Annotated in this window: 55 protein-coding genes (1 of these 55 running past the window's edge); 36 read left to right on the top strand and 19 right to left on the bottom strand. The window is 43.5% G+C overall.

Going from position 1 to position 57,671, the window contains the following annotated elements; genetic code table 11:
- A protein-coding gene (locus L4D05_RS18065; RefSeq protein ID WP_428753479.1) for a methyl-accepting chemotaxis protein crosses the window boundary here: on the bottom strand, positions 1-1,138 show its 5' portion. 482 nt of this gene lie to the left of the window's left edge; the window shows 1,138 of its 1,620 coding nt (coding positions 1-1,138); the start codon lies at positions 1,136-1,138; its stop codon lies off the left edge, out of view.
- A gap of 322 nt (positions 1,139-1,460) precedes the next feature.
- Here L4D05_RS18065 and L4D05_RS18060 point away from each other — a divergent pair, with 322 nt between their 5' ends.
- The 4 genes from L4D05_RS18060 to queD are packed head-to-tail and all read left to right on the top strand — an operon-like array spanning position 1,461 to position 4,603.
- A complete protein-coding gene (locus L4D05_RS18060) occupies positions 1,461-2,042 on the top strand; it encodes a hypothetical protein (RefSeq protein ID WP_428753477.1) in 582 nt (193 codons plus the stop codon).
- On the top strand, positions 2,039-3,043 hold the full coding sequence (locus tag L4D05_RS18055) for a glycosyltransferase family 2 protein (RefSeq protein ID WP_428753475.1): 1,005 nt from the start codon (positions 2,039-2,041) through the stop codon (positions 3,041-3,043). Before L4D05_RS18060 ends, L4D05_RS18055 begins: the two co-directional genes overlap by 4 nt.
- A gap of 4 nt (positions 3,044-3,047) precedes the next feature.
- On the top strand, positions 3,048-4,181 hold the full coding sequence (locus L4D05_RS18050) for a hypothetical protein (RefSeq protein ID WP_428753474.1): 1,134 nt from the start codon (positions 3,048-3,050) through the stop codon (positions 4,179-4,181).
- A gap of 59 nt (positions 4,182-4,240) precedes the next feature.
- The gene (gene queD / locus L4D05_RS18045; RefSeq protein WP_250618141.1) at positions 4,241-4,603 is read left to right on the top strand and encodes a 6-carboxytetrahydropterin synthase QueD; all 363 of its coding nucleotides are present in this window, start codon (positions 4,241-4,243) and stop codon (positions 4,601-4,603) included.
- Between the two features lie 68 nt (positions 4,604-4,671).
- On the opposite strand, the gene L4D05_RS18040 is transcribed toward queD, so the two are convergent.
- The 4 genes from L4D05_RS18040 to L4D05_RS18025 all read right to left on the bottom strand — a co-directional run bounded on the left by L4D05_RS18040 (position 4,672) and on the right by L4D05_RS18025 (position 8,559).
- Positions 4,672-6,033: an L-serine ammonia-lyase gene (locus L4D05_RS18040; protein WP_428753472.1), complete on the bottom strand. Its 1,362-nt coding sequence runs from the start codon at positions 6,031-6,033 to the stop codon at positions 4,672-4,674.
- 87 nt (positions 6,034-6,120) lie between these two features.
- Complete coding sequence (locus L4D05_RS18035; protein ID WP_428753470.1) at positions 6,121-7,371, bottom strand: aromatic amino acid transport family protein; 1,251 nt, start codon at positions 7,369-7,371, stop codon at positions 6,121-6,123.
- Positions 7,372-7,623: 252 nt separating this feature from the next.
- Entirely contained in the window at positions 7,624-8,217 is a 594-nt protein-coding gene (locus L4D05_RS18030) for a CoA pyrophosphatase (RefSeq protein WP_428753469.1), read from the bottom strand.
- Positions 8,218-8,223: 6 nt separating this feature from the next.
- The gene (locus L4D05_RS18025; protein WP_428753467.1) at positions 8,224-8,559 is read right to left on the bottom strand and encodes an Hpt domain-containing protein; all 336 of its coding nucleotides are present in this window, start codon (positions 8,557-8,559) and stop codon (positions 8,224-8,226) included.
- A gap of 332 nt (positions 8,560-8,891) precedes the next feature.
- Between L4D05_RS18025 and L4D05_RS18020 the strand changes: the two genes are divergently transcribed.
- Positions 8,892-9,776, top strand: coding sequence for a sigma-70 family RNA polymerase sigma factor (locus L4D05_RS18020; RefSeq protein ID WP_428794826.1), 885 nt, complete (start codon positions 8,892-8,894; stop codon positions 9,774-9,776).
- A 39-nt stretch (positions 9,777-9,815) separates the two neighbouring features.
- Here the strand turns inward: L4D05_RS18020 and L4D05_RS18015 are convergent, their stop codons facing one another.
- Together L4D05_RS18015 and L4D05_RS18010 are read right to left on the bottom strand one after the other, a co-directional pair.
- Positions 9,816-10,178, bottom strand: coding sequence for a hypothetical protein (locus tag L4D05_RS18015; RefSeq protein ID WP_428753464.1), 363 nt, complete (start codon positions 10,176-10,178; stop codon positions 9,816-9,818).
- Between the two features lie 99 nt (positions 10,179-10,277).
- A complete protein-coding gene (locus L4D05_RS18010; protein WP_428794825.1) occupies positions 10,278-10,652 on the bottom strand; it encodes a hypothetical protein in 375 nt (124 codons plus the stop codon).
- A 295-nt stretch (positions 10,653-10,947) separates the two neighbouring features.
- Between L4D05_RS18010 and L4D05_RS18005 the strand changes: the two genes are divergently transcribed.
- The 4 genes from L4D05_RS18005 to L4D05_RS17990 all read left to right on the top strand — a co-directional run bounded on the left by L4D05_RS18005 (position 10,948) and on the right by L4D05_RS17990 (position 16,754).
- A complete protein-coding gene (locus L4D05_RS18005; protein ID WP_428794824.1) occupies positions 10,948-12,927 on the top strand; it encodes an EAL domain-containing protein in 1,980 nt (659 codons plus the stop codon).
- 1 nt (position 12,928) lies between these two features.
- Positions 12,929-14,383, top strand: a complete 1,455-nt coding sequence (locus tag L4D05_RS18000; RefSeq protein WP_428794823.1) for a hypothetical protein — start codon at positions 12,929-12,931, stop codon at positions 14,381-14,383.
- A 124-nt stretch (positions 14,384-14,507) separates the two neighbouring features.
- Positions 14,508-15,047 (top strand): heme NO-binding domain-containing protein, encoded by a 540-nt coding sequence (locus L4D05_RS17995; RefSeq protein WP_428794822.1) that lies wholly within the window; start codon positions 14,508-14,510, stop codon positions 15,045-15,047.
- A gap of 12 nt (positions 15,048-15,059) precedes the next feature.
- Positions 15,060-16,754 (top strand): ATP-binding protein, encoded by a 1,695-nt coding sequence (locus tag L4D05_RS17990; protein ID WP_428794821.1) that lies wholly within the window; start codon positions 15,060-15,062, stop codon positions 16,752-16,754.
- Positions 16,755-16,822: 68 nt separating this feature from the next.
- Here the strand turns inward: L4D05_RS17990 and pabB are convergent, their stop codons facing one another.
- A complete protein-coding gene (pabB, locus tag L4D05_RS17985; RefSeq protein ID WP_428794820.1) occupies positions 16,823-18,217 on the bottom strand; it encodes an aminodeoxychorismate synthase component I in 1,395 nt (464 codons plus the stop codon).
- A 188-nt stretch (positions 18,218-18,405) separates the two neighbouring features.
- Between pabB and L4D05_RS17980 the strand changes: the two genes are divergently transcribed.
- The 4 genes from L4D05_RS17980 (at position 18,406) to L4D05_RS17965 (ending at position 22,749) form a co-directional block, all read left to right on the top strand.
- Positions 18,406-19,926: a fumarate hydratase gene (locus tag L4D05_RS17980; protein WP_428753452.1), complete on the top strand. Its 1,521-nt coding sequence runs from the start codon at positions 18,406-18,408 to the stop codon at positions 19,924-19,926.
- Between the two features lie 94 nt (positions 19,927-20,020).
- Positions 20,021-20,206 (top strand): hypothetical protein, encoded by a 186-nt coding sequence (locus tag L4D05_RS17975; RefSeq protein WP_428753451.1) that lies wholly within the window; start codon positions 20,021-20,023, stop codon positions 20,204-20,206.
- Positions 20,207-20,359: 153 nt separating this feature from the next.
- The gene (locus L4D05_RS17970) at positions 20,360-21,733 is read left to right on the top strand and encodes a YcjX family GTP-binding protein (protein ID WP_428794819.1); all 1,374 of its coding nucleotides are present in this window, start codon (positions 20,360-20,362) and stop codon (positions 21,731-21,733) included.
- A complete protein-coding gene (locus L4D05_RS17965) occupies positions 21,730-22,749 on the top strand; it encodes a YcjF family protein (protein WP_428753449.1) in 1,020 nt (339 codons plus the stop codon). Before L4D05_RS17970 ends, L4D05_RS17965 begins: the two co-directional genes overlap by 4 nt.
- Before the next feature lie 137 nt (positions 22,750-22,886).
- Here L4D05_RS17965 and L4D05_RS17960 read toward each other — a convergent pair whose 3' ends face one another.
- On the bottom strand, positions 22,887-24,257 hold the full coding sequence (locus tag L4D05_RS17960) for an L-serine ammonia-lyase (protein WP_428794818.1): 1,371 nt from the start codon (positions 24,255-24,257) through the stop codon (positions 22,887-22,889).
- Positions 24,258-24,585: 328 nt separating this feature from the next.
- Here L4D05_RS17960 and zwf point away from each other — a divergent pair, with 328 nt between their 5' ends.
- Positions 24,586-26,088 (top strand): glucose-6-phosphate dehydrogenase, encoded by a 1,503-nt coding sequence (zwf, locus tag L4D05_RS17955; RefSeq protein ID WP_428753446.1) that lies wholly within the window; start codon positions 24,586-24,588, stop codon positions 26,086-26,088.
- A gap of 101 nt (positions 26,089-26,189) precedes the next feature.
- The gene (gene gnd, locus L4D05_RS17950) at positions 26,190-27,638 is read left to right on the top strand and encodes a decarboxylating NADP(+)-dependent phosphogluconate dehydrogenase (protein WP_265676690.1); all 1,449 of its coding nucleotides are present in this window, start codon (positions 26,190-26,192) and stop codon (positions 27,636-27,638) included.
- Positions 27,639-27,729: 91 nt separating this feature from the next.
- On the opposite strand, the gene L4D05_RS17945 is transcribed toward gnd, so the two are convergent.
- Both L4D05_RS17945 and L4D05_RS17940 read right to left on the bottom strand, forming a co-directional pair.
- Entirely contained in the window at positions 27,730-30,777 is a 3,048-nt protein-coding gene (locus tag L4D05_RS17945) for an efflux RND transporter permease subunit (RefSeq protein ID WP_428794817.1), read from the bottom strand.
- Entirely contained in the window at positions 30,774-31,892 is a 1,119-nt protein-coding gene (locus L4D05_RS17940) for an efflux RND transporter periplasmic adaptor subunit (protein ID WP_428753442.1), read from the bottom strand. Before L4D05_RS17940 ends, L4D05_RS17945 begins: the two co-directional genes overlap by 4 nt.
- Before the next feature lie 164 nt (positions 31,893-32,056).
- Between L4D05_RS17940 and L4D05_RS17935 the strand changes: the two genes are divergently transcribed.
- Positions 32,057-32,656, top strand: a complete 600-nt coding sequence (locus tag L4D05_RS17935; RefSeq protein ID WP_428794816.1) for a TetR/AcrR family transcriptional regulator — start codon at positions 32,057-32,059, stop codon at positions 32,654-32,656.
- 86 nt (positions 32,657-32,742) lie between these two features.
- Here the strand turns inward: L4D05_RS17935 and L4D05_RS17930 are convergent, their stop codons facing one another.
- From L4D05_RS17930 to L4D05_RS17905, 6 genes are all read right to left on the bottom strand, one after another.
- Positions 32,743-33,087 (bottom strand): YajD family HNH nuclease, encoded by a 345-nt coding sequence (locus L4D05_RS17930; RefSeq protein ID WP_265676656.1) that lies wholly within the window; start codon positions 33,085-33,087, stop codon positions 32,743-32,745.
- Positions 33,088-33,179: 92 nt separating this feature from the next.
- Positions 33,180-33,806, bottom strand: coding sequence for a CDP-alcohol phosphatidyltransferase family protein (locus L4D05_RS17925; protein WP_428753440.1), 627 nt, complete (start codon positions 33,804-33,806; stop codon positions 33,180-33,182).
- Entirely contained in the window at positions 33,799-34,449 is a 651-nt protein-coding gene (locus L4D05_RS17920; protein ID WP_428794815.1) for an ATP-binding cassette domain-containing protein, read from the bottom strand. The genes L4D05_RS17925 and L4D05_RS17920 overlap by 8 nt, the downstream gene beginning before the upstream one ends.
- Positions 34,415-36,121: an ABC transporter permease gene (locus tag L4D05_RS17915; protein ID WP_428794814.1), complete on the bottom strand. Its 1,707-nt coding sequence runs from the start codon at positions 36,119-36,121 to the stop codon at positions 34,415-34,417. The genes L4D05_RS17920 and L4D05_RS17915 overlap by 35 nt, the downstream gene beginning before the upstream one ends.
- 6 nt (positions 36,122-36,127) lie before the next feature.
- Positions 36,128-37,318 carry an ABC transporter substrate-binding protein gene (locus L4D05_RS17910; protein WP_428794813.1) on the bottom strand — a complete coding sequence of 397 codons (1,191 nt, stop codon included), beginning with the start codon at positions 37,316-37,318 and terminating at the stop codon, positions 36,128-36,130.
- Positions 37,319-37,603: 285 nt separating this feature from the next.
- Positions 37,604-37,996 (bottom strand): hypothetical protein, encoded by a 393-nt coding sequence (locus tag L4D05_RS17905; RefSeq protein WP_428794812.1) that lies wholly within the window; start codon positions 37,994-37,996, stop codon positions 37,604-37,606.
- A gap of 294 nt (positions 37,997-38,290) precedes the next feature.
- Between L4D05_RS17905 and L4D05_RS17900 the strand changes: the two genes are divergently transcribed.
- The 5 genes from L4D05_RS17900 (at position 38,291) to fabV (ending at position 45,886) form a co-directional block, all read left to right on the top strand.
- Positions 38,291-39,586, top strand: a complete 1,296-nt coding sequence (locus tag L4D05_RS17900; protein WP_428794811.1) for a sensor domain-containing diguanylate cyclase — start codon at positions 38,291-38,293, stop codon at positions 39,584-39,586.
- A gap of 262 nt (positions 39,587-39,848) precedes the next feature.
- The gene (locus L4D05_RS17895; protein WP_428794810.1) at positions 39,849-41,033 is read left to right on the top strand and encodes a D-alanyl-D-alanine carboxypeptidase family protein; all 1,185 of its coding nucleotides are present in this window, start codon (positions 39,849-39,851) and stop codon (positions 41,031-41,033) included.
- Positions 41,034-41,396: 363 nt separating this feature from the next.
- A complete protein-coding gene (gene psrA, locus L4D05_RS17890) occupies positions 41,397-42,029 on the top strand; it encodes a TetR family transcriptional repressor PsrA (RefSeq protein ID WP_428753428.1) in 633 nt (210 codons plus the stop codon).
- A 154-nt stretch (positions 42,030-42,183) separates the two neighbouring features.
- Entirely contained in the window at positions 42,184-44,466 is a 2,283-nt protein-coding gene (locus L4D05_RS17885) for an acyl-CoA dehydrogenase (RefSeq protein ID WP_428753427.1), read from the top strand.
- 217 nt (positions 44,467-44,683) lie between these two features.
- Entirely contained in the window at positions 44,684-45,886 is a 1,203-nt protein-coding gene (fabV, locus tag L4D05_RS17880) for an enoyl-ACP reductase FabV (RefSeq protein WP_265676647.1), read from the top strand.
- Positions 45,887-45,941: 55 nt separating this feature from the next.
- On the opposite strand, the gene L4D05_RS17875 is transcribed toward fabV, so the two are convergent.
- Positions 45,942-46,145: a hypothetical protein gene (locus tag L4D05_RS17875; RefSeq protein WP_428753425.1), complete on the bottom strand. Its 204-nt coding sequence runs from the start codon at positions 46,143-46,145 to the stop codon at positions 45,942-45,944.
- 364 nt (positions 46,146-46,509) lie between these two features.
- Between L4D05_RS17875 and thrS the strand changes: the two genes are divergently transcribed.
- The 4 genes from thrS to rplT all read left to right on the top strand — a co-directional run bounded on the left by thrS (position 46,510) and on the right by rplT (position 49,695).
- Positions 46,510-48,435: a threonine--tRNA ligase gene (gene thrS / locus L4D05_RS17870; RefSeq protein ID WP_265676645.1), complete on the top strand. Its 1,926-nt coding sequence runs from the start codon at positions 46,510-46,512 to the stop codon at positions 48,433-48,435.
- A gap of 3 nt (positions 48,436-48,438) precedes the next feature.
- Positions 48,439-48,990, top strand: coding sequence for a translation initiation factor IF-3 (gene infC / locus L4D05_RS17865; RefSeq protein ID WP_428753586.1), 552 nt, complete (start codon positions 48,439-48,441; stop codon positions 48,988-48,990).
- 115 nt (positions 48,991-49,105) lie between these two features.
- Entirely contained in the window at positions 49,106-49,300 is a 195-nt protein-coding gene (rpmI, locus tag L4D05_RS17860; RefSeq protein WP_250618111.1) for a 50S ribosomal protein L35, read from the top strand.
- Between the two features lie 41 nt (positions 49,301-49,341).
- A complete protein-coding gene (rplT, locus tag L4D05_RS17855) occupies positions 49,342-49,695 on the top strand; it encodes a 50S ribosomal protein L20 (protein WP_004401084.1) in 354 nt (117 codons plus the stop codon).
- An 81-nt stretch (positions 49,696-49,776) separates the two neighbouring features.
- Here the strand turns inward: rplT and L4D05_RS17850 are convergent, their stop codons facing one another.
- On the bottom strand, positions 49,777-50,742 hold the full coding sequence (locus L4D05_RS17850; protein WP_428794809.1) for an integron integrase: 966 nt from the start codon (positions 50,740-50,742) through the stop codon (positions 49,777-49,779).
- A gap of 351 nt (positions 50,743-51,093) precedes the next feature.
- On the opposite strand from L4D05_RS17850, the gene L4D05_RS17845 reads away from it, so the two are divergent.
- The 11 genes from L4D05_RS17845 to L4D05_RS17795 form a co-directional block, all read left to right on the top strand.
- Positions 51,094-51,570 (top strand): DMP19 family protein, encoded by a 477-nt coding sequence (locus L4D05_RS17845; protein ID WP_428794808.1) that lies wholly within the window; start codon positions 51,094-51,096, stop codon positions 51,568-51,570.
- A gap of 148 nt (positions 51,571-51,718) precedes the next feature.
- Complete coding sequence (locus L4D05_RS17840) at positions 51,719-52,117, top strand: GFA family protein (RefSeq protein ID WP_428794807.1); 399 nt, start codon at positions 51,719-51,721, stop codon at positions 52,115-52,117.
- Positions 52,118-52,305: 188 nt separating this feature from the next.
- Complete coding sequence (locus L4D05_RS17835) at positions 52,306-52,929, top strand: hypothetical protein (RefSeq protein ID WP_260262179.1); 624 nt, start codon at positions 52,306-52,308, stop codon at positions 52,927-52,929.
- A gap of 146 nt (positions 52,930-53,075) precedes the next feature.
- Entirely contained in the window at positions 53,076-53,552 is a 477-nt protein-coding gene (locus L4D05_RS17830) for a hypothetical protein (protein WP_428794806.1), read from the top strand.
- A gap of 139 nt (positions 53,553-53,691) precedes the next feature.
- Positions 53,692-54,183 (top strand): GNAT family N-acetyltransferase, encoded by a 492-nt coding sequence (locus L4D05_RS17825; RefSeq protein WP_428794805.1) that lies wholly within the window; start codon positions 53,692-53,694, stop codon positions 54,181-54,183.
- 140 nt (positions 54,184-54,323) lie between these two features.
- The gene (locus L4D05_RS17820) at positions 54,324-54,713 is read left to right on the top strand and encodes a nuclear transport factor 2 family protein (protein WP_428794804.1); all 390 of its coding nucleotides are present in this window, start codon (positions 54,324-54,326) and stop codon (positions 54,711-54,713) included.
- A gap of 571 nt (positions 54,714-55,284) precedes the next feature.
- The gene (locus L4D05_RS17815; protein WP_418642180.1) at positions 55,285-55,635 is read left to right on the top strand and encodes a cupin domain-containing protein; all 351 of its coding nucleotides are present in this window, start codon (positions 55,285-55,287) and stop codon (positions 55,633-55,635) included.
- Positions 55,636-55,809: 174 nt separating this feature from the next.
- On the top strand, positions 55,810-56,268 hold the full coding sequence (locus L4D05_RS17810) for a hypothetical protein (RefSeq protein ID WP_428794803.1): 459 nt from the start codon (positions 55,810-55,812) through the stop codon (positions 56,266-56,268).
- Positions 56,269-56,420: 152 nt separating this feature from the next.
- Entirely contained in the window at positions 56,421-56,765 is a 345-nt protein-coding gene (locus L4D05_RS17805) for a 5-carboxymethyl-2-hydroxymuconate Delta-isomerase (protein ID WP_428755041.1), read from the top strand.
- A 127-nt stretch (positions 56,766-56,892) separates the two neighbouring features.
- Positions 56,893-57,327 carry a hypothetical protein gene (locus L4D05_RS17800; protein WP_428794802.1) on the top strand — a complete coding sequence of 145 codons (435 nt, stop codon included), beginning with the start codon at positions 56,893-56,895 and terminating at the stop codon, positions 57,325-57,327.
- Between the two features lie 152 nt (positions 57,328-57,479).
- Positions 57,480-57,671, top strand: a 192-nt coding sequence (locus tag L4D05_RS17795; RefSeq protein WP_428794801.1) for a hypothetical protein, incomplete at its 3' end; no start/stop codon positions are given.

Below are 57,671 nucleotides of genomic sequence, written 5' to 3'. Positions count from 1 at the left end.
GCAGGTTAGTTTGGTCTGCAATGCCTTTAATCGTAGAGAGAATAGCTGACACTTGTTCGGTTTGCTCGTTCAGTTCGGAGATGTGTGTTGATACTTGGCCAATATCTTGGACTAAAGATTCGATATCAGCGCTGGCGCTTTGTGCTTCTGAGCTACTGGCTTTGGTGAGTTGGCAAGTTTGCTGCATGAGTTCGGAGGCTCGTTCGGTTGCTTCGCTCACCGTGCTTTGCTGTTGCTCTAATAGTTGCATGTTGCTCTCAACGGCCGCGGTTTCATCAAGTTGTCTTTTGGCGGTTTCCTCGTTGTTTTGGGCTATATCAGTCAGCTTGTCGGCATTGGCGCTAACGGTCTTTGCCGTTGACTGGACCTTATTCAAGCTTTCAGACACGGTATCTAAGAACGCGTTGATATCGTTAGTGAGATCGCCAACCTCATCATTTTGGTGTTGAGATAGACGGATCGAGAGATCTTTACTGCCGCTCACTCTGTTCATAAATCGGGATGTGGTTTGAACGGGTGCAACGATGAAGCGGCGAGCAATAAAAATAGTACATAGGTAACCAATAAAGGCAATTGCGGCCATGATTGCAACGGCAATAGCCGTACGCTTATTAATTAAACCGTTCACTTGATTTAAGTTGTATTCAATTCGAATCGCACCAAGTACCTCCCCTTCTTCTGTCATATGGCAGGTTATACAGTTAGTACCTCGATAATCCGCACTGGCTTTCATTGGCAGGGCGACAACTAATCCATTCCCCCATTCTGCTTTGAAGGGTTCTAATACGGTTTCACCAAGTAATGCACGTTTATCTATATCATCGATAGGGACTTGGTTGGCTAGCCCTGCACCGTAGAGTTTGCTTACTGCGTCGCCACGTAGTACACGCACGGTTTCTATATTCTCTTGTGCGAGCGCTTTATTTCTAAGCGTTTCCTTTTGAGCCATGGTACCGGTGAGCATCATCATGTTCAGGCTATCAAAGTAGTTACCCGCTTTGTCATGGAGTTGTTCACCGAGTACGGAATAAATGAGCTCGCGTTGCTGGTTATATTGATAGGTTGTTGAGGTAATCACAACAGTGCCAAATACCAATATAAGCGCGATAAGTAGTTTATTAGTTATTGTAAGTCGCATAATTGTTTTTGTTAAAAGGTTGGGCTGACGGAGTGAATGGTAAGTTAATTTCAATGGGTGGGGAAGGTTATAGATGCATAAAACCTCGTAAAGCTCATGGTTTTTGTTGCAACTTGTATCATTTCTGAGAATTGAAGCAATCTATTATTGAAAGTTCGTTAGTTATTGAATACTCGACTAAAAGGAATAATTCACCTCTTTGATGGGTTAATTGGTGGTATTTGGCATTCATGGAATCTTAATCTGCTTCTGACCGTGCATTGACAGGGGGTGGCTGGCACAAGAGTAAAACGAGGGTATATGTAACTAAATGTATTTGCTCATGCCTTCTTTATCTTTTGAACTACAAACTGTGGATGTTAAGAAATCGTTGATCCAACGTTTTTTTCGGCCACTGACGCTCTTAATGCTTGTCACTTTATCGTCCTTTTATCTGTGGACGCTGTATCTTGCCGCCCACCCTAACGTCACCGTCGCTTATCAAGTCTATTATATCGATAAAAAAACGCATTACTGGGCCAAAGCAAATACAGAATTGCTTTGGCCTAGTTCTGGAGTCGTGACTGCCAGTGACAACTCTCCGTACTTTAGTCGGGCTGGCTGGGCTAAGACCGCGAGTGAGGGGGCGAGGGTTTTGGTTCATTCTGGAGGCTTGTTTTTCAATTTTTCTCAGGTTCCTAAAGGGCCAGTACGAGTGCAGCTTTCCTTATCTAAATCCATTACTGAGCCGGTTTATTTGTCGTTGGGAAATGGCAACAAAGTAAAATTAATGCCAATGGGTTTTGAAATGTTAGAAGCGCTTATCCCGGCTGGTGCCATTAGCCCTAAGCTTCAGCATTGGGAAATTGAAACACCAGCGAGCTTAACTATTAAACAGATTGCGATACAGGAGTTAACCTCATGAAGTGCAACAACGATTTCATCTTATCAATATTGGTTCCTGTGTATAACGAAGAAGCGTCTATTACCCCATTTATACAAGCTCTTGACGAGGTGCTGGATCCAATAAAAGCCAACCTTGACGTCGTTTTTGTCAACGATGGTAGCAGTGATAATACCAAGCAGGTTATTGAGTCGGTAATGGCCTCAGATCCCCAAGTAAGCTTAGTGAATCTAGCTCGTAACTTCGGCAAAGAAGCGGCGATGACAGCGGGACTTGACTATGTTAAAGGCGATGCTTGCGTCATTATGGATGTTGACTTGCAAGACCCACCAGAGCTGATTCTGGAGTTTGTTGAGTTATGGCAAACCAAGCAGTGGGATACCATTTATGGCGTTAGAGTTGATCGCTCCAAAGATACATGGTTTAAGCGACTAACTGCGGGCGGCTTTTATCGATTTTTCAATTGGGTAACTTCGGATACTAAAATACCTGAAAATGCAGGGGACTTCCGATTAATCGATCGCGTCGTGATAGATGCACTTCGTCAACTACCAGAGCGTAACCGTTTTATGAAAGGGCTGATGGCGTGGTCGGCCTTTCGCTCGACAGGAGTGACATTTCAACGCCCGGAGCGGCATGCAGGTGAAACTAAATTCAACTATTGGAAACTGTGGAATTTTGCTGTCGATGGGATATTTAGCTTTACCGCATGGCCTTTAAGAATTTGGGGGTTTGTTGGTTGCGCGATTTCTTGTCTTGCCTTTTTATTTATGTTGAAGATTGTCATTGGTGCGACATTTTTTGATGTCAAAACGCCAGGCTATGCGTCCACTATTAGTGTCGTTCTTTTTCTAGGTGGCATTCAACTCATCTCATTGGGAATTATTGGTGGTTATATTAGCCGTATGTACAGGGAGTTAAAGCAGCGGCCTATATACCTTGTAGAAGGGGTTTACGGTCGATATGGAAAGCAGGAAAAATCACAAGAAATCTTAAACCACCCAGCTAGAAAGGCGAGTTAATCCGATGCAATATGAACAACCTTCTCTCACTATTTCTAAGCAACAATGGTTGACGATACTTCTTGCCGTTATTGTCAGCCGCACCGTGTTCTATAGTTTGGGGTTAATTGGCGCTCACGCATATAACCCAGAATCAATGACAAATATGGATGTTTGGCAGCAAATTTGTCGTTTCGATTGCCTGTGGTTCCAAAGAATCGCCGATGATGGGTATGCACTCATCCCAAGTTATATGAAGGGTGGTAATGCCGCGAACTGGGCCTTCATGCCAGTATCCCCTTATTTAGGTAAATGGATGTCGTTGCTCGTTGGTGATACGAATCTTGCCTTGATAGTGATGTCTAACCTCACATTTGTCGCCAGTATTGCTGTGTTTATTATGGCGCTTAAGCAACAGTCATTTAGTAAGGACATTCAAGACACAGCTATTTGGTTGATGTGTTTCTCGCCTTATACCGTATATGCTCTTGCGGGTTACTCTGAGCCGCTGTATATCGCACTTATCTGTGGTGTTTTTATTGCGTGCTATCGGAAAAATTGGTGGCTTGTTGGGCTGCTTGGGTTGGTGGCGGCAGTGACTCGTAATTTAGGTGTTATGTTGGTTTTCTCGGTTCTGATTTTTGGTGTGCAGGCGTATGGCGTATCCAGTTTTATACGGTTAAAAAACAATGCTCTGTCTGTCATTGCTGCGATTTGGTTAATCCCATTGGGGTTCTTTACCTATATGGTTTTTCTTCATTTCCATATGGGAGATGCCTTAGCGTTTGGTCATATTCAAGTTGCTTGGGGAAGGGTGTTTAGTCATCCGGTTGAGTGGCTTATTTATGGTGTGGAAACTGGCGGCGCTAAACTTTACTTGGTTGTTGTGTCTCTTATTGGGCTAGCACTTAATGCATATCTGTTCTTTAAGAAGCGCTATGCGGAAGCGACGTTTATGCTCATTAATTTGCTTATTCCTCTCTCATCGGGTGTGAACGCAATGCCAAGGTACTTGTTTGGTCTTTATCCGACCTACTTAGCGATATTTATGTTGCTCGAGCGGTTTCCGACGGTAAGGATGCCAGCACTATTGGTGAGTTCAGCCGTCTCTACCTTTATTACTATTGGCTTTTTCTCAAAGGTATTCTTTACGGTATAACTTGAGATACCGCTCGGTTTTCAGTAGGATTGCGTGTCATTTTTTACCAGAGATACCCTATGAAAACTGAGTTGTATAAAGAGTTCATGTTTGAAGCTGCTCACCATCTTCCACATGTGCCGGAAGGGCATAAGTGTGGACGTTTGCATGGGCACTCTTTTTTGGTGCGTCTCTATGTTGAAGGTGAAGTTGATCCACATACAGGTTGGGTGATTGATTTCTCTGAAATAAAAGCGGCATTCAAACCAATCTATAACCGCCTTGACCACTACTACTTGAATGATATTGAAGGGTTAGAGAACCCAACCAGTGAAGTACTAGCAAAGTGGATTTGGCAACAACTTAAGCCAAGCTTGCCATTACTAAGTAAAGTAGAAATTAAAGAGACATGTACTGCTGGCTGTATTTATATAGGCGAGTAGCATTTAGTGAATAAAAAAACCGAAGCAAATGCTTCGGTTTTTTTGTTTTTACTTATTGGTTGCTAGACTTAGCACACAACTTTGATTGCCAGCCCACCTTGAGAGGTTTCACGGTACTTAGCATTCATGTCTTTCCCGGTTTCAAGCATCGTCTCAATCACTTTGTCCAAAGAGACACGTGGTGCTGAGGCGCGACGAAGTGCCATGCGAGTTGAGTTAATAGCTTTAACCGCAGCAATGCCGTTACGCTCAATACATGGAACCTGCACTTGACCAGCAACAGGGTCACAAGTTAGCCCTAGGTTGTGTTCCATCGCGATTTCTGCAGCCATACATACTTGCTCTGGACTTCCGCCCATCAGTTCTGCAAGACCCGCAGCTGCCATAGAGCAAGCCACTCCCACTTCACCCTGACAGCCAACCTCAGCGCCAGAAATAGAAGCGTTTTGCTTATAAAGACCACCTACCGCGCCAGAAGCAGCAAAGTAGCGAATGTAGTCTTTCTCGGTCACGGTTTGGATGAACTTATCGTAGTAAGCAAGTACTGCTGGGATGATGCCACAAGCACCATTGGTTGGAGCGGTCACTACACGACCACCAGCTGCATTTTCTTCGTTTACTGCAAATGCGTACATGTTCACCCAGTCTACAACAGCCATCGGATCGGTCGTTGTTTTTTCAGAGGTGATTAACTGCTGACGTAATGCAGATGCGCGACGAGGTACTCGCAATGGACCTGGTAAAATACCTTCGGTATTCATACCGCGCTCCATACACTCACGCATGGTTTTCCAAATGTTAGCAAAGTAGGTACGAACCTCGTCATCAGAATACATAGCATGTTCATTTGCCATGACAAGCGTACTGATAGATAAGCCATGCTCTTTACATTGATTCACCAGCTCTTCAGCGGTGTTAAATTCGTACGGCGCTTTGATTGCTGATGTTTCTTCTTTGCCGAAGTGTTCTTCGTCGACAATGAAACCACCGCCAATCGAGTAGTATGTTTTTGAGTAAGCCACTTCTTCATCTATCCAAGCATGAATTTGCATGCCATTTTCGTGGAGTGATAAGTTTGAAGAGTGGAAGTTCATTCCGCCATCGCGTGGAAATGACACAGTATGGCAGTGCATGCCAACTGGAAGACGTTCAGTTTCTTCTACGCGCGCAATAAAATTTGGAATCGAGTCGATATCTACCTTTTCAGGTGAGTTACCAGCTAAGCCCATAATAATCGCGATATCTGTGTGGTGACCTTTCCCTGTCAGTGATAGTGATCCATAAACATCTACGGTAATTTTGGTGATGTCGCGTAGTTTGCCCATTGAACGTAAGTCATCAATAAACTCTTTACCAGCCTTCATTGGACCCACAGTGTGAGAGCTTGAAGGACCAACACCAATTTTATAGATATCGAAAACACTGATCATACTGATTTACCTCTAGCAAAGCCCCCTCGAATGAGGAGGCTTATCTTATTGTTATAGGTTGTTTGTTGTTTTAATTGATGGAGTCAATTAAAAAGCGCCGTAGATTACAGAAGTAATTGCCGCAATACCACAAACTGCTGTAAAAATTTGTACAGGAGCAGAGGTTTTCAACTTAGCCATTGCTGGTACTTTACGCATTGCAAACACAGGCATTAGGAACAGGATAGCCGCAATCATTGGTGCGCCCATTGTTTCAATCATGCCAAGGATGCTTGGGTTGATGATAGAAACAATCCAAGTTGTGATAACGATGAATAGCAAAGACGCTTTTTCAAGTTTCTTAACTGGCATAGCAGAGCGAGATTTACCTAAGCCTACCAAACCTTCATGAGCACCTAGGAAGTGACCAAAGTAGCTTGATGTAATTGCAGCAAAAGCAACGATTGGACCAAGGTAAGAAATCAGAGGAGATTCATGAACGTTCGCTAAGTATGATAGCACGCTGATGTTTTGCTCTTGTGCTGTCGCAAGTTGCTCTGGTGAAAGAGACAATACAACAGAGAATACGAAGAACATAACAAAGCCCATTAGCATTGTCGCTGCACCACCAGTAATCATGTCTGTTTTCTTAACAGCATCTTCACCATAGACACGGCGTTGTTCTTTAGAGAACTGGCTGATAATAGGGCTGTGGTTGAATGAGAATACAATGATAGGGATTGCAAGCCAGATAACTGCTGGCATTGAGCCCCAGTCTGGACTAACGCTAACCATTGAAGTATTCCAATCAGGGATTAGGTAAAGTGAAAGAGCAAGTAGGATAGCAACCAGTGGGTATACCATCACTGACGTTGCTTTTAGCATCAGCTCTTTACCAAATACCACACCACATGTCATTGCTGCGATTAAGCAACCAGACAGCAACCAGCGCGGGATAGATTCCATACCCATTTGGTTTACTAGGAATGAGTCTACTGTGTTAGTGATACCCACACCGTAGATTAGAACGATAGGGTAGATGGCGAAAAAGTAAGCGAAGGTGATAAGGTTTGCGCCAGTTTTACCGAAGTGTTCTTCTACCGTATCAGTAATATCTGCATCAGGGTTTTTAGCTGAAAGTACAAAACGCGCTAAGCTTTTGTGCGCGAACCAAGTCATTGGAGCTGCAATTAGCGCTAAGATAACTAATGGCCAAAAGCCACCAGCACCCGCTTTAATTGGTAAGAATAGTACACCGGCACCAACTGCAGTACCGAAAAGTGATAGAGCCCAAGTGAAATCTTTATAATTCCACTTAGTTGAAGTGCGGCTTGTAGCCGTAGAAGTTGAAGTAGTCATTAAGTTTTACTCATTTTGGGAACAGGAAATAAGTCGGGAGGAGTTTGCAACGTTTTTGCGTGTAAAAATTAGATCTAGGTCATGGTTTGGTTGGGTCTATTCATTGTACTGATTAATTCGTTAATTGGCTCACGTTTTTTGTGTGCTACAGATTAGTTTACCTATGTCTGTTATTAGAATAACTAATCCGAAGTGATGTAAACGATTACTTTTTGTTGCAAGGAAGTGTGTTAGTTGTGTCGGTGGGTAGCGTTAGTGTTGCAGGAGTTGAGTTTGCAAACTTTGAATAATTTGTGCGGTGACGCCCCATATGAAGTGGGATTGGTATGGAATCGCTAATACGCGATGTTTTTCACCTTTAATATTGAAGCGGTGCGTCGTCATGTTGCTCGTCTTGGCCAGAAACTCCAATGGCACTTCAAACAGATAATCCACTTCATTTCTGTCAAGTTTAGGTTGGTAGTTCGGATCAATAAATGCAATAACTGGTGTGATTTGGAAACGAGTAATAGTGAGAAGCTCAGGTAAATCACCTACGATTTCGACTTCGTTATGTAAAATTCCGACTTCTTCTTTGGCTTCTCTTAACGCGGTGAAGTGAACATTGGCATCACTGGGCTCTACTTTTCCTCCGGGGAAGCTAATTTGTCCGGGGTGGTGCTTAAGGTGAGCGGCTCTTTTTGTCAAAATGACCTGTAGCCGCCCTTGCCGCTCGACCAAACCAATAAGCACACTTGCGGATCGAAGTGACAAGTGCTGAATATGAGCTGAGCGTTGTTTAGACTCTGGGTGATAGTCCGATAACTGATGAAGCTGAAAGCGTTGTAGGAATTCGAGTCGTGTCATTGTGCCTTACGCTACCGAAGCTAAATAATCATTAATTTGATTTTTTATCACCTGCATCTCTGCAACCACAAAATTAATGTCATCGGCATTAGGGGACTCATTATTGCGAGTCGTCCCTTCAATGGCTTCAAGTTTGTCTACTGCCTTAGTTTCACCAAAACTGGCGAGAATACCTTTTAAAGAGTGTGCAGTGATAAATAGCTCACTCCAGTTTTGAGTCTGATAGAGATGCTGTACTGTTTCTGCGCCATTTTCATGTTCTTCCATAAAGGCCATAAACACGGCTGCGATGATGTCTTCGTCATTATCCATATAGCTACGCAATACTTCGAAATCAATCATTCTAAGGTCCTTCTACGATTGGGTAAGGGTACTCAAATCTGGTTTACGTTTATTTTTCAAATTCATACAGTACAAAATAGTACAGCTATTGAGAAAATGAAAATAGAAACTGTCTTAACTTATAAAAACGCTACATTATCTAAACTCGTTAGTTTTTCAGTGTCATTATCTAGTACTTTACTACTAAATTTTCTACTAATTGACTTGATCTTTGGTATTAAACTTTGATGCTTTGATTAAACCTGCCTATGCTTATCTGTGCGGCATTTCTTACAAATAATTAACAATTTTAATCATTGGAATTGATGCCTAGATGCAAAAAGGAGCATGTTATGGGTACACGGATAGAAGGTTCAAGTCCAAAAAATACAGGTAAGGACTATAACGAAAAAAGTATCGACTTTTACTCTAGGTACATTAGCGATGTTGTGGGTATTGATTTGCTTACACCTGAGCAGGAATTTCATTATGCAACATTGGCGCGAAGAGGCGAGAAATCTGCACGGGACGTGTTGATTGAATCTAACTTAAGACTAGTCGTGAAAATCGCAAGGGGGTACACCAAGCGAGGGTTGAGCAATCATACAATCTTAGATCTCATTGAAGAAGGCAACCTAGGATTAATGAAAGCGGTAGACAAGTTTGACCCTGATAAAGGTTTTCGCTTTAGTACCTACGCTGTGTGGTGGATCCGAGAAAGTATTGAATCTTCTTTGATGAATACGGGGAGAACGGTTCGATTGCCTGTTCATGTTATCAAAGAAATTAATCGCCTGTCTAAGCAAACGAATCAAATGAGTGCTGATTTAAAGCGTGCCCCCTCTGTTAAAGAAATTGCTGATCAAGCGGATAAGTCGCAAAATCATATTAGTGAGTTGATCCACATGAGTGGTTTTATCGAATCCAGCTCTTCGGTGGATACGATCGATAAAGCGTATTTGTCACTGGATAACTGTCGTTCAGAGGCAATACCTGAGCCTTATGAGGTTTGTTATGACGAAAAGTTACTTAATAATCTCGAGCAAGTTATCATGACATTACCAGAGAAGTATAAAGACATAGTCATTCACCGCTTTGGATTGTTTGGTAAAGAAACACTTACGTTAGATGCGCTAGGTGAGAAATATGGTTTATCGAAAGAGCGAGTGCGACAATTGCAGCAAGAAGGTGTTGCTAAGCTCCAAAATAAACTTAAGTTTGATGGTTGGATTAACTAGCGATCAACTAAGACAAAGCATGATAGCTTTCGGGCTTTACTACTGTACTGAGTAATTTCCTTTTGAATTGGATAGCAGTCTTAGCAGTCGCTCCTTACTTGTCGACGGCTTCATCGTCGTCAAGATACGTTGGAAAGCCGCTTGATAGACTCTATTTTTTAGTACTGTCAGCAAGGTGTTCTCTAGTTTCGTCAAGCGAGCGCTTTCGCTTTGGTTATTGCCCCCTTTACTGTTTACGTTGATCAAAGGCTGGTAAGCACTGTCATACCATGCAGACAGCATTTCTCTCATCTCAATTTCTTCAAGTGGTATGTCTGCATGATTCAACTCACGATCAGTAGGAGGGAGTTGAGTATACTGAGTGTCTAGCTTGTCTGTAACGAATTTATACATAAAAATCATACGGTTGACCTTTTAATGTAATACTAACATGCCATCATTAAGGCTTCTATTGATATTGTTGTTATTAGTGGTCGCTCTCACAAAAGCGACAAATAAGTGTCACAGTTGAATATTACGGTCGACTATTGCTGAACCTTGTGAGTGTTTATTGAGCAAGTAGGTAATGTAGCGGCATTCAAGTGAATCGCGATCCCACATTGAAATGACGCGCTTTACCGCAAAAAAGTACGCTTTGTATTTCACTAATGTATTTAGTGTACGTGTCAGACGCTCAAATGTTGTTTTGCTATCAAGGAACGTCGTTTGCAACTGCATTGAGTGCTGAAGGGGCACAAATCCAGTCTCATACCAGCATACTAAGATATCCCGAATTTCAATTTCCTCTTCCGGAACCTCTCTTCTACTTAAAGTCCTTGATGGAGGGGGGGAAACATAATAATCGTCATATATATCAGATACATAAATGTAACTCATTATATGTTCTCGTTCAGTTTGGGATAACACTAAACTAGGAGTGTTTTTCCTTGATTCAAGGTTGTTATTGATAAAGTTGAATTAAGTTAACAGAACGAGACGAAGTTCACATAGTCCAATAGCGGGTAGAAATATTGGAATGCAGCCAGTCGAGGGAGAAAATACAGAACGATTGGAATAGGGTGGGCTTGATTATTGACGTATTTTTCCTAGTTTGAAAATAGGCTTATTCAACTGCATGCAATATCGTATATAGACCACATCATATGTGTTGTGAATTTATGAGAGAGACGTCATGGTATCGACTACAAAGGCTAGAGAGAAAATATTCTGGACTGAGGTGTTATCCGATATGGCTTATGTCATATCGACGGCGGATTTCTGGCAGAAGTTGCTATCACATCCACATGACGGAGCTAACGACTATGTACAAACGCCGCCACTAGAAACCATTAACCAACTGCTTCGTTTGGTGCGAAATGTGGAGTTTAGCGGTAAGCCGGAGGCCTTATCGGTATCGCTACAAACTTCGGAAGGTCAAGTATTGATCATCAAGTTTGAAGTCTATTTAGTACTGGATGGCAAGGTTAAGGGCTGCGCTACCGTACTTTCAAAAACGATTGATTATATCAGCGTACTCACCCTTATTGATCAGCTGTTAGATGAACGAATGGGGGGGGTGATGATCACCAATCATCACCATGACGTTATTTTTGTTAATGAAACGCTGTGCCAGCAGCATTCGGTGTCCGCTATTACAATGTTGGGACACAACATAACCGATATCAGCTTATTTCATCAAAATCGCGCACATCTAGAGGCGTTTAAACGCGCAATTACTTGCAGTGATAAATGGCAAGGTGCGATGGCTACGCGATCCAAAGAAAATAAAACAATGCTAGAGATGGTGAATGTACGACAAGTTCAATTAGCGAACTCTCAGAGTTTGTATATTTATACCTTTCGCACAGACTTTAACCTTCGATTTATCAGCGCACCATCAAGTGAAGGTCGTGATATCGCCAAGCGTGTACTGGATGAGGCTTCTTTTCGTAAAAAAGCGCAGAGCTTGTCATTGCGAGCAGAAAAATTTGTCGTGTTGGCTTTTCAGCCAAACTTTTATTCAGGCCTTGAAGAAGCGTCACGCAATAAAGTGTTGCTCGCATTGAGCGATTTTTATAATAAAGAGAGCTTTGGGTATTTAGGCAACAATACGTTTCTAGTGCTGATTCGAATCAGAAGCACCGATGGGCAAAGCTTACAGACGATAAACACCAGCGTCGGACAATTTCTTGCAGGTCTAAGAGCTTATCTAGAAGATCATTTAATTAATGATATCTCTGAAGGGAAAATTGGTGTTGCTTTGTATGGGGGAAATGAATTTAGCGTTGACGAAGTCATTTCTCAGTCACTGCAAGCTATGTATGTTCATGATGTGGGAGCGAGTAACGTTAACTTTTATGATGAAGCACTCGTTAAAGCAAACATTAGAAGAAAAAACTTGGAACGCTTGTTAATCAGCGCAATCCAAAATAAGGAAATAGATGTCTACTTTCAACCAATTGTCGACTTGGCCACAGGCAAAGTGGCTAAATTGGAAGCCTTATGCCGTTTTAGATTCGAAGGAATAGAATATTCTGTTCAGGAGCTCATTCATTTAGCCGAAGACCTGAAGCTTATCTCTGAGCTTGATTTGATCGTGGCTGAACGAGCGATTACTGAAATGTTACAGATACAAGTGGCAAGAACAGAACCATTGTCGATCTCACTAAATTGCTCACTTGCAGAATCAGGTGAGTACTCTGATCATCTTCACGACCTTTTTGATTTAATCAATTCGTCGTTGATTAGTAATGATCACGTCACGATTGAAATCACAGAGACGTCCTATTTTACCAATAATAGTAAAAACGCGACTTTGATTGAAACTATTCGCGCTTCAGGGGTGAAAATTGCTGTCGATGACTTTGGAACAGGGAATGCGTCATTTTCATATTTTAGTGATTTTGATTTTGATGAGTTAAAAATTGATAAAAAATTCATTTCAAATATCCAAAACAGCAAACAAAAGTACTTTGCTGTTAAAATGTTAGGGCAGCTTTCACATGACTTAGACATTAAGGTTGTTGCCGAGGGGGTAGAGACAGAGGCTGAACTAGAAGTTCTAAAAAATATTGGTATTGATTATATTCAAGGCTATTTGTTTTATCGACCAATGACACCGCAGCAGGTGGCGAAGTTACTCGCACGGCCGACAGAGGAGGCGATGTGCTGATATGAATAGACACGCATCACCTCCTCAGTCACTTAACACAACGGTTTTCAGCCCCGTGGCTAAACTCGCGTGTGGCTTATTGATTTTTTCAGACACTTACCTTTGTGCTCAATGTCCTGCGTTAAATGGATTGTCTCCAGAGTTAGTATTGAGCGATGGTTTAGATGGCGTAGTTAAGGATTTCGGTTACGGCATTTATGGCTTTATTCCTTCGGCGAGCTTCAATGGCAGCGTTTGTCTACGTTGCATGGTGGAGGGCATACCAATAAGAGTTAAGTGCCGTCTCAGTCATCAGACAAATATCACTATTCCTGAACAATTTAGTCGTACCTATGTCCAGCGCCCCACCTTTTCTTATTCAATATTAAGTGATAATTCAGTATTTATTTCTAAACAGCAGCTTACCGATGCGTTAGGAATAGTACCCTCAGCTAACAATGTTTTGCGTATTATTTCTATATCGACAAACTCTTCAGGTTATGCCGTTAAGCAAACTGACCAGTATTGTGTCGTCTTCCAAGAAAATCCGCAGAGCAGCAGGCCGCAGCGTTGTTCTTTAGACGTAACCGTGTTTGATGTAACACAGCAGACCGCTAGAAAGCAGACACTAATGATCGATGGTGCGTTGTTTTCTAGCGTTATTCCACAGTGGTTTTTGTCATCCTCACTATCTAATCAGTATACGTTTGAACAGCAACAATTGCTGGAGAATACCGGCCAATTATCCAGTCCGATTTTGCTTGTCGATGCGTTGTATTCGACCGCCACGCAAGCAATTTACTCACCGAAGCCCAACGGCTCTTTTGATATAGATTACGGAAGTTTAGGTGATAAGCACAAAGAGCTGCTTTTTTACAATATTTCAGACGCGGTTGCCGTGGTCGGTTTAGGCGTTGTGAAGCCGTTAAGGGATGCCTGGGACAATAGGCTCGCGCAGAAGGAAAAAATGAAGTGGTGTGCGATAGAGTTGAATCAGTCAGATCTTCTGCACGTCATATCTCAACCTGATATCGCTGGCACGATAAGCACCATTCAGTTTGACTATTCCGATATGGTAGCAATGAAGAGGCAAAGTAGTCACTTATTGCGGCTGACAACGTCTGATAATAGTAGAGGGTTAGAGAAAGTATCAATATCCCCAGACGATTCTTGTGGTACTGCGGGCTCATCATCGTTTGAATTGATTTTTATGCCCAATCTGGTTTATGAAAATTGTGTAACAAATAAAACAGACAATCATTGGCAGGTGAGTCGACGCGAAATTGAACAATTAGTTGGCCAGAGGACTCGTAAACGTATACAGCATGTTGGTGTGAGCTGCCGACAAGCCTTTATTACCGCAAATGACCTTAATCTGTGTTCGTTGTGGACTGCTGAGTCTAAAGAGCAAATGATGTTGAATTTAACACTTAGTTTTGATGATGGAACTGTGGGTTTTTCTTCCATTACAATTTAATAGTGACACGCTATGAGCCGTGCCATTGGTACCACAAGTATTGATTTATAGTGATATTCTTCTATTACTTTTATGACGAAGAAAGATAAACGACTTATTTCTATTGTAGGCAAGGAGAACGTAGATGAAGGGAATTATTTTTACTGAATTTATGGAGTTAGTCGAAGAGAAATTTGGCCTAGATGTTCTGGACGAGGTTCTTGAAATGTCAGGGGATGAGGGGGTATATACCTCAGTCGGTAGCTATGACCATCGAGACTTGGTCAAATTGATTGTTAATCTCAGTAAAAAAACCAATATCGATCCTGCCACACTACAACAAGTTTTCGGACAAACGGTCTTTAATGCTCTGTTGCGCTCATTACCGGATAATGCAGGGATCAATAACAGTAACTCTACGTTTCAATTTATTCGCCATGTAGAAAATTATATTCATGTTGAAGTAAAAAAGCTGTATGCCGATGCTCAGCCACCCAAGTTCCACTTTGTTAGCGAAAATGAATCAGAAATGGTCATGGATTATGAGAGTGCACGTTGTATGTCGCATGTTTGTTTGGGCTTAATCGAAGGCTGTGCGAATCATTTTGGAGAGAAAATCGAGGTCAATATGGTGCCACAAACAGACGACAACAGTGTGGTTCGGTTTCATTTGACCTTAGTTTAAGACGTATATGTTATGCCTAGCCAAGCAGCAATCGAAAGAAAACTAAAACGCGAGAAGGCCGCCCGTCAGGCAGCCGAGAAGTTATTGGAAGAAAAAAGTCTTGAATTGTTTCATGCGAATCAAAAACTTGAGGTAGCGCTTAAGCAAGTCGAGCAGCGCTCGGAAGCGAGCTTCAAACGCTTGGAGCTACAACAGCGTGTTGAAAAAATATTAATGTATTTTGGTCGGTTGTTTTTACGAACCAATATCGACGACGTGTTACTGCTTGATGTGGTAGGGCAACTTGATGAAATATCTGAGAGTATAAAATGCTCTATAACATTAACCCCCGGCATTTTACCGTCGCTAAAGTTAAGCGCCTATGTTTCTGGTACTCCTAAAGTCATACCTGAAGGGGATGCGAACATTAACGCAAGTATCCCCATTGAGATCGAACAAAAGAAAATAGGGTCAATTAACCTGCTTGTGTCGCAATCCTCAGTCGATATGGGCTTTGTTCATAGCCAAATGTCGTTGGTTGGAGAACTACTTTCTAGTTCAATTTATCGAAATTTGATTAACCTTCGTTTAGTTGAATCAAAAGAGCGAGCAGAAGCATCTGAGCGGGCAACTCGAGAGTTTTTAGCAATGATCAACCATGAGCTTAGAACGCCACTTAATGGGTTGTTAGGTAGTGTGGAGCTATTAGCCGATACCGCGCTGACAGATTCTCAACGAGACCTTCATCAAAATTTAAGTCAATCTGGGTTAATGCTGCGAACGATTATTAATGATCTCCTCGATTTCAGTAAGATTAATGCGGGGATGTTAGAGCTCATTGATTCTGAATTTCGTTGGCATAGTATTAATACAATGTTGCAAAGCATCTTTGAACATAAAGCGGCCGAGAAACAACTGAAGTTTAGTATCGACGCACAATGCTTAGATGACAAAATCATTTGTGCCGATCAAGAACGTATGACTCAAGTACTGGTCAATTTATTAGGAAATGCTGTCAAGTTTACTGATCGCGGACAAGTGCGTTTGAGCATTGAGGAAGAGAAAGGGAATTACGTATTCCGTGTTGCTGATACTGGAATTGGTATTAGTGAAGCCGCGCAAAAAAAGCTATTTCAGCCATTTACTCAAGCTGACCGGTCAAGTTCAAGAAATTATGAAGGCACCGGGTTAGGTTTGGCGATTTGTAAACGGTTAGTTGAATTAATGGGTGGCAGTATCTCACTTCATAGTGAGTTAGGTGTTGGAACGGTCTTTAACGTTAGCTTGCCATTAAAGGTTGAGGCGACGGAAACACATTCGAAAAGGTCGGAAAACAGTGCGGCAGCGCCCGTTGATTTATCTACCATGAAAGTACTGGTCGTTGATGATATTAAGCTTAATCAGGTCATCATCACTAAGATGTTAAGTAAATTTGACATTTCCCCTGACGTTGCAGTCAATGGCGTTGAAGCGCTTGACTACGTAAAGGAGCAACAGTACGACCTTATCTTTATGGACTGCCGGATGCCAGTTATGGATGGGTTTGAAGCAACGCGAATATTGCGTTCAAAACACTATCAAAAACCTATTGTTGCATTGACCGCGGGTACTACCCGAGAAGAACGACAGACCTGTTTTGATGTGGGTATGGACGATATTTTGTCCAAACCCTACACCGCAAAGGACCTCGTGAAAACGCTGACGAAATGGAGCTCAAACTTGGCTTAACCTTATTTAGAAAAACTAGTTTAGAACAACTTAGTCTAGAACATCCTAGTTTAAATTAATTTCGTCGGCTACAAAATAGGCAGAATTTTAGCGAGCTTATCAAAGGTTTCTTGATACTCGGCTTCGCATTGACTGTCGGCGACAATACCACCACCCGCCCAAGCATGAAGTTTACTGTTATAAGCGGCTAACGTTCTAATGGTAATACTCGTATCCATGACGCCATGAGCGCTGATATAGCCAATACTGCCGCAGTATATATGCCGACGGTGAGGCTCCAATTCTTCAATTATTTCCATCGCCCGAATTTTAGGCGCACCGGTAATTGACCCCCCGGGAAAGCTCGCTCTTAATAGGTCAATGGCGTTGAATTTGTCATCTAGCGTAGCAGTAATTGTGCTCACCAAGTGATGAACGGCAGGGAAGCTCTCTATGGCAAACAGCTTGGGTACTTTAACGCTACCAGGTTGGGCGACGCGACCAATGTCATTACGCAGCAAGTCCACGATCATCAAGTTTTCTGCTTGATCTTTTTCCGCACTCGCCAGTTCAATGGCATTCGCTTGGTCTAGTTGTGGATTAAGGCTACGTGGACGCGTCCCTTTGATTGGTTTGGTTTCAATTTGCTTGTCATTGACCAGAAGGAATCGTTCTGGTGAAACACTCAATACTGCAATGTCCTCTAGACGAATAAACGCGCTGAAAGGGGCTTTGTTTTGCTGGTCTAGTTGTAGAAAAGCGTGCCACTCATTACCTTGATAGTCGGCTTGCCAGCGTTGGGCGAGGTTAATCTGGTAGCAGTCTCCGGCTTGAAGGTACTGCTGAACCGCGGAAAACTTGGTGGAGTAATCCACTTGGCACATATTGGTCTGCCAATCTGACGTTCGCACAAACGGCTCCACTGATGCGGGCTGCTGCGCTTGCAGCCATTGAAAATGGTCGTTGACGTTACGGCCAATGATCGCGGCTTCTTTGTCTTGATGATCGACAATCAGAGCCCACTCATAAATGCCTACCGCCATATCGGGCGCATGAATATCATGAAGCGATAACTCGGGAAGGTTTTCAACTCGTCGCCCTAGGTCATAGGCAAAGTAGCCTAGCGCCCCGCTTAGAAATGGCCATTTTGACTGGTATTCAATATGACCGATATGATCTTGGATTGCCTTGTCAACTAATACAAAAGGGTCTTGTTGACTGTGAGTACTAGATGTTTCCTGTCTTACGGTGCCAGCGTGTGCCACTGTGCCATGTGTTAACGTGGTGGTTAAACCGTGAGTCACTAATGTGGCGATTGGATTGCAGACGAGAATATCAAACCGGCCGTTTTCATGGGTCAATGATGAAGATTTGAGTAACATAGACCAAGGCTGAGATTCAATCTTAGCAAAGTAGTGCTTCGCAAGATCTTCTTGATAAGGAACGTCAAGGAATTGAATAGGTTGTACTTGTTTTGTATTCATTTGTGTAAATTGTGACAGAAACGTTGTCGCACACATGGCGCATAGAGGAAAGCAAGAGTATCATAATTTCACAATAAAAAGTCGGACAATTATCCTTGAATTTATTGGGGTTTAGCCTGGTTACCAACAAGGAAATCGCGCACTAGAAGTCCGTCCTATAGGAAGCAATTAGAATAAAGAGGTATTCAATGGCGATTATTCGTAAAGAAGACGTAATCAGTAGCGTCGCTGATGCATTGCAGTACATCTCGTACTATCACCCTCTCGATTTTGTTCAAGCGCTGGACAAAGCGTATCAAAAAGAAGAGAGCCAAGCGGCAAAAGATGCGATTGCACAGATTTTGATTAACTCTCGAATGTCTGCGGAAGGCCATCGACCAATTTGCCAAGATACGGGTATTGTGACGTGTTTTGTTAACATTGGTATGAATGTCCAATGGGAGTCGGATCTTACTGTTCAACAGATGGTCGATGAAGGGGTGCGACAAGCTTATACGAATCCAGATAACCCGTTGCGCGCTTCAGTTCTCGCAGATCCTGCGGGTAAGCGAATTAATACTAAAGACAACACACCCGCAGTAGTACACATAAATATGGTGCCGGGTGATAAAGTTGAAATTCAGATTGCGGCGAAAGGCGGCGGTTCCGAGAATAAAACGAAAATGGTAATGCTAAACCCATCGGATGATGTCGCTGAGTGGGTAGAGAAGACGCTGCCGACAATGGGCGCAGGTTGGTGTCCACCGGGTATGCTCGGAATAGGTATTGGTGGTACTGCAGAGAAAGCCGCGGTACTAGCCAAAGAATCGTTGATGGAGCACATCGACATTCAAGACCTTATTGATAAAGGTGCAGAGAACGCTGAAGAAGAACTTCGTCTCGATATTTTTAACCGTGTGAATAAGCTTGGCATTGGTGCGCAAGGTCTGGGCGGATTGACGACAGTTGTTGATGTTAAAATCAAAACCGCGCCAACGCATGCGGCATCTAAACCCGTTTGTCTTATCCCTAACTGTGCAGCAACGCGTCATGTCCATTTTACCCTTGATGGAAGTGGTCCAGCTGAATTAACACCACCGAAACTGGAAGAGTGGCCTGATATTACTTGGGAAGCGGGCGCAAATACGCGTCGCGTTAACTTAGATGAAGTCACCCAAGAAGACGTCCAAGAATGGAAGACTGGGGAGACTGTTCTGCTTTCTGGGAAAATTCTGACGGGTCGTGATGCCGCACATAAGCGTATCCAAGGAATGTTAGAAAGTGGTGAAGGCTTACCTGCTGGTGTGGACTTTAAAGGCAAATTTATTTATTACGTTGGCCCTGTTGACGCGGTTGGTGATGAAGCCGTTGGCCCTGCGGGACCGACAACATCGACGCGAATGGACAAGTTTACCGATATGATGCTCAATGAAACTGGCATCATGGGTATGATTGGTAAAGCGGAGCGAGGGCCTGCAACGGTTCAGTCCATTAAAGCGCACAAAGCCGTGTACTTGATGGCGGTCGGTGGGGCGGCTTATTTGGTGGCTAAAGCTATTAAGAAAGCGCGTGTTGTGGCTTTTGAAGATCTCGGTATGGAAGCCATTTATGAATTTGAAGTTGAGGATATGCCGGTTACGGTAGCGGTTGATTCGACGGGTGCAAATGCTCACCAGATCGGACCAGATACGTGGAAAGTCAAAATTGCTGAGGCTGAAAGAGCGTCATAGAAGAAAAATAATAAGAGAGTATGTGCAGACATACTCTCTTTTTTATCTATAATTCAGCAGTATACTGAAAAAAACAATGAAGGAGAGTGCGCGAATGCCTCGATTTATACAAATATTACAAATTGCAGTACTGCTCATCGTCGGTTTTTTTGTCGGCTACGATCTGATTCTTCATGGGGTAAGTATTTTTAATGAAAAATACGTGACCATGGTATGCGTACTCACCGCACTGCTTGAAATTGCCCTGTTCGTTATTTACAAGCTCATCGAAGACGATTAGCCCCGTCATGCGTTTATTGTACTCCTGATTATTACTAAAGCCCCTGAATAGTTTCAGGGGTTTTTTGTTCATGTTTCATTAATCTCGTATAGTGCATACTGCAATTTCGTATAGTGCATACTGCAATCTCGTTAATTATTTGGAGTTCGTTGAATGAACCGAATTGGTCAGGAAGTATCAGATCTTTTACATCGCAGCATGGACTCTCATGTGAGAATAGCGGTCACCGGTTTGTCTCGCGCGGGGAAAACCGCGTTCATTACTTCGTTAGTTAATCAATTACTTCACACGTCGACTCATGACAACTTGCCTTTATTAGAGTGCGCACGCGATAAACGCTTGATTGGGGCTAAGCGAATGCCGCAATCAAATTTGATGGTTCCACGTTTTGCTTACGATGAAGCGATGGATCAACTGCATGGTACGCCACCAGATTGGCCAAAGCCGACAAGAGACGTAAGCGAAATACGTTTAGCGTTAAAATACAAGCCAGCAAAAGGCGCGAAACGGTTATTGAGTAAAACTTCAACTCTGCACATAGATGTGATTGATTATCCGGGAGAGTGGTTGCTCGATTTACCTTTATTGGATATGACATTTGAGCAATGGAGTGATTTGCAATTTGAACACTTGAAAGGCGTTCGCTTGGAATGTGCACAAGCATGGTTAGCCACGTTAGAAGACTTTGATTTGAACGCACCAGCCAATGAAAAAAACATTGCTGAAGTCGCACACGTGTTTACTGACTATCTATTTGATTGTAAAAGTCGCGGCCTTCATTGGGTACAACCTGGGCGGTTTGTTTTACCAGGTGAGCTGCAAGGCGCGCCAGTACTGCAGTTTTTCCCATGTAAACATCCAGATGGAAAAGTGGTGAAAAATAGTAGCTATGACATGCTTAAACGCCGATACGAAGAGTACCAAAATAAGGTCGTGAAGCAGTTCTATAGAAATCACTTCGCAACCTTTGATCGTCAGATTGTGCTGGTGGATTGTTTACAGCCCTTAATGGCCGGAGATGAAGCCTTTCATGATATGAAAGAGGCATTACAGCAAATTATGAAAAGTTTCCGTTATGGGCAAACTAACTTACTGCGTCGCATGTTTTCGTCTCGAATTGACAAGATTCTATTTGCCGCGACTAAGGCGGATCACGTTACACCCGAACAACACAATAATTTAGTGAGCCTACTGCAACAAATGGTTCACCCTGCGTGGCAAGAAACCGCGTTCGAAAATATTGATATGAACTGTATGAGTGTCGCATCGATTCGGGCGACTCAAGCGGGATTCGTAGGAAAGAGTGGTGAGAGTGTACCAGCGTTGAGAGGAACGAATCTCGATGGCGAGCCGATGACGCTTTATCCAGGGGACGTACCAGCTAAGTTGCCAAAGCCAGACTACTGGCAAACGAAGCAATTTGAGTTTACGTCATTTAGGCCGCTGGAAACTTCTGAGGATGAGCCATGTGGACACATTCGTATTGATAAAGCACTGCAGTATTTAATTGGAGATAAACTTCGATGAATGACCTAAAAGGGCGACAAGTATTTACAGAAGATGACAAGAAAGTTGATGTTGATTCTGACGTTACCAGTCAAACACTGTTTGAACCTCAAGAGACATTTGTACCGATAGTGTCAAGTGAGTCTTGTGAGAGCGAAGATAAAGAGTTAGAGCGAGTTATTAAAGGCAGTAGTAAAAAAGGCTGGGTCGCCACAACCTTGCTCGTGGCTTTTGCTGGGCTAGTGGGTTGGCAAGCGGTTGACAATGTAATAACTGCTGCGAACACAGGTGATTGGCTGTCATTGGGGTGGTCTGGTTTAATCACGGCTATTGCTACTCTAGGTATTGGTGCTTTAGGGAAAGAACTCTACAAACTGAGGAAGCTGAAAGATCATTTCTCGGTTCAAGAACAAGCGGAAAAGTTAATTGATAGTGATGGAGTTGGGCAGGGAGAAAAGTTCTGTCAACAATTAGCAGAGGAAGCGGGAATACAAGCCGAGCATCCCTCGTATGATCGCTGGAAAAACAGTGTTCATAGCGCCCATAGCGATGCTGAAGTACTGAATATGTATCAATCTATGGTGCTTAAAGAGCAAGATAAACAAGCACTCACGACGGTGTCGAAGTTGTCCGGAGAAGCCGCGCTGCTTGTGGCTTTAAGCCCGTTGGCAATCGCTGATATGCTGTTAATAGCATGGCGAAATTTCAAGATGATCGACAAACTGTCAGAAGTGTATGGTGTTGAACTTGGATACTGGTCTCGTTTAAAACTCTTCAAGTTAGTGTTAGTAAACATTGCGCTAGCGGGGGCAACGGAGCTAGCCATTGAATCGAGCGCTGATATTTTGTCACTAAATTTAGCGGAAAAGTTATCGGCAAGGGCGGGACAGGGGCTGGGTGTTGGTTTGATTACTGCTCGATTAGGGCTTAAAACCATCAGTTTAATGCGCCCGATACCGTTTCCGGTGGAAGAGAAGCCCAAGCTTGGATCAATTCGCAAGTCAGTGATGGCGAGTCTAAAAAACAAGCTAAGTTAACCATTTTCTGTTCTCGTGGCCGATGTGGCTAAACGTCTACCGAAACCAGGTCGTTTACAGTCTTAAGTGTCATTTAAAAAAGCCAGCTAGGCTTTAATCTAGCTGGCTTTTTCATTGTTTAGGCGTTCTGGACAACATTACTCGCAAGGCGGTGCAAGATGAATGAGAGCCAGCCCTCCTTGCGATGTCTCACGGTATTTCTTATGCATGTCTTTGCCCGTTTGGTACATAGTCTCGATAACTTTATCCAAAGAGATGAGGCATTTACTGGTGCGCTTTAACGCCATGCGAGAAGCATTAATGGCTTTCATTGCGCCCATAGCATTTCGTTCAATACACGGTACTTGAACCAACCCCCCAATAGGGTCACAAGTCATACCTAGAGAATGCTCCATCGCAATTTCTGCCGCTATACAAATTTGTTCGTTGCTGCCGCCTCGAAGTGCGGTCAATCCTGCTGCCGCCATTGATGAGGATACGCCAACTTCGCCTTGGCATCCTACTTCTGCGCCAGAAATAGAAGCGTTTGTCTTATAAAGAATACCGATGGCGCCAGATACCGCAAGGAAGTCTTTAAGCTGTTTCGTATCAAGCTCCTTGATGAAACGATGGTAGTACATCAAGACCGAAGGAATGACACCAGCCGCACCATTGGTTGGTGATGTGACAACTTGCCCGCCGGCGGCGTTTTCTTCGCTAACGGCGAAAGCGAATAGGTTAACCCAATCAAGTATTTCCATCGGGTCATTTTCAACTGCGGCATTGGCTTCGAGCTTTTTCAGTAAATTAGGCGCACGACGAGTAACGTTTAATCCACCATCCAAGATGCCTTCGGTTTCAAAGCCTCGCTCCATACAGCGAGTCATAACACGCCAAATTTGTTCCGTTTTGGCGTTAATAGCCTCCATATCCGTGAACGATACTTCGTTGCGGAGTATCATTCCGCCAAGACTTAAACCATTTTTTTCGGCTTGTTCCAGCATTTCGTCTGCACTAGAGAATGGAAATTCTACCTCAATGGTTTTGGTCTTTTTACCATGCTTAAGTTCATCTTCTGTTGCGATGAAACCGCCACCAATAGAATAGTAGGTCTCAAAAGCGAGGCGATCACCGTGCTCATTAAAGGCGGATATCGTCATACCATTTTCATGTAACGGAAGGTTCTCTTCATGAAAAAGAATGTCTTTTTTGAAGTTGAAGCCAATATCATGCTGACCGGAAAGGGATAATGTGCCTTCTTTAATCGCGGCGCGCATGGCCTCATTAGCACTGGTGATTTTAATGGTGTCTGGTTTGTTACCCAATAATCCGAGGATAGTTGCACGGTCAGTGTGGTGGCCAATACCAGTGAGTGAAAGTGACCCATACAAATCAACTTGAATTCGACTCACACTGTCGAGGTCAGTTGCGAGGAGTTGAGTGAATTCGTACCCGGCGATCATCGGCCCATTAGTATGAGAGCTTGAGGGGCCGACACCGATTTTGTAGATTTCGAAAATTGAAAGCATATTGACTGTCTCACTGTTTCTTATAGCTATTCGTCGATTGACCTTTCTATTATATTGTTAAATTTTCGATTTTATTATTATTTGTTTGTAAATTTTGGCAATGGTTTGATTTTCCACTGTCATGGCGAATGAAGTCGTATGGAATATGCTGTTTTTAATGAGCCTAGTTTTATATGGTCAGTAAAACGTTTGCGTTATGGTGGTCGGATGTCATAAATTGAGTGAATTTGCCTATTATTTGGATAGGTAAAAGTTATTTTCTTTTTGTCTAGCACGCTGTTAACATTGCGTCCGCTAAACAACTGCCCCCATTGTCTAAGGAAAAAAGATGGTAATCCCTGAAAACAGCAGCATCGTTATTTTTGGTGCTTCGGGTGATCTGACTTATCGTAAGCTGATCCCTGCACTTTACCATTTGTTTGCCAGCAAACAGCTGCCAAAATCGTTCGCTATTCTTGGTGTAAGCCGCACAAAATACAGTGATGAGTCTTATCGAGAAAAGCTTAAAAAATCGCTACAAGAAATGGAGAAAACGGAACCCGAAACACTAGACGCGTTCTGTGACCACCTTCATTACCAAGCGATAGATACGTCTGATACTCAAGATTACGCAAAGCTGGCAACTCGTCTTGATGACGTAGCCAATCAATATGGTTTTGAACAACGTAATACGCTTTTCTATTTGGCGACTCCGCCAAGCCTTTACAGCATTATTCCTGCAAGTCTCGCAGCTCACGGTCTTAACAGTGAAGCAGATGGCTGGAAGCGTCTTATTATTGAAAAACCTTTTGGTTACGATCTTGCTTCTGCTCGTCAATTGGATAAAGAGATTCATGAGCATTTTCAAGAGCATCAAATTTACCGTATTGACCACTATTTAGGTAAAGAAACGGTTCAGAACTTGTTGGTATTGCGTTTTTCAAATGCGATGTTTGAGCCGCTGTGGAACCATCAGTATGTGGACTATGTTGAGATCACTGGCGCAGAATTCCTTGGTGTAGAAGAGCGTGGCGGTTATTACGACGGCTCTGGCGCGGTTCGTGATATGTTCCAAAACCACTTGTTGCAGGTCTTGGCAATGGTGGGCATGGAGTCACCAGCACAAATTAACGCGGATGCTATCCGAAATGAGGTAGTTAAGGTACTTCAGTGTCTTCGTCCATTATCGGATGATGATCTACGTGACAACCTCGTATTAGGTCAGTATACCGAGTCTAATGTTCGCGGACAGTTCCTGCCTAGTTACCGAGACGAACATGGCGTGGCCGACGACTCAAGAACGGAAACGTATGTGGGCCTTAAAATGTTTATCGACAACTGGCGTTGGAATGGTGTGCCATTCTACGTTCGTTCTGGTAAGCGTTTGCCTACACGTGTGACAGAGGTGGTGATTCACTTTAAACAGACGCCACACCCTGTTTTTGGAAAAAATGCGCCGGAGAATAAGCTCATCATTCGTATTCAGCCGGATGAAGGTATTCAGATGAGCTTTGGTTTGAAAGAGCCTGGTGCAGGGTTTAATGCCAAAGAAGTGAAAATGAATTTCCATTACGCTTCATTGCAAGAAACTCAGATGCTGACGGCGTATGAACGATTGTTGCTTGATGCGCTTAATGGTGATGCGACGCTATTTGCCCGCAGCGATGCCGTAGAAGCATGCTGGGAGTTTGTTCAGCCAATCTTAGATTATAAGCAGGGACCGCAAGCGTTGTATGGCTATGCATGTGGTACTTGGGGACCAAAAGAGTGCGACAAATTATTGCATGACGACGGTCGAGCTTGGCGCTTCCCATGTAAAAACCTGACAGACACAGACTATTGTGAGCTGTAAACTTAAATAAAATTAACGATCAGAGCCGTTTGCTTTGGTTGTATGAAGTTAAATAAAACTTAATCGCAGCAAGTTAAGTTGCCGAATTGATGGAGAGAACGATGAAAGGTGATATTGGTGTTATTGGTTTGGCCGTAATGGGTCAGAACCTTATCCTAAACATGAACGATCACGGCTTTAAAGTTGTGGCGCATAACCGTACTGCTGCCAAAGTTGATGAATTTTTGCAAGGTCCTGCGAAAGGGACGAACATTGTTGGTGCTTACTCTCTAGAAGAGCTAGTTGAGAAGCTAGAAGCCCCACGTAAAGTGATGCTTATGGTCCGTGCTGGTGACGTTGTAGATACGTTCATCGAAAACCTAATCCCGCTTCTAGACAAAGGCGACATCATCATTGACGGTGGTAACACTAACTACCCAGATACCAACCGCCGCGTCGCGCATTGTCGTGAGAAAGGCATTCACTTTATCGGTACTGGTGTATCTGGTGGTGAAGAAGGTGCACGTTTTGGTCCTTCAATCATGCCAGGTGGTGCGGCTGAAGCTTGGGAAGCCGTTAAGCCAATCTTCCAAGGCATCTCTGCAAAAACAGATGCTGGCGAGCCTTGTTGTGACTGGGTTGGTAACGACGGTGCAGGTCACTTCGTGAAAATGGTTCACAATGGCATCGAATATGGTGACATGCAGCTTATCACGGAAGCATACCAGTTCATGAAAGATGGCCTAGGTATGTCTGCTGACGAGATGCAAGCTGTATTCGCGGACTGGAATAAGACTGAGCTAGACAGCTACCTAGTAGAAATCACGGCTGACATCCTTGGCTACAAAGATGAAGACGGTGAAGCTTTAGTTGAGAAGATCCTAGACACGGCAGGCCAAAAAGGTACTGGTAAGTGGACAGGCATTAACGCACTAGACCTAGGTATTCCTTTAACGCTTATCTCTGAGTCTGTATTCTCTCGTTGCCTATCTGCGCTGAAAGACCAACGTGTTGAAGCTGAAGCATTGTTCGAGAAGACAATCACTCCAGTTGAAGGTGATAAGCAAGAGTGGGTTGATGCACTTCGCCAAGCACTACTTGCTTCTAAAATCATCTCTTACGCTCAAGGTTTCATGCTAATGCGTGAAGCGTCAAACGAAAATGGTTGGGACCTAAACTACGGTAACGTAGCGCTTATGTGGCGTGGTGGTTGTATCATTCGCAGCGCATTCCTAGGTAACATCCGTGACGCGTACGAAGCGAACCCAGACATCGCATTCCTAGGTTCTGATGAGTACTTCAAGAACATCCTACAAAGCAGCCTAGCAGCGTGGCGTAAGGTTTCTGCGAAGTCACTAGAGTCTGGTATCCCAATGCCATGTACTATCTCTGCACTTTCGTTCCTAGACGGTTACACAACAGCTCGCTTGCCAGCTAACCTGCTACAAGCTCAACGTGACTACTTCGGTGCTCACACTTACGAGCGTACTGATCGTCCACGTGGTGAATTCTTCCACACAAACTGGACCGGTACTGGTGGCGATACAGCGTCAACTACCTACGACGTTTAATTGATTAATAATCAATGAATGCTAATTAAAAAATGGAGCCTTATGGCTCCATTTTTTTGTGTGGTACTACTTATTTGTGTGGTACTACCGGTTACGGCTCTGAACGAATGCCAAAAAATAGCGCATAAAATAGTGGGATAACCACTAACGTTAAGATGGTGGCAAATAACAAACCAAACATAATGGTGACCGCCATACTTTTGAAAAACGGATCTACCAGTAGCGGTGCGACACCGAGTATAGTGGTCAGCGCACCAAGCATTACAGGTCGGGCGCGGCTTGTCGCAGCGTCGATAATTGCCTGATAGGTCTGCTTGCCTTGTCCTATTTCCACATCAGCTTGGTCCACTAACACGATAGCATTTTTCACCATCATACCGATTAAGCTTAGAAACCCAAGGATCGCCATAAACTCAAACGGGGTTTGGAATAGAATCAATCCAACGGTTACCCCTACCACAGCCAGCGGCGCGGTGAGCCAGATGACAAGCGGTTGACGAATCGCATTGAACATAAAAATAACCGACAGAATCATGGCTGCAAAGCCATAGGGGGCTGAAATAGCAAGCCCTTCATTAGCGTCCTTGGACGCCTTATATTCCCCATACCAAATCAGTTCATATCCGGGTGGGAGCTCTATATCTTCAATATTTTTTTGTATGCTATTAAAGGCATCGGATGTCATTACCCCCGGCGCAGGATCAGCTTGCACCAAGATGGTTGGAACACGATCAATACGTCTTAAAATTGCATCTTGCCAAACAACATCAACCGAGTCTACCAGCTGACTTACTGTGATAAAACCATCCACATTAGCGGCGTAAACTTCGGTGTTTTCTACCGCTCGGTGGTGGTTTCGCTCAGCTTCAGGCGCCCGAACCACAATTGGGATCAAGTCATTGCCCTCTCTAAAAATACCCACATGCCGACCTGCCAGCGTTTGCGCGATGGCTTGATTAATTTCTTGTGTGGTTAGCCCAAAGCGCTGCGCTTTTTCTGCTGAATAAACCGGGCGAAGCACTGGCACCTGTTGTCGCCAATCATCTTGGACAGCAATCAGATTGTTATTCGCTAACATGGCTGCTTTGGCTTGTTCAGCTAACGAGCGTAACACTTCGCTATTTGGGCCTCTAAAACCAGCTTCTATTTTTTTGCCTCCCCCTCGGCCTAGCATGAACTTCCAGACTTTAATGGAGGCATCAGAATACTTGAGCGACAGTTCGCTTTGTAGTTGCACCAGTAGCGGAGCGATTTTTTTATAGTCGTCAATATCAATCAGCAATTGACCGTAGCTGCTGTTACGGGCTTCAGGGGAGTAGGTCAGCATAAAACGCAAACCGCCACCGCCAATAAAGCTCGTGATGTTGGTTACCCCATCTTGAGCTCGAATATCCTGTTCTATTTCAGCAATCACCTGTTCTGTGCGACGGATATCGGAGCCTTGCGGTAAATAAACATCCACCACAAATTGCGCGCGCTGTGAGTCCGGCATAAAGCCCGGCGGAACAAAGCGTAAGCTAAATACTGCACTGACCATCAGTAGCAGTAGCATCGTAAGACTCAGCAATCGATGATGTAATACCCACGCCAATAAGCGCTTGTACATTGCCATTGTACGACTGACCTTTTCCTCTTGTTTTTTCGCTTTCACCTTTAGAAAGTCAAAACACAGTAACGGAGTCACCGTAACCGCAAAGATCCAACTTAAAAACATGGAGTAGAGGATGACCCAAAACAGCGAACCTGCATACTCGCCCATATCTGAAGGTGATAGACCAATAGCACTAAATGCACAAATGCCTACCACAGTTCCGCCTAATAGCGGCCATTGCGCGGCTTTAACAACGTCTGACACGATGGTTTCTTTGTCTTGAACAGGATCTTGCTGTAAACGCACTAAAATGCCATCGGTAACCACAATGGCGTTATCGACCAACATGCCTAAGGCAATAATAAGCGCGCCAAGAGAGATCCTCTGCATTGCAATATCATCAATAAGCATGATGCAAAGGGTACCAGCGACCGTTAACAGCAGAACAAATCCAATAATGATCCCTGATCGAACCCCCATAAAGACCAGCAATACGATGAACACAATCAACACGGCTGCTATGAGGTTGTCGATAAAATTGGCAACCGATGCTTTAACAGAATCAGACTGCATCGAAATAGTATGCAGCTCCATGCCAATAGGGCGCTGTGGCTGTAACTCTAGGAGCCGTGCTTTAACGGCGTCGCCCATTTCAACAACGTTGCCCCCATTGACATTTGAGATACCAAAGCCGATAGCACGTTGGCCGTTGTAGCGCATCAACATGCTTGCTGGCTCTTGATATCCCCGCGTTACGGTTGCGATATCACCCAGACGCATGACCGTGTTACTTTGCCCAACACCAACTTGTAAGTTACGTAAATCGTCAAATGTACGAATGTTAGAGCTGGGTATCACAGGGATACGCATGGCTTTCGTTTCAATCGCACCAGCAACGGTGACTAAGTTTTGTTTTTGCAGGACTTGGAACACTTGTTCTGCGGATAAGCCAAATCTCGCTAAGCGCTCGCTCGAGACTTCAACAAAAATAGTCTCTTGTTGCTCTGCCAGCGTAGCGGTTTTTGCCACCCCCGGAACGAGGACGATTTCACGACGGAGTTGATCCACATAATCTTGTAATTGTTTGTCGCTAAACCCTTCACCAGTGACGGCAAAGAATAGGGCGTATACATCTGAAAAATCGTCATTAACGATGGAAGGCCCTGCACCAGGAGGAAGCTGTCGTTGTACATCATTGATCTTGCGTCTTAGCTTATCCCACACTTGCTGCAGTTCAGCAGTACTGTTGGCAAATTCCAGTTTAATTTCAACAGTGACTTCCGACATTCCTTGTTTGGAGACGGACTTCACCTCTTTTAACTCTTGAAGGCTTTGCACGGCACCTTCGATGACATCGGTCACTTCGTCAGACACCTCTTGCGCAGTTGCACCTGAATAGGAGGTGTGAATGACGGCTTGGCGAATAACAAATTCTGGATCTTCAAAACGCCCTAGCTTTAAGTAGCTGATATAGCCACCAATCAAAATAAGGGCGATAAGAACCCAAACGCTGGTGCGTTTGGCTATGGTATAACGAACGATATTCATTGTTGCGCCTTACTAGCATTATTTCCCACGGACTTAACCGGACGAATGTTCATCCCGTCCTTTAGACTTGATACACCGGCGATCACAACATTGTCACCCTGTGTTAGTCCATCACTGATTTCGACACGTTTTTGGCTCAATGCCCCAACCCCAACGTAGCGTCGAATAACTTGGTTTTCTTCGGTTACCAACCAGACGAACTGCTTGCCTTGATTGTCAGGAACGAGCGCCGTGATGGGTAATGTAATGAGCTGATCAACCAGTGCGTTGTTCTCATCGGTTGGCCTAACTTTTACCGTCATACCAGGCAGCACGCGGTAGCCCTCTAACGAGTCAAAACCCAGTACAACAGCGTATGTTTGACTGATTGCGTCAGCTTGGGTCGCGTGGGTGCGTAAATGTAAATTAAACGGCTTATTTGGTATCGCGGTCACTTCGCCGATAGCGGTTGTACTCCGTAAGCCAGATAGCATGACGCTGTCGGGTATGTGGATCACCACCTCCATATCTTGCAGATCATGCAGCGTAAAAATGGCCGCATTGGCTTGCACCTGTATATGGTTGTCGACAAGTTTCTGGCCAATAACACCGCTAAAGGGTGCTTCGACACGGGTATAGTCAAGTTGACGTTTCGCTTCATCTCGACGGTTGGTTGCGAGATTAAAGCGAGTTGTTAGTTCATCTAAACTGCTTTTTGATATTGCTTGGCTTTTGTCATAAATGGTACGAGCTCGGCGATATTCTGCTTCGACATTGTTTAGCTCTAATTGAGCGGATGCTAACGCGATTTCGGCATCTCTTGAATCAAGTTTCGCGAGAAGTTGCCCTTTAACTACGCGATCCCCCTCTTGAGCCAGTATTTCGGTAAGACGGCCACCAACGCGAAACGAAAGGTCGGCGCGTTCAGCCGCTCTCACCACGCCATTGAAACTTAAATGCTCATTACTTTGGCGAGTTACAGTTTCAATTAATGCGGGACGAATGGCAGGCTCTAAAGCGTGAGGCTTAGATTCAGGCTGGCAGCCAGTTAACAATAAGCCAGAGAGAGAGAGGCCAATAACCAATGCCTGTGTTTTAAGGGTATTTGTTGTCGCAAAAGTATGTGTGTTTTCCACGCTGTTCTCCAAAGCACAAGTTGCGGCCTTAGATTAGAGGCCAAAAGTAAACTCATGAGTTTATTTTTGGATGTTATGGTAGATCTTTGCAAAAGTAAACCCTGAAGTTTACCTTTAGTTGTCATTTTGATAGACTGCTGAGCGAACATAGAGGAGAGGCAGCAATGACTCGTTCTGAGCAAAAAAAACGCGCCATTTTAGAGGCTGCACGAGAAGAGTTTATTGAAAATGGCTTCTCTGCTGCGAACATGAATAATATTTGTAGTGCTGCAGAAGTGTCTAAGCGTACGTTATATCGGTACTTTGAAAGTAAAGAGCTGCTGTTTGAAGCGGTTCTGACCATTGTACAAGAGAGTGTAGAAACAGAAGGTTGCTACCCGTATGACCCTGAAGGTGATTTATATCAACAGTTAGTTGACATTACGTTGCGAGAAGTAGAAGTGTCTTATCGCACCTATGGGATTGCGTTTTCTAGAACGATCATTATGGAGTTCTTTAGACAGCCTGAACTAGCAAAAAGTGTCAGCCAGCGTATTCACCACACCCGTGCGGTTACGCAATGGTTTGAGCAAGCCCTTGCTGATGGCAAGTTACACGCTGCTAATGCAACAACGATTACAAGTGTTTACTTAAGTTTGTTTCAAGGTCAATTGTTTTGGCCGCAGGTGCTTGATCTCGCACCAGCTCCTGAAGGAGAGGCATTGCGTGTAAAGGTGGAGTTGATTGTTGGAACCGTGCTACGAGGCTTTGCAAGTAAGGACTAATTGTCGTTGTTAATTCTTAAGGATTGCAATGATGTTTATGAACAGGTAGGGGGATATTCAGAGCCAAAAATGACTCTGAATGATCGTCATTTCTTCATCATTTTCGCTAAATCAGCGAACGGGTTATGAGTGGCACCTTCATGCTCATCTTGACCCGGTTTGACTTCACTGCCGTAACGGTCGTGGTCGGTGTACTTTGAGTGCTCATGATCGTGGCAATACAGACACAAGAGTTCCCAGTTACTGCCGTCGTTGGGATTGTTCGTATGGTCGTGATCTTTATGGTGAACCGTAAGTTCACGAAGGTTTGAATAAACAAACTCACGAGCACAGTTACCACATACCCATGGGTAGAGCTTTAGTGCTTTCTCGCGGTAGCCGCTTTCTTGGCGTGCATACGCCGAGCTAGAACCCGTGTAATCAGAAGACATAGTAAATCCTTCGTTTTTTCAATTTTAATACTAACGTTAATTTTATCATATTAATGCAGGATTGAGACGATGTCACCGTTAGCCCCATCTCATTATTGCTGATTATTTTTAGCTGCTTTGAGTGTGTGAAAGCCGGAGTAAATACGAGTGAATGTGGTAAACCAGCAAGCGCAGCCGAAAACATAGGCAATAATGGCAAAATGTTGCGGGAATAAACAAAACAGCACGAAGCAAGCAATGGTTTCAGTGCCTTCGGTTAGTCCACTCATATAGTATAAGGATTTGTGCTGATAAACTGGGTTTTCTATGCCCTGTTTTCCTGCCATTACAGCAAACGCCAAAAAGCTTGAACCGGTACCGATAAAAGAAAAAATAAGGAAGGCGCCAGCGATAGCATTGCTTTCAGGGTTGGCAATAACAAATCCGAAAGGGATGAGAGAATAAAACAAAAAATCGAGGCTGATATCGAGAAAACCACCCGCATCCGAGATACCTTGAATACGTGCTAGTGCGCCGTCCAACCCGTCACAGATCCGATTGAGTAAGATGAACATCAGTGCCACAGTATACTGTTCCAATACCAAGGCGGGGAAGGCTAGACAGCCGAGAGCAAAGCCGAACAGGGTGATCTGATTTGCCGTGATATCGAATTGATTTAGTGCTTCGGCGCTTTTTGACAACGGCCAACGAATAACCTTAATACTGAGTCTATCAAGCATGTGTGTGTGCCTCCCATGGCCAAGTATAGACTCGACTATTTAATGGAATGTCGTCCTTGTCGTGAGTAACCATTAACGCGGGAATATTGGCGTCATGTAATTGCGTGACCACCCAGTCACGAAACTGGCTGCGTAATGCCTTATCAAGTTTGCTAAAAGGCTCGTCTAATAGCGCGACTTTTGGTTTTGCCAGCAACATTCTTGTTAAGCTGATCCGTGCGCGTTGTCCGCCTGATAACTGTTCAGGGAAATGGTGGGCAAGTTGTGTCAGCGAAATGGTGTTAAGTGCGCAGAATGCTTCTTCCTTGCGATTTTTGCCCTTTATGGCATTGGGAAGTGCAAATGCCAAGTTTTCCCAAACATTAAGGTGAGGGAATAGCAGATCATCTTGAAATAATATGCCGACGCGCCTTTCATGGGGAGCGAGAGCATCCATAGCCTGATCGTTTAGAATAACGCGTCCAGTGTATGTGAATTCAGCACTTAGGTGCCCAGCGACAGCATCGAGCAGCGTTGATTTCCCACAACCACTCGGGCCCATTAAGGTCACAATTTCTCCCGGTTGAATCGAGATGTTGCAATTAGAAAACAGCACCTCGCCATCACTCTTACGGATGGTGAGGTTTTCTAGAGAAAGCGTCATTGAGTCGTAATCCTTTCACTCGTACCCTTCGATAACGAGTATTTAACCGACTGACCAGTACGGCCAGAGTAAAAAATAACAGTGGAAGCAGCGCTTGGAAAAGCGCATAAATGGCGGTGACACGGCGGTCAAAACCGCTCGACAGCGCAACTGCTTCGGTGGTGACGGTAGAAATTCGCCCCGCCCCGAGAACCAGTGTTGGCAGGTATTGGGCTAGGCTGACACTCATTCCGACCGCCCAAGCAAAGACAATGGCAGGCAGTAGTTGTGGAAGCTTTACGTGGATCCAGGTGTAAACCGGGCCCTTGCCAAGGCTTAATGACACTTGAGTTAATTTTTCATTGTAACTTCGCCAGGGGCCATCTAATGAAAGATATACAAAGGGAAAGGCAAAAAATACATGAGACCAACAGACCCAGAATGCGTAATTTCCATCGCTGACAACCAGCGTCATAATTTGTAAGCCGAACAAAATGCTTAACTGTGGAATAAGCATGGGGATGGCAATGACATACCCCGGGATTTGCCATCGATAGCGGAGTCGATATTCGTGGCCAATAATCGCAAAGAAAAGGGCAATAGTGGCAGAGACTAAAGCGATGGATAAACTTTGCGACAAAACGTCGAGTACACCGTGCCATTCATATTGCCAAAATCGTAAGGTAAAACGGCTTGGAAAAATATCCGGAAAGCGCCACCGCTGGGCAAAGCTCCAAGTGATTAAAAGCGGAACAATGGTAAGCGACAGCGTGATGATGGCGAGAATAATAATTTTGCCCGGGAGGCGAGGCGCCCAGCGCCCAGAATATTGCCATTGCTTTGCATAGCTGCAGATTATGGATTCGATGAGTCTGGCTAGCAGGATTAACAGTGACGCTATAATAAATAACATGACGGCGCCTGCTGAAGCGCGAGGTAATAGCTGTAGGTCAGGGTCATTGAACCATTGCCAAACGAGTACGGCAAAGGTAGGCGGGTTAGTTGGGCCAAGTACTAACGCCACATCAACGACGGATAAGCTGTATGCGATGACGGCAAGTATGGGAAAACGCATTTTGTTAAACCATTGAGGCATGATGACCTTCCACCATGTCACATGGTGACGATAGCCTAACGCTGATGCTACTTTTATCGTTTCCTGAACTTTAAGCTGTTTAACGATTGGAATACTCATTAGAAGTAGAAAAGGCACTTCTTTTAAGGCCAGCATGAGTGTTAGACCCACGCCATAAGGGTCTTTAATAAGCCAAGCTCGCGCCTCTGCGCCGGAGTACAGGTGGATGTCGAAAAACTCGAGGAGCATGCGAATACCAAATCCAGTTGGCGCAAATAAAAACGCGAACCCGATGGCGAAAGCTACATGGGGCATCGCAAGCAATGGGGACAGCGCCAATTCGATCTTGTTCCAGATTGGCCGATTCCAGCAGGACTCTAAGATAAAAAAGGTCACTACGCAGGCAAGGTAGCTGCTGGCGAGTGTCGTAAACAGGGTCAGTATCAGTGATGTTTCAACGCCTTGCCAGGCTAATACTTGGATAAATCCATCCAAAGAGAATGTATACAGGTTCAATGGTGGAATGTAGCCAAGTGATGCCACCACCACACCCAGTAATCCAGGTATGGTTGGTAGTATGCAGACAACGACTAATAGGCCGTACAACAGTCTTAGCATCGTGAACTAGCTACCATAACGCTTTAGCCACTCTTGTTCGAGAGCCGCTTGCCAACTTGGGTGCGGTTCTGCCACCGATTTGAATTGCTGACTTTTGGCAGCGGAGCCTTGTAAATACTGCGTTTCGAGCACTGAAGGGTCGCCCCATACGGTAATGTCACCCTTGCGAGACTGTGCTTCTGGGCTGAGTAGGAAGTTGATGGCAACCTGTGCGCCTGCTTGTGCCTTTGCATTCCATGGAATTGCAAGAAAATGAATGTTAGATAGTGCACCATTTTCGAAAGCGTAGGCGGCGGTGGTTTCGCTTAATGTTCCGCTTTCTTGAGCAGAAAAAACCGCATTGGGATTAAAGGTAATCGCTAAATCAAGCTGCCCGTCGTCTAGCAACTGTAGGGTTTCAGCGGTACCTGCCGGGAATTGTTTGCCGCCACGCCATGCGACCTTATGAAATGCGTCGAGATACGCCCATAGTGGTTGAGTGACGCCGGCAAAGTCCGCCTCCGCAACAGGTTTTGCTAAAGACGGATCATTTTCAGTTAACTCAATCAGTAATGATTTTAAGAAGCTGGTGCCATGGAACTCTGGTGGCTTAGGGTAGCTGAGTTTGCCGGGATACGCTTGTGCGTAGTTGAGCATTTCTGAGTATGAAGTTGGTGGATTGTTGAGCGTCGCTGTATCATGGATATAAACCAGTTGACCCACTCCCCAAGGTGCTTCAAGTCCGTCGGTTGGTACTGAAAAATCAATATCGATAGGTAATGATTTATCGACATATTGCCAACTTGGTAGTGATGTGACAAATGGACCATGAAGAAGTGCATTTTCTTTCATGGACTTAAAGTTCTCGCCATTGATCCACACCATATCAACACTGCCGTTTTTATTCTTCCCTGCGGCTTTCTCGGCTAATAATCGCGCACTGGTTTCAGCGATATCCGTGACTTTAACATGATTAAATGTGACACCATATTGCTGTTGGATTTGTTGCCCAGCCCATTGCAAATAGCGGTTGATTTCTTGGCTCCCCCCCCATGCATGGAAGTAGACTGTCTGTCCCTTCGCTTCTTTTACTACCGCGCTCCAGCCGATATCGGAGGAATTGCTTTGCGATGTATTGGTATCTTGTGCGTAGAGTTGAAAAGGCGCAAGACCGAGGATAGTGCTCAATGCAAAACTGCTGAATGTCTTTTTATTCATTTTATCATCCATTGTGAATAGGGTGGCAAACCATGCCGAATTGTTACTAAAAGATACTAAAGGTTAGTGTGTCAGAATCAATAGTGAGTTTGCTTTCAGGTCAACACACACGCAAAATTCTTAAAAATCATGAAGCTTATGACACTCGACCGGACAAAATTGGAATAAATTTCAATGATATTGTTTATTTATAGCAGAGATGAGTGAAAGCACGTTTGTACGGTGGGAGATGGGATTGGGTAGACTACAATGCCGTGATCATTTCACGGCATTTTAATGCTTAGGCTAATTGTTATTTTTAACCAGTCCATTACGCATGAGACCGCGTCTGACGCTGTGGCACAGTTTTCCAAAACGACGCAGTTCTTCAAAATTGGGTGTGATGCCGCGATCTAGTGCTGACTCCCAATAACTCACTTCCGTTTCAACCAATTCCAATAGTTTTTTGGGACAGCCTATGCATGAGTTATCAGGGCCACATTTGAATGTGGACTCATCGTATAGCGGCAGTTCAGCTTTGACTTGAGTAATGAGTGTTTTAGCCGCCTCAGCTAAGTTGGGCTTACGACAAATGCTGGGCTTGCGAGAAATAAGCGTACTAGTGGCGGCTACATGATGGGCTTTGTCGTTAAGTTGCTGATTAACAATGCTGATTTTGTGATCTGTTTGAGTATGCATAGCGAGCGCCAAGAATAGGAAAGGCGCGATGCTATTGCATAAAGAACCTGGAATATATGCCTCGAAATGAGTAATCAAACAGGAGTTTGATCTGTCTCAATTTTGAGCATTTTGTAAATAACGGTAGGCCAGTGATTCGATTTTCCCTGATTACACGCTTCAATGTGATGAGAGGAGCTATTCATGTCGATAGTTTCTAATGTCGATAATGGTCTAAACATTTAGACGCAAGTGCAATTGAGACGAGAGTGCAACTGAGACCACTAAATAGACAGTTAAGTTGATGGATGCGGAATGGATGCCGTAAGAGGTGACAGGGAAGTGACTGAAAAGAGTGCCGCTAATTTGAATAGTGCGATATTGAAACTATTTGATGTAACGTCTGTACCGACGATAATCACAGATTCGTCCGGTAAGCTTGACTATGTCAATCAGGCAATGCTGAGTTTATTGGGTTACACGAAAGATGAAATTATGTCGGATCATGTGGTGATTACACATCCAGACGATAGAAGTCTCAACAAGGTTATTCGTAGTAAGCTCGAGCAAAACCCGGATGAACCAGTAGAAATTCAAAAACGTTATCAACATAAAGATGGGCATACCATTTATGCTTTGCTTTGCATTGTCGCCCAGCGGGACGATGAGAGCTCTGTGACTCATTTTGTTTCGCAAATCCGTGATCTATCGATTGAACGCCAATCTCAAGCTGGAGAGTTGTTACTAGAGCAATTGGTATTGAAGTCTAATGATGCCATTTATGTAGTCGATCCTCCATCAGGGCAAATTCTTAACTGCAATGAATTAGCGTATAAGCGCTTAGGGTATACTAAAGCGGAGATGTTACGCTTAAGCGTGCCAGATATTAATCCGTTGTTTAAGCCTCCAGTCTCATGGGGCAAGCATGTCTCTATCATGAAAGTTGAGCGCAGTAAATATATTGAAGCGACGCACAGAAGGAAAGATGGCACAGAATTACCCGTTGAAGCGAGCGTGAACTTGGTTGAACACAACGGTTGTTCCTACCTGTTGGCCATTGTTCGTGATATCTCGGAACGAAAAGCGAGAGAAATTAAAGTTATTGAAGAGCAAAACCTTGATCCATTAACCAACCTACCTAACCGTCGACTATTGGAACGCCGATTGAAAGCCTTAATCCACGATAGCCAGAGCTTTACACAATCCATTGCCTTCCTTTATTTAGATGTCGACAATTTCAAGCTCATCAATGATCACTATGGCCATACGATAGGCGATGAAGTGTTAATAGAACTTGCGCGGCGAATAAACGACTTCACTCGCCAGTCCGATATCATTGCACGCTTAGGAGGCGACGAGTTTTTGATCGTGATGAGTGGAATTAAAAACCAACCGCATGCACAAAGTATTGCCGAACATTTGTTACAAGTCTTTTCGCATCAGTTTATCACTCATGATGGAGAAGAAATTGCGGTTAGCTTGAGTATTGGTGTTACGCTTTGTAAAGAATCGCAATGGTGTACAACAGACGCGATTGCGATTGCCGATAAAGCCATGTATCAAGCAAAGAAACACGCTGGTTCGGCGATTGCCTTTCTAGATTGCCAATAAGCCCGCCATGCTAGCGAGTGGCGTTGGCTACCTTTTCAAATTGATAGATTGACGTGTATCCCTTATCGGGTCTACATGCGATCTATCCCTGCAATAAATCTTACAAAAAAACCATGTGAAATAACTGATTTTCAACTAGTTTGATGAGAGGGGATCCATTTATCCGCTCTGTTCAGAACTCGATGAATTTATAACATCAAGCGATGCCGCATTTCCTCTATCGAAAACGAATGGAGCAACCATTATTTAAGGAGTAAGTGAGATGAATAGATCATTGTCACTGCTATTTGCATCCATGACTTTGTGTTCGTCTGCTACCGCCTATGCATTGGTGACACCAAACCCACCAACATTAAATGCGAAAGGCTATGTGTTGATGGATTATCAATCTGGCGCAATTTTAGTGAGTAAGAATCAAGACGGGGCGTTAGCACCAGCCAGCTTGACAAAGTTGATGACGGCTTATGTTGTGGGCAAAGAAATTGAATCGGGCCGTACTAGTTGGGATAGTAAAGTGGCCGTGAGTGAAAATGCCTGGTCGGTAAAATTCCCAGACTCATCCAAAATGTTTATTAAGCCAGGTGACAACGTCACCGTGGCGGATTTGATGCGTGGTTTAATTATACAGTCTGGCAATGACGCTGCAGTAGCGTTAGCGGAACATATAGCGGGCACAGAGAGCGGTTTTGTCGCATTAATGAACCAATGGGCATTGTCGCTGGGAATGAGCAGTACAGAGTTTATCAACGCCCACGGACTTGATGGTGAAGGGATTCATACTACGCCGCAAAATATGGCAATCTTGATGCAACGTATCATTGAAGACGTACCAGAGGTTTACGAGCTGTACTCGGAAAAACGTTTTGTTTGGGCTGATATTAAGCAATATAACCGAAATCGTTTATTGTGGGACAACTCACTCAACGTGGACGGCGGGAAAACGGGTTATACATCAGAGGCAGGTTACAGTTTGGTCAGCTCTGCGACGGAAGGGCAAATGCGATTGATTTCTGTTGTGATGGGGACGCCAAGTAAACAAACTCGAGTAGAGGCTTCTAGGCAGTTACTCAATTATGGTTTCCGTTTCTATGAAACAGACCAACTGGCAGTAGCGGATAAGGATGAACGTTCGGTTCGTATTTGGAAAGGTGAGGGTAAGAACGTCTCAGTGGGTTTTGAGCAGGATGTCTATGCCACTTATGTGCGAGGAAATGGCAGACAGTTGTCCAAAGAAGTCGAAATTTATGCGCCGCTCATTGCACCAGTGAAACAAGGCGATATTGTAGGTAGCGTGACATGGCGAGTTGGCGCAGAAGAGATCATGACGGAACCTTTGGTCGCTAAGTCGAGCGTTGAACAAGGATCTATTATTACTCGTATTATTGATACTGTGGTGCTTTGGTTTAAGTCGTTGTTTTCAGACACCAAGTCGTTGTGGGAAAGTTAGGTATTTAAAACAGCGAAGTAACCACTTTCGAAGAAAAAGCTCAAACAAAAAAAAGCCCAAACCAATAGTGGTTTGGGCACATACAAATATAGGAGTTTATAAGAAAAAAGCAGCATTGCCGCCAGTAATGAAAAATCAGTGGAAATGTGTTCATCGGTTTATTACTGACTGCATAATAATAGACCCCCTTCTTTTGCGTAAGTTCCGTTTTCTTTTCAAAAAATTCAAACAAATTTCTTTTTGTAACCGTTTGATGTTCTGTGACCTTTTGGGTCTCTGGTCTAACCAGTTTTGAAATCTTTGATGTTAATCACTTGTTATATTGCTGTTGCGGGGGTATATTCAAACATATGTTTTATACGGATGATTGAAATGGCAAAGATAACCACCAAAGACAAAATCTTAGATGTAGCCGAGGTATTGTTTGCCGAACAGGGCTTTAATGACACTTCCCTGCGTACGATTACCAGCAAAGCGAATGTCAACTTGGCATCGGTCAATTATCATTTTGGTGATAAAAAAACCTTAGTGCGAGCGGTATTGAATCGCTATTTAGAAGCCTTTATGCCAGCGGTGGAAAAAGCCCTGTATGAGTTAAACGATCGCGATACCTACACGATGGAAGAAGTGTTTGTGGCATTGAAACAGCCGCTGTTGAGCTTGAATAAAGTGAAGCCTAATGGCGCCAGTCGTTTCATGTTGTTAGTGGGGCGTGGCTATACCGATGTACAAGGTCATTTACGCTGGTTTATTACCACGCGCTACACCGAAACTTTGGCGATGTTTACTCAATCGATATTAAAGGCGAATACTCAGTTAACCCCCGAAACGCTGTTTTGGCGGTTGCATTTCACCCTAGGAACGTGTGTTTTTACCATGGCGTCAAGCCAAGCCCTTTCAGAAATTGCATACAGTTCATTTGAAAGAAATGTTGATGCGGAAATGATCATCGACCAAATTATTCCGTACTTGGCTGCCGGCGTCGCCGCTGATTAGCCAAGATGGTTAACTCGAGTTTTTATATTTAACTCGACAATTGTTTACGTGTTTCCCCCTATCAACCATGGTTGATAGGGCTGTACCTCAAAGTTTGTACCCTAAATAATTATTTTAAAAAACAAGACAAATTGTGAACAAAAGGATAGGTAACATGAGCTCTCTAAGAAGAAAATGGGTAAGTGACCCAGCGTTTAAAATGTTTAAAAAAGTACTGCCACCACTATCCGCAACAGAGCGTGAGGCCATGGAAGCGGGCAGTGTTTGGTGGGATGGGGAGTTGTTCTCTGGAACGCCTAATTTTAAAACATTACACCAATATCCAAAACCTACCCTGACGGCGGAAGAGCAGTCGTTTATGGACAACGAGCTTGAAACGCTACTGGCGATGCTTGATGACTATAAAATTGTGACTGAAGATCGTGACCTCCCGAAAGAAGTGTGGGACTTTTTACGCAAAGAACGTTTCTTCTCACTGATTATTTCCAAAGAATATGGCGGTCGTGAATTTTCTTCATTGGCGAACTCAACGATAGTGACCAAAATTGCAACGCGAAGTATTAGTGCGGCTGTATCGGTTATGGTTCCAAACTCGTTGGGCCCTGGTGAGCTATTGTCCCACTACGGAACACAAGAGCAAAAAGACTACTGGCTACCACGTCTTGCAGACGGAACGGATATTCCGTGTTTCGCATTGACGGGTCCTGAAGCAGGCTCCGATGCTGGTGGTATCCCAGATAAAGGTATTGTGTGTTATGGCGAGCATGAAGGTAAAGAAGTGCTTGGTATCCGCCTTAACTGGAACAAACGTTACATCACCCTTGCCCCTGTTGCGACGGTATTAGGCTTAGCCTTTAAGCTTCATGATCCTGACCAACTGATGGGTGAGAAAGAAGATTTAGGTATTACCTGTGCATTGATTCCGGCAAACCATAAAGGTGTGGAAATTGGTGAGCGTCATGACCCAATTCACCTTGCATTTATGAACGGTCCAACACGTGGTAACGATGTATTCATTCCTATGGATTGGTTAATTGGCGGCGCTGATTACGCAGGTCGTGGCTGGCGTATGCTGGTGGAATGTTTGTCAGCAGGGCGTGGTATTTCATTACCAGCACTGGGCACGGCGATCGGGCATCTCACAACGCGAACTACTGGGGCGTATGCCTATGTACGTAAGCAATTTGGCATGTCGATTGGTAAGTTTGAAGGGGTGGCAGAGGCCATGGGCCGCATTGGCGGTTTGACGTATCTGCTTGAAGCCACGCGTACCATGACGACAACGTCTCTTGATATGGGCGAAAAACCAGGCATTGTTACCGCTATCGCGAAATACCACATGACGGAGATGGCGCGTACCATTCTAAATGACTCCATGGATATTCATGCAGGGCGAGCGATTCAAGATGGCCCGATGAACTATTTAGCCTCCAGCTATCTTGGGATCCCTGTAGCCATTACGGTGGAAGGGGCGAACATTTTAACCCGTAACTTAATGATCTTTGGTCAAGGTGCCACGCGTTGTCATCCTTACGTGCTAAAAGAGATGGAAGCGGCAGCAAACCCAGATGAAAAGCAGGCATTAGCGGACTTTGATAAGTTACTATTCAAGCACATTGGTCACGCGACGAAAAATACCTTTGGCGCATTTGGTGCGGCATTAACAGGCTCCGCTTTTGTTGGGGCGTACATGAGTGGTCCAACAAAGCGCTACTATAAAGATCTGACAAGGCTCAGCAAAGCTTTAGCGGTAAGTGCGGATTTTGCCATGCTAACGCTTGGTGGTGACCTAAAACGAAAAGAGACGATTTCAGCTCGCTTAGGTGATGGATTGGCGTACTTGTTTATGGCGTCGGCGGCACTGAAAAAGTATGAAGATGATGGTCGTCAGCGTGCGGATCTAGACTTTGTTCATTACGCGGTTCAGCACTGTATGCACCATGCTGCGACGTCTTTGAATGAAGCGTATCGTAACTTCCCAGCACGTTGGGCAGGACGAACCTTAAAAGGCTTGTTGTTCCCAATTGGTAATCACTTTGAAAAACCATCCGATGAAATTGGCCTTAATATCGCTAAAGCAATGATGGTACCAGGTGCGCAACGTGACCGATTAACCCAACTTTGTTATATCGGGCCTCAAGAGGATGACAAAATCGGCTTAATGGAGAGCGCTTTCATTGCGATGTTCGACATTCAAGATCTGGAGAAGAAACTATTCAAAGGTGTAAAAGAGGGCAAGGTAGCGAAAAAAGGTTTGCTCAACGAGCGCTTGGCTCAAGCTCTGGAAGCGGGTGTGTTGACACAAGAAGAAGTCGACAAAATCAACGCAGCGGACGCATTGCGTTATAAAGCGATTCAGGTGGATCACTTTAGCCATGATTTGAGAGAGGTCAGAACACACAGTGAAAATAAGCCTAAGTTAAATAGTGTGGCCTAATCACTGAATCCTGCCGAGGATAACTCCGTTCGGTGCGAGAAACGTAACCAGTAAATCCAAGAAGGGCGCTTATGCGCTCTTCTTTTGCTCTCAAGAAAAGACGATTTTGCTCTGAAAGTGCTCCAACCACTTAGGAAATTAAGGGGTTTTGACAGAAATAAGATGCGATTTGTCTTTGAACCTTTTATCCTAACAAGGATTTTTTGAGGAACTGAATATGATCATCAAACCCCGAATTCGTGGATTTATCTGTACTACTACTCACCCAGTAGGTTGTGAAGCTAACGTAAAAGAACAAATTGCTTATACCAAAGCGCAAGGCCCAATCGCGAATGCACCAAAGCGTGTGCTTGTTGTTGGTTCTTCTAGTGGTTACGGCCTTTCTTCTCGTATCGCTGCGGCATTTGGTGGTGGTGCGTCAACAATCGGCGTATTTTTCGAAAAACCAGCGACTGAGCGTAAGCCAGGTACTGCGGGTTACTACAACTCAGCGGCATTTGAAAAGTTGGCGAAAGAAGAAGGCCTTTATGCGAAAAGCATTAACGGTGATGCCTTCTCTCATGAAGCAAAACAAAAAGTTATCGATCTGATTAAAGAAGACCTTGGTCAAATCGACATGGTTGTTTACTCACTAGCGTCACCTGTACGTAAGTTGCCAGATACCGGTGAGCTGATTCGTTCATCGCTAAAACCAATTGGTGAGACATACACGTCTACCGCAGTTGACACTAACTCTGACACGATTATTGAAGCAAGCGTTGAGCCTGCAACAGAAGAAGAGATCAAAGATACTGTTACCGTTATGGGTGGCGAGGATTGGGAATTGTGGGTTAACGCACTTTCTGATGCTGGTGTCTTGGCTGATGGTTGTAAGACTGTTGCTTACTCATACATTGGCACAGAGCTAACATGGCCAATCTACTGGGAAGGCGCATTGGGTAAAGCGAAAATGGACTTAGACCGTGCAGCGTCTGAGCTAAACGCTAAGCTTGCAGAAAAGGGCGGCAGTGCAAACGTTGCTGTGCTTAAATCTGTTGTGACTCAAGCAAGTTCAGCAATCCCTGTTATGCCATTATATATCGCGATGGTCTTTAAGAAGATGCGCGAAGAAGGCATTCATGAAGGTTGTATGGAACAGATTCACCGTATGTTCTCACAGCGCTTATATAAAGAAGACGGCACGGCACCTGAAGTAGATGACAAAAACCGTCTGCGTCTTGATGACTGGGAACTGCGTGAAGACATTCAGAAGCACTGTGAAGCACTATGGCCACAGATCACTTCTGAAAACTTGAAAGAGCTAACGGATTACGTTGAGTATAAAGAAGAGTTCTTGAAGCTATTTGGCTTTGGTGTTGAAGGCGTGGACTACGAAGCGGATATCTCTCCACTCGTAGAGTTCGACGTTATCGACCTATAAATAGCGACTTAGCTAGTACAAAACCGAAGAAGGAAGCCTAGTGCTTCCTTCTTTTTTATTCGCCACGCACCTTAATATCATCGATTCGCTGTCCATTCGCCAGTTGAATAATAGCCGTTGCTTCTGAGTTTAAATGGTTGTTTTCATCGTGCATGTTATCAATTTCAATCACTTCACTTCCTAGCAGAAGGTGTCCATCGCGATAGACATTGGCGTGGCCGTTTTTATTGAGTCTGACGTAATAATCTAAAGTATCCATACTGTTCACCTATCCATATTCGTTAACTAAATAACTTTTATTCAAACGGTTAAGGGCTCGCCGAAGAAATTGAACGCCTTACACTATAAATATTAGGAAACTTGTTTGTTAATTCAATATTGATTCAGTGACCATGGAAGAGGCATAGACAAATTCAGTAAGTAAAACTGTGATGAGCGATAGAATTCGATTGTTATTTAACACTCATTAGTTACAATGTCGCATTGCGTTAAAGGGTGCATCTGTATTTGTACTCAATAGCGCAATTTTCTCTATAAATAGTGACAGTCTTACCCTGCGTAAGGTTGTTAATCATTAATGCAAGTCTTGCTTGGTGTGCAAGACCACTGTAATAGGATTATACATGCCTGTAATTACTCTTCCTGACGGCAGTCAGCGTTCATTTGATGCCCCTGTTTCTACTCTAGATGTTGCCCTTTCTATTGGTCCTGGTTTAGCGAAAGCAACCATTGCTGGCCGTGTAGATGGCGAACGTGTAGATGCTTGTGATCTCATCGAAAATGATGCAAGCCTAGAAATCATCACGGCAAAAGACGAAGACGGTCTAGAGATCGTTCGTCACTCTTGTGCTCACTTATTGGGACATGCGATTAAGCAATTGTACCCAGACGTAAAAATGGCGATTGGTCCTACGATCGACAATGGCTTTTATTACGATATCGATCTAGAAGAATCTCTAACACAAGATGATATAGAGAAGATCGAAAAGCGCATGAAAGAGCTTGCTAAAACCAAATATCAAGTGGTTAAGAAAAAAGTAAGCTGGCAAGAAGCGCGCGACGCATTTGAAAGCCGCGGCGAAACTTACAAAATCGAAATCTTGGATGAGAACGTCTCTAAAGATGATCGTCCAGGTCTATACCATCACGAAGAATACATCGACATGTGTCGTGGTCCACATGTGCCAAACATGAGCTTCTGCCAGCACTTTAAACTGCTGAACGTAGCAGGCGCATACTGGCGTGGTAACAGCGACAACAAGATGTTGCAGCGTATCTATGGCACGGCATTCCACGACAAGAAAGCACTGAAGGCGCATCTAACACGTCTAGAAGAAGCCGCTAAGCGTGACCACCGTAAAATTGGTAAACACCTGGACTTGTTCCATATGCAGCAAGAAGCGCCTGGTATGGTGTTCTGGCACCACAACGGTTGGTCTATCTTCCGTGATTTAGAAGTCTTTGTTCGTGAGAAACTGACAGAATACGATTACCAAGAAGTAAAAGGCCCATTGATGATGGACCGCGTACTTTGGGAACGTTCTGGTCACTGGGACAAATACGCAGAAGCCATGTTCACAACCTCTTCAGAGAACCGTGAATACGCTATCAAACCAATGAACTGTCCTGGTCACGTACAGATCTTTAACCAAGGTCTTAAGTCTTACCGCGATCTGCCATTGCGCATGGCTGAGTTTGGCTCTTGTCACCGTAATGAGCCGTCTGGCGCATTGCACGGCATTATGCGTGTTCGTGGCTTTACTCAAGATGATGCTCACGTATTCTGTACCGAGCAACAAGTTCAGCAAGAAGTAAAATCTTGTATTGAGATGGTTTACGATACATATCAGACTTTTGGTTTTGACAATATCGTTGTTAAACTATCTACGCGTCCTGAAAAACGTGTTGGTTCTGATGAAATGTGGGACCGTGCAGAGTCGGATTTAGAGCTTGCGCTTAAATCTATGGACATTGCATATGAGATTCAAGAAGGTGAGGGTGCATTCTATGGACCTAAAATTGAATTTACTTTGCATGATTGTTTGGACCGAGCTTGGCAATGTGGTACAGTGCAGCTCGATTTTGCACTACCAGAGCGTTTAGGAGCAACTTACGTAGGCGAAGATAACGAGCGTCACACGCCAGTTATGATTCACCGCGCGATTTTAGGTTCACTAGAGCGCTTTATTGGTATTCTAATTGAAGAATATGCAGGCTTCTTCCCAACATGGTTAGCTCCAGAGCAAGCTGTTGTTATGGGAATTACTGACAAACAGTCTGAATATGTTCAAGAAATTACGAAAAAACTGCAAAAAAGTGGAATTAGAGCCAAAGCGGACTTGAGAAATGAGAAGATTGGCTTTAAAATCCGCGAACATACTTTGAAACGTGTACCGTATATGCTCGTTTGTGGCGACCAAGAAATGGAAGCTGGCGAAATTGCAGTACGTACTCGTAAGGGCAACGATTTAGGTAAGTTTAAAGTGGATGACTTTATCGCATACATCCAAGCCGAAATCGCAAGCCGTAAGCTCAATCTGGAGGAATAACCTATTAAAGGCGGAAGACGTGGCCAACAACCGGCCAAACAAAACCAGCACCGTTTAAACGGTGAAATTCGTGGCATTCGTGAAGTTCGTCTAACAGGCGCAGATGGTGAACCTGTTGGTATCGTTCTGATTCAAGAAGCGCTAGATGCAGCTGTAGAAGCTGGTATGGATCTCGTAGAGATCAGCCCTAACGCCGAGCCACCGGTCTGTCGTGTGATGGACTATGGTAAGTTCCTCTTTGAAAAGAGCAAAGCTGCTAAAGAGCAGAAGAAAAAGCAAAAACAGGTTCAGATTAAGGAAATAAAATTCCGTCCTGGAACTGATATTGGAGACTATCAGGTAAAACTACGCAACCTGACTGGTTTCCTTGAAGACGGCAACAAAGTGAAGGTAACAATTCGCTTCCGTGGCCGCGAAATGGCTCACCAAGACATCGGTGTTGACGTTCTACATCGTTTGAAAGCGGATACTGAAGAATTTGCAGTAGTCGAATCTTTCCCAACGAGAATAGAAGGTCGCCAGATGATCATGGTGTTGGCCCCTAAGAAGAAGTAATTTACGGCTTGCAAGTAATATAACCTTGCCGTTCCTTCTCAAAGAGGGACGCGGTAGGGTTTTATTCGCCTAATTACTATTGTTTAATTAACTCAACAATGCGGAGTTCTTCATCATGCCTAAGATGAAATCCAACAAAGGTGCAGCTAAGCGTTTCAAGAAAACAGCTGGTGGTATCAAATTTAAGCACGCTGGTAAACGTCACATCCTGACTAAGCGTACTACTAAGAACAAGCGTCAACTACGTCCGAATGCAATTCTTCCTAAATGTGAAGTTGCTGCAGTTCTACGTATGTTGCCATACGCTTAATTCTTTTTAGTTTATCAATCGTTTAGTTTAGGAGAGACATAATGCCTCGCGTAAAACGTGGTGTACAAGCTCGTGCACGTCATAAGAAAGTTCTAAAACAAGCTAAAGGTTACTACGGAGCACGTTCACGTGTTTACCGCGTAGCTTTCCAAGCTGTTACTAAAGCAGGTCAATACGCTTACCGTGACCGTCGCAACAAGAAACGTCAATTCCGTCAACTGTGGATTGCACGTATCAACGCGGCTTCTCGTCAAAATGGTCTATCTTACAGCCGTTTCATCAACGGTCTTAAGAAAGCATCTATCGAGATCGATCGTAAGATCCTTGCTGATATCGCTGTATTCGACAAAGCTGCATTCGCAGTTCTAGTTGAAAAAGCGAAAGCTGCTCTTTAATTAGCAGTTTAGATCTTTGATAAAGGAGAGCATTTGCTCTCCTTTTTTATTGTCTAAATTTTATTGTCTAAATTTTATTGCCTAAAGTAAGTTGGATAGTGGGCTTTTTACACCATTTGCCCCCCGGTTCACCACATGAGTATATATCTGGGTGGTTTTAATATCCGTATGACCAAGTTGCTCTTGAACTGTGCGAATATCTGCACCACTCTCAAGAAGGTGAGTTGCAAATGAATGTCGCAAAGTGTGACAGCTTACCGACTTACTAATTCCCGCCTTTTTTACCGCTTGCTTGACGACTTTTTGAAGGCTCGTCTCATTAATATGATGACGATAGAGCCGCTTTGATACTGGATCAACGGCCAATCGTACGGAAGGGAACAAATACTGCCAGTTAAGGTCTTTATTAGAGTTGGGGTATTTCGTTGCCAATGCATTAGGTAAATACACACCTGAGTATTCCTTTTGCTTTAGATCTTGCTGCCAAAGCTTCACTACATTTTTCTGCTGTAGTTCGATTGCTGGTAATAGCTCTTTAGCCAATGTAACAATACGGTTTTTATTACCCTTGGCTCGCCATATTCTTAGTGCACCATATTCGAAATCAATATCTTGATATCTAAGCCTTAAACACTCCATTAGACGCAGTCCAGAGCCATACATCAGTTGTGTCGGCAGCAAATAGTTAGCGGGAATATTTTCTAATAGCTTTGTGACTTCCTTCGTTGTTAGAACCGTTGGCAGTTTTTTTCCTTTATGTGATTTTTTGAATTGAATATCTAATTCAATCGGGTTTCCAATTATGTGTTTATATAAGAACACTAAAGCATTGAGAGCGACAGCTTGGCTGCGAGCAGCTAGGTTTCGACTAGTCACTAGATATGAAAGAAAGTCCTCTACATCTTTGCTATTAAGATCGCGAGGATGCTTCTTGTTATGGTAGACAATGTATTGAACTATCCAAGTAAGATAAGCATCAATTGTTCGCTCTGAATAATGCCTAGCCCGCATAAATTCACCAATGTAATTCATAAAAGGAGATTTCATTGTCACTACCTTAAGTGCTGTTTATATGTACAGGTTGTTAGTTTAGGTGTGAGATCCGAACTTAGACGGAAAAAGTCTAGCTTTTGTGATGAGCAACAAGTTTAATAATACTTAGCTAACTGATTTTTCAGCAGTAATACTCTAACATAGACCGATTCTATGATAATAGAAGGCGGTAGCGTGCGAGAAAGTACGGAATAAGTCCGCCTATAAAGCGTTATGCATTTTAAATAAAGGTAAAATATGAGCGATAAAGTACCATGTAGGGAATGTGAAGCAATGGTTTTACCTAGCACCGCTAAACGTACATGCGGTCTTTGCATGCCTTGCAAAAACGGTACTCGTAGGAGTATGAATGCTGCAAAAAAGCGTGCCGACAAAGAGAAAGAACTAGAAAGAACATGCCCCTACAGAGCATTATGGCGAGATCTAGTAGACAAGGTTTATTCTCAAAATAGTGGTTTTAACTCACTTTCCGAAAATGAACGGCTGTATTACTCCGTTAATGCTTTAAGCGGGCAAGTGTACAACGGAGGTTTCGACCAGTATTTTACAAATACATTCGCTGATAATTACCGCGACGCAGAATATGGCTTGGTTCGATTAGGTGCAGCCAACTCGATCAAGCTATTGAGAAGTGCAAAGGAACAGTTATTTGGCTCGAATCCAGTGCCAAAAAATCAAGTTGAGCGGTGGGAATTAATTCAAAGGCTTAATAGGCAAGCTGATTTAGACTCCTTGGATACTGAATTCTATAAAGACCTTGATAACCTAGATGATAAACTTGAGACTTTTGCCTTAGAGGTTGGCTTGGTGAAAAATGCATAACAAACTGCTCAAGACGGACTATCAACGCGGGGCACTTTTAGTTCTAAATTAGGTATAGTGGTTACGGTGGTAATTTTTAGTATCGTAGTAAGCGTTGCTAGCCACTTAGCAGGGCGTTATGCATACTATTTAGTTTTGGAGAACCAAAATGAAAGGAAGCTGTTTGTGCGGTGATGTTTCGTTTGAACTGTTGAGCGAACTACCGTCCATCTATCAATGCCATTGTTCTCTATGCCGAAAAGTTTCAGGTTCTTCGTCTAATTCAGCTCTGATAGTAAAAGCGTCTAATTTTAGATGGTGCTCGGGTGAGCATTTAATTAAATCCTACTCCACCAAATCAGGCTTCAAGTCGGAGTTCTGTACTCAATGTGGTAGTCCAGTTCCTAATTTGACTACCAGTGGTGACTCATATTGGGTACCAGCAGGCTTAATAACAGATGTTACTAATACAAGTGTATCGGCACATGTTTTTGTTAGCTCAAGAGCTGATTGGGATGAGGGTTTCTTAAGTGACAATATCCCTAAATTCGAGAAGATGCCCCTGTGAGCGATCAACGAGGTACGTTTCGTGGAGACGTATGCATAACAAATTGTTCAAGCAGACAGCTAACAGTTGGCGATTTTGGTTTGGTTGAGTTTAGTGATTACGGTGGTCTTGTCTGAGTGTGGTGGTAGTTAGCTGCTACTTAACAAGGCGTTATATTCATTGGAGTAAGTTAGGTGGTCGAGTTATTAATGGAAAAACTGTCAAACGATGGTTTTTGGTCCATTTCCGGAGCATTAATTGGTGCTTTCGTTGGTTCGCTTTGCGGGCTTTTAGCTAGTTTATACCTTGATGTAAAAAGAGAAAGTAAGGTGAAGAGTGCTTTTTACACAGAAGCTGAGTTTTTGTCTAACATCATGGGGGCTTTTCTAGTTGCTATAGTCTTTGAGTATGAAAAATCAAAAATAGACTTGGCTAAAAATGAAAGCTTTAGCGGACCATTGGAACTGGATTTTAGCGTGCTTAACACACTCTTTCTTGAGTTATATAAAACGAAAAATATCCCTAGTACAGACCACCGTCAGTTCATGTTGAATCTAAGTTCTCAATGGGAAAGAATCTGCAAGATGGATGTTGGACGTGTTGAAAAAATCCAAAACACAAGTATCTACCAAGTGTCACCTACCAAATCTAAAGAAATAGTATTTTTCTTGGTAGATCTGTTGTACCACTTGAATCTGCTGGTAGTTCAGCAAAGAAAGTTTAGGTTCGGCGAACACAATTTTAAAACTAAGGCGCTGTCAGTGTTTGCAAAGTACGAAGTTGATAATTCTGATTTGATGGAAAAAATCGCTAAAGAAGCGGCGCATTGGTAAATAAATATAACAAAATGTTTAAGAGGGATTCGCAACGCGTGGCATTTTCGTTATGCGTTGATTTTTGTGATTAAGGCGGTTTGCGGCAACATCGGTCTTGCGTTGCTCACCCCTTAACATGGCGTTAGGAGTTTCGGGTAACTTATATGAACTGGACAATTTTAATTGCAATTGCTGGTTGGCTCTTAGCCATTCTTCAATTTGTATTTACCTTCAGGGAAGCTAAAGATAAAAATGAAGCTGAGTTGCTAGAAAAGACTCTCAATTATTTTAATCAAAGTGCTCAAGCCAGAACAATAGGCATTAGTTTAGTCGAGGGAGTTTGGCTTAAGCGAAAGAAGAATTTGAGTATAATTTTACCTGTTCTCACTGCTCAAGTTTTGTATTTGCTCACCCAAGAGAAACTTGAAGCTCAAGAACATAGAAACATTTTTAGGCTTCTATTTTTAATTGAAAAATTATTGCCATATGCGACTGAAAGGCATACAGAACTTGCTGAAATATCAGAAGCACTAATGTGGGGCGCACAAAGCAATAGCGTATCTAATATGTCACTACGGAGTTGGTACAAAAGGTTTAATGGCGATACTGACATGTGGGATGCGGAGATTGAAAACTCCTAACAAAAGGTTCAAGTGGATTCGTAACGCTTGGCACTTTTGGTGTCAATTTTGACTCATGTGATTACGGATTTTAAATTTAGTTCGGTGTTGCGTCACTCACCACTTAACCGGGCGTTATGTGCTTTGGAGGAAAATAAAATTGATTCAACTCCGAGAAATAAGAGAAAGTGACCTCAAAGAGGTTCAGAAACATGCATCACACACTGAAATTAGTCGCATGAGTTATGTTCCGTCGCCGTACCCAAAAGATGGAGCACTATCTTGGTTTAAGTTCATCAGCCCTAAAATTCAGTCTGAAACTGCAAAGGTTTATGTGATTGAGCTTAATGGTTATTTCTCCGGAATTATGACACTCAATAAATTTTTACAAGCCGAAAAATCAACCAGTATCGACTATTGGGTTCGTGCAGATTTTCATGGACAAGGCATAGCATCCAAAGCTGTTAGCCTCGCAATTGACGTTGCAACGTCGTTTGGCATTAGAACCTTTAATAGTGGATGTTTAGCTAAGAATATTGGTTCAAAAAAGGTACTACTCAAAAACGGGTTCTCCATCCAAGAGTCATTTGTACTTGAGGACGGAAAATACCAAGGCGAAGAAATGCTGTTGTTCAGACAAACACGCACATAACAAATTGTTCAAGCAGACAGCTAACAGTCGGCGATTTTGGTCTGGTTAGGTATAGTGATTGCGGTGGTCTTGCTTGAGTGCAGTGGTAGTTAGCTGCTACTTAACAAGGCGTTAGTTGCCTTATCGATTTCGGAGAATTTATGGAAGTCATAATCGAACAAGAAATTGCGTTGCACCAATTCGAAGTCCGACAAGATAAAGTAGAAATTGAGCGACTTATCCATCCAGACTTTAGAGAAGTTGGTAGATCAGGTAATAGCTACGACTTTAAATCAATTGTTCGAATGATGGAAACGGAGAAACCATCAAACGTGCAGGTACACTCCCAGAATTATGAATGTGTCGCATTAGAACCAACAGTTAAATTGTTGACCTATGAATCAGCGTTAATCGATGACAGCGGTCAAGGTAGCAACTTCTCAAAGCGCAGTTCCATTTGGGCTCTAGTCGGAGAGTTGTGGCAGCTTATATATCATCAAGGTACGCCATGTGACGTATTTGAAATAAAGGTACCACGCAAGGGCACCTAACAAGTGCTTTAAGTGGATTCGTAACGCTTGGCAATTTTGGTGTAACTGTCAGTCTATGTGTTTACGGTAGTCGATTTAGGTTTTGTGGTACGTTACTCACCACTTAAGCAGGCGTTAGCTTTCACGGTTTAGTTTATTGGTGTACGGGTTCATCGTTCTAGCTTTACACCTGTTCTTTAGTGGTAACCTCACATCTCTCGTGTGCTTTTTCTTTGCTACTGAGTTATTTACGCTTAATTGAAAATTGGCGTATGTGGTTGTTGGCTTAGTGGCAAACTTTGAGTTGCCTCTGAGTTTCGTCAACTCAGGCTACGAATTTTTGGACAGTTCAACTCTGTCCCGTCATGTTGGTCAGTGGTTTTGAGGGGAGAGCGTTACTTCAACATCTTGGTGAGCAACGCAGGCATTATCGCACGAAAAAGCTAACAAACTGCTCAAGTGGACGCCATAAGCTTGGCGGTTTTGGTTTGAAGTTAAGTGCGCTTGGTAAGTCAATCGTTAGCGCCACTTAGCAGGGCGTTATGTTGCTCCAAAGCTCACATTCAATTTCATAATTAGGAACACACATTTAATGATTCGAAATTTCTATACTTGCGATAAGGAAGTAGATAAAAACAGCCATGGCGGCGATGGTTCAATAGATATCTATCGAGCATTTAGGCGCAAAGATTTTGACGGTGCTTGGGATTTCGCTATTCGAGTTGTAATGCCAGCCGGAAGTTCAATGGGCGAACATCGCCATGAAGATGATGAGGAAATGTACATCATCTTAAAAGGTGAAGGCACGATGATAATTGAAGGTGAAGAACACAAAGTTTCCTCAGGCGATATGATAGTAAATAAAAGGTTTGGCACTCATGGTTTAGTTAATACGTCAGACCAAGAAATCGAGCTGCTAATTATCCAAGCTAGTCAGAAGTAAAGCAACATAACAAATTGTTCAAGCAGACAGCTAACAGTCGGCGATTTTGGTTTGATTTGGGTTTAATGATTATGGTGGCTTTGTTTGGGGTCGGTGGTAGTTAGCTGCTACTTAACAAGGCGTTATACAAATTACAAACTTTTGAGTCTAACCTCATAAAAATTGGACGGACAAATGGAAAATAATAAACTAGAGGGATTTGGCTGGTTCGATGAAACGGTTAAAAACACAGTGGCTACCTTTAGAGGTATGCTGCTGCATTTGGAGAGTTCATACTCGGCGATATTTAAAGGTGGTGTCTCATTGTTTATTTTATCTTTGTTGGCCATCTCTCAGTCATATCAAATGATAACTGACTATGATTTTCAGATTAAAAGTGAGGTCTATACCATTGAAGAAAAGCATGGAAAACCGATATCTGAAGTTATTTGCGAGAAGGAAATAAAAGACTCAAGTGACCGCGCAAAGTGCAGATTAACAAAATATAAAAGTGGCACGAACAACACAGCAATGAAGTATAGTGCGTTCATTGTGGTTGTCCCATTGTTTCTTGGCTCCGCGTTGTTGTTTCTATCCGTTTTAGGGTTTGTCCTGAAAGCTCAAAGAGATGGTAAAAACAAGCTAGATGAATAAATTGGTATAACAAATTGCTCAAGTCGACAGCTAACGCTCGGCACTTTCGGTTTAGTTGAGTTCAGTGATTAAGGTGGTTTTGCTTGAGTGTCGTGGTGGTTAGCTGCAACTTAGCAAGGCGTTAGTAATACAAATCATAATTGGGAGGATAGATGCCACATTTTGTACTGGATTGTTCAGAAGAAATCTTTGAGTGTCATTCCGAGGAGTTTGTCATTGAACAAGTTCATTCTGTAGCCAATGCCTCTGGTCTATTTGATGAGAATGATATTAAGGTTAGGTTGAATCCGTTTAAAACGTATTCAGTTGGTAATCGTAAAGAGTGTTTTATACATGTCTTTACTCACATCATGCAAGGACGTACTACGGAGCAAAAAGCTGAATTATCGCATCAAGTGGTTTCAAATCTAGTAGCGCTATTCCCGGATATTCCCAATATAGCGATGAATATTAGTGATTTTGAAAAGGCGACTTATTGTAATAGAACAATGCTGTAGCGTAGTGTATTACTAACAAACTACTCAAGTGGACGCCATAAGCTTGGCGGTTTTGGTTTGAAGTTAAGTGCGCTTGGYAAGTYAATCGTTAGCGCCACTTAGCAGGGCGTTATATGCAGGTCAGTATATGGAAAGTAAATACAACAGGGTTAATTTGTCGATAGAGCAATTAGAAATGGCTATAGACTTGTTTTTGAGCAAGAAGTCGTTTGTATCGGCTTTAACATTAGCTGGAGCTGCGGAAGAAGTCCTAGGGCAAGCGGTAAAGCGAAGAGGCGAAGAAAATTCGTTACAAGAACAGTATCGTATTGCTAAGTCAACAAACTGGATTACTCCTGCTAAAAGCTGGGCTGATTTCACTACTCGTAACAAGAACAAAGTGAGAAATGCGGTTAAACATCTAGCTGAAAAAGATAACATCGAGTTTGTAGCTGATATCGAGGATGAGGCACTTTGGATGATTGTTAGGGCTACAGATAATTATCGTCGTTTGGGGTTTGATTATACAGATCGTATGCATGAGTTTGATGGTTGGTTTTATGAGCATGTCGTAGGCATATAACAAACAATTTAAGAGTGATTCAGCACGCTTGGCATTTTTGATTTGGGTTTAGTTCAGTGTTTACGGTAGTCAAATTGAGTTCTGTGGTAGCGTGCTTCACAACTTAATTGGGCGTTATATTCATTGGAGTAAGTTAGGTGGTCGAGTTATTAATGGAAAAACTGTCAAACGATGGTTTTTGGTCCATTTCCGGAGCATTAATTGGTGCTTTCGTTGGTTCGCTTTGCGGGCTTTTAGCTAGTTTATACCTTGATGTAAAAAGAGAAAGTAAGGTGAAGAGTGCTTTTTACACAGAAGCTGAGTTTTTGTCTAACATCATGGGGGCTTTTCTAGTTGCTATAGTC

Origin of the sequence: Vibrio nomapromontoriensis (genome assembly GCF_050337205.1) — a bacterium.
In the GTDB taxonomy this organism is placed as follows: domain Bacteria; phylum Pseudomonadota; class Gammaproteobacteria; order Enterobacterales; family Vibrionaceae; genus Vibrio; species Vibrio nomapromontoriensis.
The sequence above is the reverse complement of the archived record's forward strand: the minus strand, read 5'-3'. Positions and strand labels throughout refer to the sequence as shown.

Coding starts and splice junctions, on each gene's coding strand:
- L4D05_RS18015 (WP_428753464.1), bottom strand. CDS start 10,178: ATGATTTTTATGTATAAATTCGTTACAGACAAGCTAGACACTCAGTAT.
- L4D05_RS17930 (WP_265676656.1), bottom strand. CDS start 33,087: ATGTCTTCTGATTACACGGGTTCTAGCTCGGCGTATGCACGCCAAGAA.
- zwf (WP_428753446.1), top strand. CDS start 24,586: ATGGTAATCCCTGAAAACAGCAGCATCGTTATTTTTGGTGCTTCGGGT.
- L4D05_RS17910 (WP_428794813.1), bottom strand. CDS start 37,318: ATGAATAAAAAGACATTCAGCAGTTTTGCATTGAGCACTATCCTCGGT.
- L4D05_RS17975 (WP_428753451.1), top strand. CDS start 20,021: ATGCCTCGATTTATACAAATATTACAAATTGCAGTACTGCTCATCGTC.
- L4D05_RS17895 (WP_428794810.1), top strand. CDS start 39,849: ATGAATAGATCATTGTCACTGCTATTTGCATCCATGACTTTGTGTTCG.
- L4D05_RS18020 (WP_428794826.1), top strand. CDS start 8,892: ATGGGTACACGGATAGAAGGTTCAAGTCCAAAAAATACAGGTAAGGAC.
- L4D05_RS18025 (WP_428753467.1), bottom strand. CDS start 8,559: ATGATTGATTTCGAAGTATTGCGTAGCTATATGGATAATGACGAAGAC.
- L4D05_RS17905 (WP_428794812.1), bottom strand. CDS start 37,996: ATGCATACTCAAACAGATCACAAAATCAGCATTGTTAATCAGCAACTT.
- rplT (WP_004401084.1), top strand. CDS start 49,342: ATGCCTCGCGTAAAACGTGGTGTACAAGCTCGTGCACGTCATAAGAAA.
- L4D05_RS18050 (WP_428753474.1), top strand. CDS start 3,048: ATGCAATATGAACAACCTTCTCTCACTATTTCTAAGCAACAATGGTTG.
- L4D05_RS18035 (WP_428753470.1), bottom strand. CDS start 7,371: ATGACTACTTCAACTTCTACGGCTACAAGCCGCACTTCAACTAAGTGG.
- L4D05_RS17970 (WP_428794819.1), top strand. CDS start 20,360: ATGAACCGAATTGGTCAGGAAGTATCAGATCTTTTACATCGCAGCATG.
- L4D05_RS17980 (WP_428753452.1), top strand. CDS start 18,406: ATGGCGATTATTCGTAAAGAAGACGTAATCAGTAGCGTCGCTGATGCA.
- L4D05_RS17995 (WP_428794822.1), top strand. CDS start 14,508: ATGAAGGGAATTATTTTTACTGAATTTATGGAGTTAGTCGAAGAGAAA.
- L4D05_RS17900 (WP_428794811.1), top strand. CDS start 38,291: ATGGATGCCGTAAGAGGTGACAGGGAAGTGACTGAAAAGAGTGCCGCT.
- L4D05_RS17920 (WP_428794815.1), bottom strand. CDS start 34,449: ATGACGCTTTCTCTAGAAAACCTCACCATCCGTAAGAGTGATGGCGAG.
- L4D05_RS17990 (WP_428794821.1), top strand. CDS start 15,060: ATGCCTAGCCAAGCAGCAATCGAAAGAAAACTAAAACGCGAGAAGGCC.
- L4D05_RS18060 (WP_428753477.1), top strand. CDS start 1,461: ATGCCTTCTTTATCTTTTGAACTACAAACTGTGGATGTTAAGAAATCG.
- L4D05_RS17945 (WP_428794817.1), bottom strand. CDS start 30,777: ATGAATATCGTTCGTTATACCATAGCCAAACGCACCAGCGTTTGGGTT.
- L4D05_RS17805 (WP_428755041.1), top strand. CDS start 56,421: ATGCCACATTTTGTACTGGATTGTTCAGAAGAAATCTTTGAGTGTCAT.
- pabB (WP_428794820.1), bottom strand. CDS start 18,217: ATGAATACAAAACAAGTACAACCTATTCAATTCCTTGACGTTCCTTAT.
- psrA (WP_428753428.1), top strand. CDS start 41,397: ATGATTGAAATGGCAAAGATAACCACCAAAGACAAAATCTTAGATGTA.
- L4D05_RS18055 (WP_428753475.1), top strand. CDS start 2,039: ATGAAGTGCAACAACGATTTCATCTTATCAATATTGGTTCCTGTGTAT.
- L4D05_RS17820 (WP_428794804.1), top strand. CDS start 54,324: ATGGAAGTCATAATCGAACAAGAAATTGCGTTGCACCAATTCGAAGTC.
- L4D05_RS17965 (WP_428753449.1), top strand. CDS start 21,730: ATGAATGACCTAAAAGGGCGACAAGTATTTACAGAAGATGACAAGAAA.
- L4D05_RS17935 (WP_428794816.1), top strand. CDS start 32,057: ATGACTCGTTCTGAGCAAAAAAAACGCGCCATTTTAGAGGCTGCACGA.
- L4D05_RS17815 (WP_418642180.1), top strand. CDS start 55,285: ATGATTCGAAATTTCTATACTTGCGATAAGGAAGTAGATAAAAACAGC.
- thrS (WP_265676645.1), top strand. CDS start 46,510: ATGCCTGTAATTACTCTTCCTGACGGCAGTCAGCGTTCATTTGATGCC.
- queD (WP_250618141.1), top strand. CDS start 4,241: ATGAAAACTGAGTTGTATAAAGAGTTCATGTTTGAAGCTGCTCACCAT.
- L4D05_RS18000 (WP_428794823.1), top strand. CDS start 12,929: ATGAATAGACACGCATCACCTCCTCAGTCACTTAACACAACGGTTTTC.
- L4D05_RS18005 (WP_428794824.1), top strand. CDS start 10,948: ATGGTATCGACTACAAAGGCTAGAGAGAAAATATTCTGGACTGAGGTG.
- L4D05_RS17830 (WP_428794806.1), top strand. CDS start 53,076: ATGAACTGGACAATTTTAATTGCAATTGCTGGTTGGCTCTTAGCCATT.
- L4D05_RS18040 (WP_428753472.1), bottom strand. CDS start 6,033: ATGATCAGTGTTTTCGATATCTATAAAATTGGTGTTGGTCCTTCAAGC.
- L4D05_RS17925 (WP_428753440.1), bottom strand. CDS start 33,806: ATGCTTGATAGACTCAGTATTAAGGTTATTCGTTGGCCGTTGTCAAAA.
- L4D05_RS17850 (WP_428794809.1), bottom strand. CDS start 50,742: ATGAAATCTCCTTTTATGAATTACATTGGTGAATTTATGCGGGCTAGG.
- L4D05_RS17875 (WP_428753425.1), bottom strand. CDS start 46,145: ATGGATACTTTAGATTATTACGTCAGACTCAATAAAAACGGCCACGCC.
- L4D05_RS17840 (WP_428794807.1), top strand. CDS start 51,719: ATGAAAGGAAGCTGTTTGTGCGGTGATGTTTCGTTTGAACTGTTGAGC.
- L4D05_RS17960 (WP_428794818.1), bottom strand. CDS start 24,257: ATGCTTTCAATTTTCGAAATCTACAAAATCGGTGTCGGCCCCTCAAGC.
- L4D05_RS18030 (WP_428753469.1), bottom strand. CDS start 8,217: ATGACACGACTCGAATTCCTACAACGCTTTCAGCTTCATCAGTTATCG.
- L4D05_RS17835 (WP_260262179.1), top strand. CDS start 52,306: ATGGAAAAACTGTCAAACGATGGTTTTTGGTCCATTTCCGGAGCATTA.
- L4D05_RS17800 (WP_428794802.1), top strand. CDS start 56,893: ATGGAAAGTAAATACAACAGGGTTAATTTGTCGATAGAGCAATTAGAA.
- fabV (WP_265676647.1), top strand. CDS start 44,684: ATGATCATCAAACCCCGAATTCGTGGATTTATCTGTACTACTACTCAC.
- L4D05_RS18010 (WP_428794825.1), bottom strand. CDS start 10,652: ATGAGTTACATTTATGTATCTGATATATATGACGATTATTATGTTTCC.
- L4D05_RS17845 (WP_428794808.1), top strand. CDS start 51,094: ATGAATGCTGCAAAAAAGCGTGCCGACAAAGAGAAAGAACTAGAAAGA.
- L4D05_RS17885 (WP_428753427.1), top strand. CDS start 42,184: ATGAGCTCTCTAAGAAGAAAATGGGTAAGTGACCCAGCGTTTAAAATG.
- L4D05_RS17810 (WP_428794803.1), top strand. CDS start 55,810: ATGGAAAATAATAAACTAGAGGGATTTGGCTGGTTCGATGAAACGGTT.
- L4D05_RS17915 (WP_428794814.1), bottom strand. CDS start 36,121: ATGCTAAGACTGTTGTACGGCCTATTAGTCGTTGTCTGCATACTACCA.
- rpmI (WP_250618111.1), top strand. CDS start 49,106: ATGCCTAAGATGAAATCCAACAAAGGTGCAGCTAAGCGTTTCAAGAAA.
- gnd (WP_265676690.1), top strand. CDS start 26,190: ATGAAAGGTGATATTGGTGTTATTGGTTTGGCCGTAATGGGTCAGAAC.